The sequence below is a fragment of the Streptomyces sp. NPDC004610 genome (assembly GCF_040609715.1).
Classification (GTDB): Bacteria; Actinomycetota; Actinomycetes; order Streptomycetales; family Streptomycetaceae; genus Streptomyces.
The window spans coordinates 1-57,019 of record NZ_JBEXLA010000009.1 but is presented as its reverse complement, the minus strand read 5'-3'; the positions used below and the strand labels follow the sequence as shown (position 1 = coordinate 57,019).

The following is a 57,019-nucleotide window of genomic DNA, read 5'->3' as shown; positions in this document are numbered from 1 at the left end:
TTCGTCGACGCCGTGGAAGAGGGCCTGGTAGTCGAAGCCCTCGGGCAGTTTCAGCGGGGCGAAGCCGTAGCCGGTGATGCCGAGCCGGGAGAACTGCTTGGCGTCGGTGCCCCCGGACATGCAGTACGGCACCACATGGCCCTCGGGCGCGAACTCCTGGACGGCGGCCCGCATCCGGGCGAAGGTCGGCGAGTCCACCGGCGCCTGGAGGGCGACCTCGTGATGGTCGTACGCCCAGTCGACATCCGGGCCGGTCAGGGCGTCCATGGTGGTCCGGAACTCGTCCTCGCCGCCGGGCAGATACCGCCCGTCGATGTACGCGACGGCCTCACCGGGGATGACATTGACCTTGTACCCGGCGCTGAGCATGGTCGGGTTGGCGCTGTTGCGGACGGTCGCCTCGACCAGTTTGGCGGCCGGGCCCAGCTTGGTGAGGAGCCCGTCCACGTCGTCCAGGTCAGGGTCGACGCCGTAGAGCGCGGCGAGTTCGGTGAGGGCGGCCGAGACGGTCGGGGTGAGCCTGAGCGGCCACTCGTGGGCGCCGATCCGGGCGACGGCGGCGGACAGCCGGGTCACCGCGTTCTCCCGGTTGACCTTGGAGCCGTGCCCGGCGCGTCCCCGCGCGGTCAGCTTGAGCCAGCCGGTGCCGCGTTCCCCCGCCGCGATGGGGTAGATCTGCCGCCCGGATCCGTCGTGGAAGGTGAAGGCACCGGACTCGCTGACCCCCTCGGTGCAGCCCTCGAAGAGATCCGCGTGCCGGTCGGCGAGGAACCCGGAGCCGTCCTCGGCGCTGGCCTCCTCGTCGGCGGTGAACGCGATCACCACGTCCCGCCGGGGCCGCACCCCCTCCCGGACCCAGGAGCGGACGGCGGCGAGAATCATCGCGTCCATGTTCTTCATGTCGACCGCGCCGCGCCCCCAGACCACGCCGTCGCGGATCTCCCCGGAGAACGGGTGCACGCTCCAGTCGGCGGCCTCGGCGGGGACGACGTCCAGATGGCCGTGGACGAGCAGCGCGTCGGCGGAGGGGTCGCTGCCCTCGAAGCGGGCGACGACGTTGGTGCGCCCGGGGACCCGCTCCAGCAGCACCGGTTCCAGCCCGGCGTCCGCGAGGCGCTCGGCCGCGTACTCGGCGGCGGGCCGCTCCCGGCAGTCGCCGCCGCCCCGGTTGGTGGTGTCGATCCTGATCAGGTCGGAGGTGAACCCGACGACCTCGTCCAGGGCCTGTCCGTCAGCCATACTGCTCCTCCACGGCCGCCGAGACGATGGTGGTGACCGCCTTGAAGGTGCGGATCGCCTCGTACATGGTCGGGTTGGTGTACCCGATCCTCCGCTCCCCGGTGCGCTCGACGCCGGGGACGACGGTCGCGGCCATCGCCAGATGCTCGGCGTCGAACTCCAGCTCCATGGTGTGCGGCCCGGCGCTCACCGGTGCGTGCCGCACGGCCAGCGCGGTGGCCTCCTTGGCGGCGGCCCGGATGTCGGCGGCGGTCCTGGCGGGCGTACGGCAGACGGCCGCGTACCGCGAGACATGGTCCTTGACGGCGACCTTGCGGGACTCGGGCGCGTAGCCCAGGGCGTCCTGGCAGGCCACGTCGTCCCCGGTGACCAGGACGACCGGGACGCCGTACTCGGCGACGACATGGGCGTTGAGCAGGCCCTCGCTGGCGCGGACGCCGTCGAGCCAGACGCCGGTGATGGAGTTGGCGAGGTAGGTGTGGGCGAGGACGCCCTCGTCGCCGGCACCGGCGTGGTAGCCGATGAAGGCGATGCCGTCGACGTCGTCGTGCTGGACGCCCTCGACCATGGAGAGGGGCTTGTGGCGGCCGGTGAGCATCTCGGCGCGCTCGTCGAGGCGCTCCAGGAGGAGATTGCGCATGGTCCAGTGCGCCTCGTTGATCAGCACCTCGTCGGCACCGCCGTCGAAGAAGCCGAGCACGGCGGCGTTGACGTCGGAGGTGAACATCGACCGGCACCGCTCCCACTGCGGTGTCCCAGGCAGCACGTCGGCCGGCCAGGTGACACCGGTGGCGCCCTCCATGTCGGCACTGATGAGGATCTTCATGATGCGTCACGTTACGCGGTGACTCGCGACCGGGCCAGGAGGGGGCCCGCCGAAGATTTTCCGTCTGCAGGACTATTCGGCGCCAGGAATCGCGGTTGTCTCCACGAGAACGCCGATTTTGTCGATGCGATGCTCGGGGTTGCCCATCTCGTCCCGCCAGAAGTTGCCCTCCGCGTTGTCCTCCGGCGTGGCACAGGTGGAGACCGTGATCATGGCCTCGGTGGCGGTCTCGCCGGGGCTGCCGGGCACGGCGGCCCGCTGCTCGGCCAGGGAGCTCGGGGTGCGGAAGGACGTCTCCCGGGTCTCGGTGATCCGGTAGGTGTACCGCACACCGCCGAAGTCGACGGTGAGGGTGTCGCCGATGGCGAGGGAGGGCAGGTCCCGCAGCGGTCCCCCGGCGCTGAGCCGGTGGGCGGTGACGAGATAGTTGCCTGTCTCGCCGGGGCCCACCCCGCCCTGGTCGCCGTAGGGGCTGGCGCCGAGGCCGTCGTTCTGGATCTCGGTGCCGGGCCAGTCGTCCGTGGTGCCCTCGTAGGGCACGATCTCCAGGGCGTCCAGACCGATGCCGGGGATGCTGAGCGAGGCGGAGTCGCTTCTGGGGTCGGCGTCGGGCACCGGGACGGACGGTGACGGCTCCGGGGACGCCGAGGGTGCGGCGGGGCGGTCGTCCGCGGGACTCGCCGCCGGGGCGGAGACGGAGGGGCTGCTCGCGGGGGGCTCGGACAGGGTGGCGGAGGCACTCGGCGTGGCCGAGTCCACACACCCGGTGAGGAGAAGAACGAGTCCCGCGGCGAGCACGCTGGTGACACTGCGCGCGGGGCGCTTCTGACGGGTCACCGTGGAAGAAGGAGCGGCGTTCGGTGCGTGCTGTCGGCGTGCGGTGCGGAGGGTCATGTGGCGGAGCCACCTGGCCCTTCGCGCCGTGCGGCGAGAGTGCGTGCCGGGCGTCGCGACGCCGCGGTGATCCGTCAGAAGCGCCCTACCGGTCATGCTTTCGAGCATAGGCGCGAATTGGGCAGCCGGGGCAGTTCACCAGATACCTGTGCACGGGCTGTCCGCCGGCTGCGACGGGGTGCGCGGGCGTACGGCGGGCCGGGCGGCGGCGGGATGCGCGCCGCCCGGTGCGCGCGGTCAGCCCGAACGGCCCACCACCAGCCATTTCGCGGGCAGTTCGAGCCGGGAACCGTCCGGCGCGTACTCCGTGGTGGTGAGCGGGAGATCGCCCTCGGCCAGCACCGTGAGCCCGGCCACACCCAGGTACACCGGCAGCGCCGCGTCCGCCACCTCCCCCGGGGTGAGGCCGTGCCGGAAGACCGGCGCCAGCTTGGCGGGCGGACCGGAGGGGCGCCGCGCGAGCCCCTTGAGCAGTTCCCCGGCCGCCTCCGCCAGCTCCACCAGCACCGCCCGCCCCCGGTCGCCGAGCAGCGTGGCCACCCCGTCCACCAGCGCCTGCCGGTCCTGCGGCACGCTCTGGTGCAGCACCCCGCGCACATAGACATTGGCGTCGCCCAACTCGGTGTGCAGCGCGGCCACTTCGATGTCGTCGGTGGCGTCCAGCACCCGGTATCCGGCCTGTCCGGCCGGGTCGGCGGCCCGCGCGAGGTCCAGCGCCGCCGCGGAGAGATCGACGCCCAGCACCCGGGGGAACCGGTCGGCGAGGAAGCGGGTCTGGGTGCCGTTGCCGCAGCCCAGGTCGATCAGCGGCAGCCCCGGGTCCACGATCCGCGGCTCGAACAGCGCCAGATGCACCCCCGAGGTCAGCACCGGCTCGGCGTCCCAGAGCACGGCCCCGGGCTCCCCGGACGCCTCCCGCCAGAAACTCTCCCAGGACTCCCGGTACCGCTCGCTCACACCCATGCCGGCTCCCCACTCCCCGCGAAACGACGCCCACTCACCGTCCGTGACGGCCGCCTACGGTCTTACCGCGCCGGGCGGGCCACAACAAGGTGCCGGCGCCCACCTTCACGGGTCCCCCGACGGGCCCCCGCCGCATCGCTGCGGTCAGCCGCGCCCGGGGAAGCGCCGCCGGGGCAGGGCGAGTTCGAACCAGACCGTCTTGCCGACCCCGGTCCGGCTCGCGCCCCACTCCCGGGCCAGGGTGCTGACCACCCGCAGCCCGCGCCCCTCGTCGTCCAGCGGCTTGGCGCTGAGCAGCGTCGGCAGATCGTGATCGTCGTCGTCCACCTCGCACAGCAGGGTCTCCCCGCGCACCAGCCGCAGTTCGACCGGCCCGCGCCGGGAGTGCCGTACGGCGTTGGTGACCAGCTCGCTCACCATCAGCTCGGCGGTCCCGATCAGCTTGCGCGGCAGCTCCCACTCGTACAGCTGCTCCCGGACCACCGCGCGGGCGCGGCACACCTCGGAGGGGTCCACGGTGAGCCGCCACTCGGCCACGTCGTCGGGGGCGATCCCGCCCAGCCGGGCCATCAGCAGCGCCACATCGTCCTTGCGTCCGCCCCGGGTGTTCAGGGCGCGGATGATGGTGTCGCAGGCATCATCCATGGACGCGGCCGGGTGGGCGGCGGACTCGCACAGGGTGGCCAGACCGACCCCGATGTCCTCGCCGCGCACCTCCACCAGTCCGTCGGTGCACATCACCAGCCGGTCGCCGGGCTCCACCGGGACCCGGACCGCCTCGAAGGGCACTCCGCCGACCCCTATCGGGGCGCCGGTCGGCAGATCGAGCAGCTCACCGCGCCCGTCCCCGGCGCGCACCAGCACGGGTGGGATGTGCCCGGCGTTGGCGATGGTCAGCTCCCCGGCGATGGGGTCGTAGACCGCGTAGAGACAGGTGGCGAGATAGGTGTCGCCGAGGCGCTGGGCGAGGTCGTCGAGATTGCGCAGCAGCCGGGCGGGCGGCACGTCCAGGGCGGCCATGGTCTGCACGGCGGTGCGCAACTGGCCCATCATCGCCGCCGAGTTGAGCCCGTGCCCCATGACATCGCCGACGACGAACGCGGTACGGGCGCCGGGCAGCTTCACCGAGTCGAACCAGTCGCCGCCGATCCGGCCGAGCAGGGTGCCGGGGAGATAGCGGGTGGCGATGTCACAGCCCGCCATGCGCGGCGGGATGTGCGGCAGCATGCTGTCCTGGAGGGTGTCGGCGACCGCCTCCTGATAGGTGTACATCCGCGCGTTGTCGAGGACGAGTCCGGCGCGGGCGGCGAGTTCGGCGCCGGTGGCGCGGTCCATGTCGTTGAACTCGACGCGCTCGGGGTGGCGCAGCAGGATCATGAAGCCCAGTACGACCTGGCGTGCCTTGAGCGGGACGATCAGCATGGACCGGCCGTTGATCAGCGGGCGGATGTCCCGCTTCTCGAACTGCGCGGCGATGGCGTGCCCCATCTGCTCGCTGATCCTCGGCACGAGCACCGGCTCGCCGGTGGTCATGCACTGGAAGAACGGGGTGTGCGCGGGGAACGGCATGGCCTCGCCGACCGGCACCACATCGTCCCAGCGGCCGGGTTCGTCGGTGTGCTCGACGGCCACCCGGTGCCACAGGGTGGTGGTGTCGGGCACACCCTCGGGGAACCCCTCGCCGGCCACGACCTGTTCGCGCAGATAGGTCCCGGCGACATCGGTGAAGCGGGGGACGACGGCCCGGCTGACCTCGACGATGGTCCGGGACAGATCCAGCGACGTACCGATCCTGCCGCTGACCTCGTTGAGGAACTCCAGGCGCTCGCGGACCGCGGTGTACTCCAGGTCCTCGGCGTCGTCCTCGGGGTCGTGGGGGACGGGCGGGCCGCCCGCCCGCGCGTGGGCCGCGCGTTCGCGGCGGGCGCGGCGCTCGGCACGCCGGGGCACGCCCCAGTCGGGGGTGACCGGCACCAGTTCGCTGCTGCTGAACTCCAGCACCGGATAGCCGAGTTCGAGGATCTGGGCGGCGATCCGGGAGCTGTCGGCGACGCTCATGCCGGGCAGGATGTCGGGCAGGCGGCGGGCGAGCCGGTCGGCGCCGGGGAAGCCGGTGTGCGGGGCGAAGCCGGGGGCCACGCGCTCCACGGGCGGGGCGTCGGTGGTGCCGGGAGGGCGCAGCGAGGCGGCGTCGGCGGCGAGCACCAGCAGGCGTTCGGGCCCGGGGCCGACCAGGGGGTAGGCCCACCACAGCACATCGATCCGGCCCCGCTCGGGCACGGTGAGCCGGGCGCGTCCGGCGGCCGGGTGGGACAGCCGTCCGCCGAGCGAGGACTCCAGATCGGGGCCGTCGTAGCCGTCGTAGCCGTCGCAGACCGGGTCCTGGCCGCGGGGGTGCTCGTCCTCGGGGAGGGCGCCGGAGACAGGCAGCAGATCGGTGACCGGACGGCCGACGGCGGCCTCCCTCGGGGCCCGGAAGATCCGCCGAGCGCCGCTGCTCCAGTGGGAGACGACTCCGTCGCGGTCCACGACGACCACGGCCAGCGGGATGCGCCCGGGGGTGGGTGTGGGAGTGGGAGTGGGTGGCTCGGGGGTGGGCCCTCCTGCGGTGGGCCCCCCGGCGTCGGAGTGCCCGGCGTCGGCGTGCCCGGCGGCAGGGTGCCCCGCGAGAGCGGGCTCCTCGGCGGTGGGTTGCGCGGCAGCGGGTGGTGGTGCGCTCACCTCGCCCGGACCGGCCGCACGGCCGGGAACCTCCCGGTCGGTGCCATGGTTCATGGCCCAGCCTTTCTCCCCCATGCCTCCACAAGATCTGTTCCCGCCACCACGGTACGGGGGCGCCCGCTCACGATGTGTGCCAATAGGCGAATTCCCCGGCCCCGCCCGCCGGGTCACCGCTCCGGCGCACTCAGGCGTGCGAAGGGGCGCCCGGGTGAGCGGTGCGCGGGGGCGCTCACGCCGGGGGCCGCCGTCGTCCGCCGTCATCGCCAGGGGCCGCCGCCGTCCGTCAGTCCTCGTGTCCGAGCTGGAGATCTCGTTCGGTACGGCCGCCGCCCGCGACCTGGAGGACGGTGGCGACGGGCGGGTATCCGGCGGCGATGACGGTGTACTCGCCGGAGGAGAGGTCGACGAAGCGGAAGGTGCCGTCGGGGCCGGTGGTGAGGGTGTCGACGACATTGCCGGCGGCGTCGAGCAGGGTGACCCGGGCGTCCTCGACGGGGCGTCCGCCCCCGGCCCGGACCGTGCCGCGCAGCACGGCGCCGCCCGCGAGCTCGATGTCCTGGCGGGTCTCGCGGGACGCCTGGACGGTGATCGGGAGGGCGGCCGGGCGGAAGGCGGGCGCGCTGGCGGCGAGGGTGTACTCGCCCGCCACCAGCTCGCTGATGACATAGCCGCCCTCGCGCCCGCTGCGGGTGCTGGAGACGACTTCGCCGTGCACATTGGTGAGCGTGACCGTGGCGTCCCGTACGGGGCTGCCGTCGGCGGTGCGGACGGCTCCGGCGAGACGGCCCGCGCCGCCGAGGACGACATCGAGGTCGACGGGGCGTTCCCCGACGGAGACGGCGACGGCCTGCGGCTGGTGGCCGCCCGCGGCGGCGATCAGGACGTAGGCGCCGGTGCCCGGGGTGGCCAGCGCGTAGCGTCCGTCCTCGCCGCTGGCGCCCCGCCCGATCTGCTGCCCGGCCGCGTCGATGAGGGTGAGCGCGGCGCGGGGCACGGCGGTGCCGTCGGGGTGCTGGACCGTGCCGCAGACCGGGATCCCGGCGGTGTGGGGGACCCGGGCGCCGGGGACGGTGACGGTCACCTCGGTGATCTGCGGCTCGGCCAGCGGGGTCGTGGGGGCGTTGTGGGACACCAGCGGTTTCTCCTTGAGGAAGAAGGCGATGAAGAGGCCGACGACCAGGACCGGTACGAGATAGAGGAAGATCCTCGGCATGGCGTCGGCGTACGCCTGGATGTAGGCGTCGCGCAGGGCGGGCGGCAGGGCGTGGACCGCCTGCGGGGTGATGGACTCGGCGTCGGGCAGGGTGGTGCCGGACGCGGCGGGCAGCCGGTCGGCGAGGGCGTCGGTGAGACGGTCGGCGAAGAGGGTGCCGAAGACGGCGGCGCCCACGCTGCCGCCGATCTGCCGGAAGTAGTTGTTGGCGCTGGTGGCCGTGCCGAGGTCGGCGGGGCGCACGGAGTTCTGCACGGCGAGCACCAGAACCGGCATCACCATGCCGATCCCGGCGCCGAGGACGAACATCCAGACGCTGTACTGCCAGCGCGGGGTGCCGGTCTCCAGCCGGGAGAGCAGATACATCCCGGCGACGGAGAGGGCCCCGCCGAGGATGGGGTGGATCTTGTAGCGGCCGGAACGGCTGATGAGCTGGCCGGAGATGATGGAGGCACCGACGATGCCGCCCATCATGGGCAGCATCAGCAGCCCGGACTCGGTGGCGGAGGCGCCGTCGACCATCTGGAGGTAGGTCGGCAGATAGCTGGCGGCGCCGAACAGCGCGACGCCGATCACCAGGCCCACCAGACCGGTGACGTTGAAGACGGAGTCCCGGAACAGCCGCAGCGGGATGAGGGGTTCGGCGGCGAACCGCTCGGCGGCCACGAAGAGCAGGGTACTGACCACGGCCCCGGCGGCGAGGCCGAGGATCATCCGCGAGCCCCAGGCGTACTCGGTGCCGCCCCAACTGGTCAGCAGGACCAGACAGGTGGAGGCGGCGGCGAGCAGCAGGGTGCCGAGGATGTCGAAGCGGGGTTTCGCGGTGGGTTTGGGGAGTTTGAGGACGACGGCGACCACGGCCATGGTGAGCAGGCCGAAGGGGATGTTGATGTAGAAGCACCAGCGCCAGGAGAGATGGTCGGTGAAGTAGCCGCCGAGCAGCGGCCCGGCGACCGAGGCGAGGCCGAACGCGGCGCCGATCAGCCCCATGAACCGGCCGCGTTCGCGGGGCGGCACGATGTCCGCGATGATCGCCTGGACGCCGATCATCAGCCCGCCCGCGCCGACGCCCTGCACCGCGCGGAAGGCGATCAGCTGATCCATGGTCTGGGCGCGGCCGGCCAGGGCGGAGCCGATGACGAAGACGACGATGGCGAACTGGAAGACGCCCTTGCGGCCGAGGAGATCGCCGAGCTTGCCGTAGACCGGGAGTCCGACGGTGGAGGTGAGCAGATAGGCGGTGATCGCCCAGGACATCCTGTCCAGGCCGTGCAGTTCGCCGACGATCTTCGGGAGCGCGGTGGCGACGATCATCTGCTCCAGCGCGGCGAGCAGCAGCGCGAGCATCAGCCCGAAGAAGACCAGCCGCACCCGGCGCGGGCTGAGTTCACCCAGGCCGACGGCCGGTGCGGGTGGGGGTGCCGGGGGTGGCGGGGCCGGTTCGTCCCGTACCGGCTCGTCCTGCACCAGAGTGATCCCGCCCACGTAACGCTCCCCTCGTCGCGCCTGCCGCAGATGTCCCGCGTGAAGCGAGAACTCACGGCAAGCGCTACGAGTTACGACGTAACGCCACTTCGGGGGCGGATCCACTCGAACCGGTGAGAATCAGCGGGAACCGGTTTGAATCGACTTCCCTCGATTCTCCTCCGCTTCCCCCAACTCCCCTACACCCAGGGGACCTTGACTCCGGGAACGACGGGAGACGGGGAGGGAGGCGGGGCCGTACGGCGTCCGGGGACGGAGGGGTGCGGAGGCCGTACGGCGTCCGCCGGGCGGCGGGGCCCCGAGGGGCCTACGGCACCCGCGAGACGGCGGGGTCCGGAGGGCCGTACGGCGTCCGCGAGGGCGTCGGCTACTTCTCGACCTCGGCCGCCAGCCGGGCGAGGATCGCGTCGTAGATCCGGGCCAGGCCCTTGGGGGCGAAGGTGCGCTCGAAGAAGCCGCCGACACCGCCCGCGCCGGTCCAGGTGCTGGTGACCACGACCCGGGACTTGCCCTCCCCGGCCGGGGTGACCCGCCAGACGGTGACCATGGAGGAGTTGCGGTCCTTCTCGACCAGTTCGCCGTCGCTGGGCTCGGTGACCTCCAGCAGACAGTCGCGGACGCGCTTGCTGGTGGCCTGGAGCTTCCAGTGGACGAGGCTGCCCTCGCCGTCGCCGCCCTCGCGCACCTCGTACTCGCTGAACTGCTCCGGCAGCAGCTTCGCGCGCGCTCCGCTGTAGTCGGCGAGGGTGTCGAACACGGTCTCCGGGTCCGCTGCGACGACCCGCTCGGTAGTGGCCTCGACCTGCGCCATCGACTTCCTCCAGGACATGCGATCTCGGGGCTTGCTCGGGATGGGCCCACCCAACCACCCCGGTCGCCGGGCACCCAAATCGGGGTGCGGACACCGTGACGGAAGCGATCGGCCGGGTGACACGCCGTACCCGGGACGGGACGATCGCACGATCATGGGAACAGTTGTTCTATTCTGTGGCGCAGTGCTACCGAGGAGGCGTCATGCGCTGGGAGAACCTCACCGTGGAGTCCGGGGGCCACAGCAGGGCGGCCGACGCCGCGCTGTTCGGCGCGGACGCCGTGGTCACCCGCACGTTCGACACGCCCGAGTTCCGTGGCATCACTTTCCACGAGGTCCGGGCCCGTTCGATCGTCAACCGGGTGCCCGGGGCCTCCCGGATGCCGTTCGAATGGACGATCAATCCCTACCGGGGCTGCTCGCACGCCTGCGTCTACTGCTTCGCCCGCAAGTCGCACAGCTATCTGGACCTGGACACCGGCCTGGACTTCGACTCGCAGATCGTGGTCAAGGTGAACGCGCCGGAGCTGCTGCGCCGCCAGCTCGCCTCGCGCCGCTGGCAGGGCGACCACATCGCCATGGGCACCAATGTGGACTGCTACCAGCGCGCGGAGGGCCGCTACCGGCTGATGCCGGGCATCCTGGCCGCCCTGCGCGACCACGCCAACCCGTTCTCGATCCTGACCAAGGGCACGCTGATCCTGCGCGACCTGGAGCTGCTCACCCAGGCCGCCGAGGTCACCGACGTCGGCATATCGGTGTCCGTGGGCTTCACCGACCCGGAGCTGTGGCGCACGGTCGAGCCGGGCACCCCGGCCCCGGAACGGCGCCTGGACGTCGTACGGGCGCTGTCCGCGCGGGGCATCGGGTGCGGGGTGCTGATGGCGCCGGTGCTGCCCTTCCTGAGCGACGACCCGGCCCGGCTGCGGGCCACGGTCCGGGCCATCGCCGCTGCGGGGGCCACCTCGGTCACGCCCCTGGTGCTGCATCTGCGACCGGGCGCCCGCGAGTGGTACGGCGCCTGGCTGGCCCGCCACCATCCGCATCTGGTCCGCCGCTACGAACGGTTCTACGCGGACGGGGCCTACGCGCCCAAGTGGTACCAGCGCCGGATCACCCGCCAGGTCCACGACCTGGCGCGGGAGTACGGAATCGGGCCCACGCGCGCGGGCATGCCCCGCCGGTTGCCGGAACCACCGGCCCCGGAGCCCATGGAACCGGCCGGGCCGACCCAGCTGACCCTGATGTGAGGACCCGCCGGACCGGGCCAGAGGCGATCCGCGCTCACCCGCCCCCGCCCCCGCGTGCAGCACCTGCCCGCATCTGAGCGCGTCAGGTCACACAATAGGGTCAACTACTCATCGAACAGGTTCTTCCGGGCGCCGATTTCGGGACGATGCGGCGCGGGACCGTGACACGCGCGGTCCGCTGACCCCGCCCCCGGGAGGCCCCGTGAGAAGACGCGCAGCGAAGCTGTGCGGCGCCGCCGCCGTGGTGATGGCCACTGTGGTGACGGCCGTTACGGTGACGGCCCCGCCCGCCGAGGCGAACGCCCCGCAGGCCGCCGACCCCGCGCCCGGCGCGCCGCCCCTGACGTGGCAGAAGTGCGGCACCACCGCCTATCCCCGGCTCCAGTGCGCGTCGCTCACCGTGCCCCTCGACCACGACGACCCGCACGGCGAGCGGATCACGCTGGCCCTGTCCCGGGTCCCGCACACCGCGAAGACCTCCCAGGGACCGCTGCTGGTCAACCCCGGCGGTCCGGGCGGCAGCGGGCTGAGCCTCGCCGGATTCGTCGCCTCCGCCCTGCCCGAGAAGGTCGCGGCGCAGTACGACGTCATCGGCTTCGACCCGCGCGGGGTGGGCCGCAGCCGCCCCGCCCTGGACTGCTCCCCGGGCCACTTCGACCCCGTCCGCCCCGACTCGCTGCCCGCCACCCGGGCGATCGAGGAGGCGAACCTCGCGCGTGTGAAGTCCTTCGCCGACGCCTGCGCCAGGAAGTACGCCCCCGTCCTGCCGCATCTCGACACCCTCAGCGCCGCCCGGGACATGGACCGTATCCGGGCCGCCCTGGGTGCCGGGCGGATCAGCTACTTCGGCTACTCCTACGGCACCTACCTCGGCGCGGTCTACGCGAAGCTGTACCCGGGGCGCGTCCACCGCGCGGTGCTGGACTCGATCGTCGACCCGACCGGCGTCTGGTACGACGACAATCTCGCCCAGGACCACGCCTTCGACGCCCGCCACCGCGCCCTGATGGCCTGGATCGCCCGCCACGACTCCGTCTACGGGCTGGGCACCGACCCCGCGCGCGTGGAGGCGCAGTGGTACGCGATGCGCGCGGCACTGGCCGAGAAGCCCGCCGGGGACACCGTGGGCGCCGCCGAACTGGAGGACACCTTCCTGCCGGGCGGCTACTACAACGGCTACTGGCCCCGCCTCGCCGAGGCGTTCGCCGCGTACACCAACGAGCGGGACTCCGGCCCACTGGTGAAGACGTACGAGGCCCTCGCCGCCGTGGACGCCGCCGGGGACAACGGCTACAGCGTCTACACCGCGGTGCAGTGCCGCGACGCCGGCTGGCCACGGGACTGGGGCACCTGGCGCGAGGACAACTGGCGGACGTACGCCAAGGCGCCCTTCATGACCTGGAACAACGCCTGGTACAACGCGCCCTGTGCCTTCTGGCCGACCGAGCCGCTGCGCCCCGTGAACGTGGCCAACGGCGAACTGCCCCCGGTGCTGCTCTTCCAGGCCACGGACGACGCCGCCACCCCGTACGAGGGCGGCGCGACCGTGCACCGGCTGCTGCGGGGCTCCCGACTGGTCGTCGAGGAGGGCGGCGGCAACCACGGCATCACGCTCAGCGGCAACACCTGTCTGGACCGGCACCTCGCGGCCTACCTCACCGACGGCACCCTCCCGGGCGGCCCCGGCGGGACGGACGGGGCGGGCGGCGCGGACGCGGTGTGCCCGGCGGCACCTGACCCGGAGCCGACGACGACCAAGGCGGTGGGCCGACCGGCGAACGGCTCGGCCCTGCACGGGCTGCTGGGCTTCCGGGGCTGACCCGCCCGCCCCTCACCGGGGCGTTGTCAGACCCGTGCTCCATGATGGAGGCATGAGCGAGAAGAGTGAGCTGACCAGGATTCCCGCCCCGGCCGGGGTGGCGCCCGCCGCCCAGTACGCGCATGTGGTGATGGGCACCGGCCGGTTCGTGGCCGTGGCGGGGCAGATCGCCCTCGACGAGCACGGCGAGCTGGTCGGCGAGGGCGATCCCGCCGCCCAGGCCCGCCAGGTCTTCGAGAACCTGCGCCGCTGTCTGGCGGCGGCGGGCGCCGACTTCGGCGATGTCGTCAAACTCACCTACTTCGTCACGGACATGGCCCATATGCCGGCCATCCGCGCGGCCCGCGCCGAGCACATACCCGACGACCGGCTCCCGGCGGCCTCCGCGATCCGGGTCGCCGGGCTGGTCCGCCCGGAGTTCCTGATGGAGATCGAGGCCTTCGCGGTGGTGGGCGAGGAGTGAGCGCCCCCGGCCGCCCGGCGAGGGCGAGCGTGCGGGAGATGACGTACGAGGACTGCGCCCGGGTCGGCGAGATCCGCACCGAGGGCTGGCGGTCCGCCTACCGGGGCCTGATGCCGCAGCCCTACCTCGACGCCCTCAGCGCCACCGAGGACGCCGAGCGCCAGCGCACCCGCCTCGCCCGCCGCGCCCCCGGGGTGGTCGACCTGGTGGCGGAGCGGGACGGCGAGATCCTGGGCTGGTCCTGCCACGGCCCGTACCGCGAGGACACGGGGGCGACCACGCCGGACGCGGAGTTGTACGCGCTCTATGTGGACCCGTCCCGACAGGGCCAGGGCGTAGGGCGGGCGCTGCTGCGGGTGTCCCTGCGCGGCTGTGCGTCCGCCGGACATCCCCGGATGCTCCTCTGGGTGGTCGAGGGCAACACCCGCGCCCGCCGCTTCTACGCCCGCGCGGGCTTCCACCCGGACGGCACCGAGGAACCGTACGAGGTGGCGGGGGCGCGGGTGCCGGAGGTGCGGTATGTGCGGGGGCTGAGGTGACCTGGCCTCGGTCTGAGGGGGGGCTGAGGGGACGGGGTGACGAGGTGATCTGACCTCGGTCCGGATGCCCCGCTGTTCGGGTCTGCCTTTCCCGCTACCCGGGTCCACCTCCCCCACTGCCCCGGGCTACCTCCCCCGCTTCCCGGTCCGTCTCCCCCGCTGTTCCGGGATCCTCGCCAGTGCCACCATCGCCGCCTCCGCGAGGGGCGGGTGGGCCAGGGCCTGCTGGAGTACGGGGCGGGCGCGCGGGTCGCCCAGGGCGGCCAGCCCCTCCACGCAGGCCAGGGCCACGCGGCGGTACGGGTCGTGCGGGCGGAGCCGTCGCTCAAGGGTGGTGACCAGGGCCGGGACGGACTCGGGGGCGCGCAGTGCGGTGAGCAGCCGTACCGGGTGCAGGGCGTAGGCGACCCGCAGTTCATTGGTGGCGAGGGCGGCGGCGGCGCGGGCGGTCCGGGGGTCGCCGAGGCGGGCGAGGGCCTGGGCGGCACAGGCGCAGCGCGCCGGATCGCGATGGTTGAGCAGCAGCACCAGCGCCTCGAAGGCCCGTCGGTCACCGGCGAGGCCCAGCCGGTAGGCGACCAGTTCCCGGGCCCACAGCGGCTGTCCGGGCGCGGTCAGCACCTCCGCCAGTTCATCGTGGTCGCCGCTCGCGGCCAGCCGTTCGTAGAAGGCCGAGCGTCCGGACTCCTGGCGCAGCCGCTCCAGGACCGCCCGGTCCTCCCGTTCCGTGCCCTCCGTGCGAGCCGGTTGTGGTGACTGTTCCGCTTCTTCCATGAGCCCGCATCACTCCGGTCGGTAGGGAACACCAGTGACATACCCGGCGCTGTGACATCAACTCCGGCCGTGGCGGGGGGACACGGGGCCACCGGCGCGCAAGACCGCGCCGGTCCGTCGTTCGGTTGAATCCCGGACACCCGGGGCGAGGATCCGGGCACACGGCGAGGCGCAGACCACACCGCCAAGGGCTGGCACGCTCGTTACCCACCGGTTAAGCTCAGACGAGCGGGTCACCACCCGCATCTCCGCTCACGACGGCCTGGTGACGCAGCCGTCGTGAGGTTCGACGACCCGGCCACGGGACAGGGCCGGTCGGCCTCACCGCGCCCCGGACGCGTACGTGTCCGGCGGTGACGCACCCGGGCGTGTGCGTGCTCGCAGCCCGCGTTTCCCCACCCGCACCCCTGCGCAGCTCTCTGCGTCTCCATGCATCTCTGCGTATCTCAGCGCATCTCTGTGCATCTCAGTGCATCTCTGTGTGTTTCCACCGCCCCGTGGCGCCCCGGCGCCCGGCGCGTGTCCAGTCGTCACCCACCCCTCATCTCTGGAGAGTCCTCGATGGCCACTCCCCTGTCCCCTTCCACCGCCCCCGCCACCGCTGCGGCCCCCGCCGCCCCCACCTCCGCCCTGCGGACCGTCGCCGTCGTCGGTCTCGGCACCATGGGCACCGGTATCGCCGAGGTCCTCGTCCGTGCCGGGCGGACGGTGATCGGCGTCGACATCAGCGAGGCCCAGGCGGCCCGCTGCGGTGCCGCGCTGGAGGCGTCCACCGCCCGAGCCGTGGCCCGCGGCCGGCTCACCGAGGAGCAGCGCGCCGAGGCGCTCGCCGGACTGCGCACCGGTACCGATCTGCGGGCGGCGGCCGACGCCGATCTGGTGATCGAGGTGGCGCCGGAGTCGTACGAGATCAAGCGGCGGATCTTCGCCGAGCTGGACGGGATCGTGCGGCCGGACGCGATTCTGGCGACCGGGACCAACGCGCTCTCGGTGACCCGGCTGGCGGCCGACTCCGCGCGGCCCGAGCGGGTGCTCGGGGTGCACTTCTTCAATCCGGCGCAGGCGATGAAGCTGGTCGAGGTGGTCTCCTCGGTGCTGACCGCGCCCGCCGCCGTGGACGCGGTCACCCGGCTCGCGGTCGATCTGGGCAAGGAGCCGGTGGCGGTCGGGGACCGGCCCGGGTTCGTCGCCGACGGCCTGCTGTTCGGCTATCTCAACCAGGCCGCGGCGATGTACGAGGCCAAGTACGCCTCCCGGGAGGACATCGACGCGGCGATGCGGCTGGGCTGCGGGCTGCCGATGGGCCCGCTGGCGCTGCTGGACCTGATCGGCGTCGACACCGCCCGGACCGTCCTGGAGGCGATGTACGCCGAGTCCCGCGACCGGCTGCACGCGCCCGCGCCGGTCCTCAAGCAGCTCAGCGAGGCGGGGCTCACCGGACGCAAGGCGGGCCGCGGCTTCTACACCTACGAGGCACCGGGCAGCGCCACCGTCGTGCCGGACGCGCAGTCCCCGGCCTCCGGCGGCCCCTGGACGGTGGGCCGGGAGGTCCGCTCGGTCGGGGTGGCCGGGTCGGGGACCATGGCGTCCGGTATCGCCGAGGTGTTCGCCAAGGCGGGCTACGACGTGGTGCTGGCCGCCCGCAGCGCCGGGAAGGCGGAGGCGGCCCGCGCCCGGATCGGGACCTCGCTGGCCCGCTCGGTCGACAAGGGCCGGATGACCGCCGAGGCCGCCGCGAAGACCCTGGACCGGATCACCCCGGCCGGTTCCTATGACGCCTTCGGGGATGTCGATCTGGCGGTGGAGGCGGTCGCCGAGGACCTGGACGTCAAGCGGCAGCTGTTCGGGACGCTGGACAAGGTGTGCAAGCCGGGCGCGGTGCTGGCCACCACCACCTCCTCACTGCCGGTCGTCGCCTGCGCCCGCGCCACGTCCCGCCCCGAGGACGTGATCGGGATGCACTTCTTCAACCCGGCCCCCGCGATGAAACTGGTCGAGGTGGTCCGCACGGTGCTCACCGCCGACGATGTCCACGCGACCGTCCGGGAGGTGTGCGGGACGCTGCGCAAGCACCCCGTCGACTGCGGCGACCGGGCCGGTTTCATCGTGAACGCGCTGCTGTTCCCGTATCTCAACAACGCGATCAAGATGGTCCAGGACCACTACGCGACGCTGGACGACATCGACGCGGCGATGAAGCTGGGCGGCGGCTATCCGATGGGCCCGTTCGAGCTGCTGGACGTGGTCGGTCTGGATGTGTCGCTGGCGATCGAGAAGGTGCTGCACCGCGAGTTCCGGGAGCCGGGTCTCGCCCCGGCGCCGCTGCTGGAGCATCTGGTGGCGGCGGGCTGCCTCGGCCGCAAGACGGGCCGCGGCTTCCGCGAATACGCACGCCGCCGCTGAGCATGCCGGCCCCTGCCGCTACGGAGGGTCCCGGGCCCACCCGGACCGGGACCCTCCCCACCCCGCCCGACCCCACCTCCCCGCCACCCGGCATCGCCCCCAGCGACCCCACCTCCCCGCCGCCCGAACCCACCCGCACCGGACCCACCCACACCCGGACCACGACCACGACCACGACCAGTCCTGTGCAGAGCGGCCTCGCCCCCACCCCCTCCGACCCCACCCCTCCGCCGAACCCCGGCACCACCACCCGCCCCGCCCGCCTCCAAGACCGGCTCGACGAGTGGTTCGCGGCCGGTGCCGAGTGGGGCGGGCTGCTCGACCCGCCCGCGCTCCGCCCGCCACCACCGTCCCCTGTCCACCCACCCCCACCGCCCCCTCTCCCCCCGCCCCCACCATCCCCCGTCCACCCGACCCCACCGACCACACTCCACCCGCCCGCACCGACCCCCCTCCCCCCACCCCCCGCTCCCCCGCCCTCCTCAGGCGAGGCAACCCCCCGGCACGCGCATCGAGCTGCGCACATGCAGTACGTTCGGGTCATGCCCGAGCCCGCCAAGTCCTCACGTACACCCGCCACGTCCGACGCACCGGAGAGTGCGGCGGGCAGCCGTGCCGCGAGCCAGCGGCTCAAAATGCGCCGGGAACTGGCGGCGGCGGCGATGGAACTCTTCGCCACCAAGGGGTACGAGGCCACCACCGTCGACGAGATCGCGGCCCAGGCCGGGGTCGCCCGCCGCACGTTCTTCCGCCACTTCCGCTCCAAGGAAGAGGCGATCTTCCCCGACCACGACGACACCCTGATCCGCGCCGAGGCCGTCCTCAACGCGGCCCCGGCGCACGAGCATCCGCTCGACACGGTGTGCCGGGGCATCAAGGAAGTCATGAAGATGTACGCGGCCCGCCCGGAGATCTCGGTCGCCCGCTACAAGCTGACCCGCGAGGTGCCCACCCTGCGCGAGGCCGAGATCGCCTCGGTGGCCCGCTACGAGCGGCTGTTCACCCGCTATCTGCTCGGCCACTTCGACGAGCACGCGCACGACGACGACGCCAATGACGACCCGCTGCTCGCGGAGGTCGCCGCCTCCGCCGTGGTCACCGCGCACAACCATGTGCTGCGGCGCTGGCTGCGGGCCGGTGGCCAGGGCGATGTGGAGGCGCAGCTCGACCATGCCTTCGCGATCGTCCGCAAGACGTTCGGCTCCGGCATCATGGCGGGCCGTGCGGCACCCGCGAAGCCGGCCGCCGCGACCGCCTCCACCCAGGGCGAGGTCCTGGTGACGGTGGCCCGCACGGACGCCCCGCTGGACGAGGTGATGCGGACCATCGAGGAGGCGCTGAAGGAACGCTCGTAGGTCGTCGTCCTGGTCCGCCCCGGAGGGGGCCGCGGTCTTCGGACCGCGGCCCCCTCTGTCATGTCCGGCACGGCACCGGCACCGGCAGTGGCACCGACACCCCCACCCGGCACCCGGCACCCGGCAGCGGCAGCGGCACCCATTCCAGGATCGGGACATAAGCCCACCAAAGGCGACCCCCCACCCCCACCTGATCGATCATCGCTCATTTGTTACGTAAAGATTTCACCTGAGCGCACTTTCTGGCACTCAGTGCCTTGTCAGCTGACACGCGGTGTCATACGTTGAAGGTGTCCGGCCCGTCCCGACGAGCACACCCGGCTCGTCCCGCCGGACGCCTGCGTCACAGGCACCCTCCCGCGCCACAAAGCGCTTCCCACCAGCTCAGCAGCTTCCCCCGCAGCTCACCCTCAGCGCCCCTCCCTCAGGGCGCCATTCGCCGGAGGCAACACCGTGACCGTGAAGGACATCCTGGACGCGATCCAGTCGGCCGACGCCACCGCCGCCGACTTCGCCGCACTGCCGCTCCCCGAGTCGTACCGCGCGATCACCGTGCACAAGGACGAGACGGAGCTGTTCGCGGGGCTGGAGACCCGGGACAAGGACCCGCGCAAGTCGATCCACCTGGACGACGTCCCGGTGCCCGAACTCGGGCCGGGCGAGGCCCTGGTGGCCGTCATGGCATCGAGTGTCAACTACAACTCGGTGTGGACCTCGATCTTCGAGCCGGTGCCCACCTTCGGCTTCCTGGAGCGCTACGGCAGGCTCAGCGACCTCACCCGCCGCCACGACCTGCCCTACCACGTCATCGGCTCCGATCTCGCGGGTGTGGTGCTGCGCACCGGGCCGGGTGTCAACGCCTGGCGGCCCGGCGACGAGGTCGTCGCGCACTGTCTCTCCGTCGAGCTGGAGTCGTCCGACGGGCACAACGACACCGTGCTCGACCCCGAGCAGCGGATCTGGGGCTTCGAGACCAACTTCGGCGGCCTCGCCGAGATCGCGCTGGTCAAGTCCAACCAGCTGATGCCCAAGCCGGACCACCTCAGCTGGGAGGAGGCCGCCGCACCGGGACTGGTCAACTCCACCGCCTACCGGCAGTTGGTCTCGCGCAACGGGGCCGGGATGAAGCAGGGCGACAACGTGCTGATCTGGGGCGCGAGCGGCGGCCTCGGCTCGTACGCCACCCAGTTCGCGCTGGCCGGTGGCGCCAACCCGATCTGTGTCGTCTCCAGTGAGCAGAAGGCGGCGATCTGCCGGGCGATGGGCGCCGAGGCCATCATCGACCGCACCGCCGAGGACTACCGGTTCTGGAAGGACGAGGACGCGCAGGACCCGCGCGAGTGGAAGCGGTTCGGCAAGCGCATCCGCGAGCTGACCGGCGGCGAGGACGTGGACATCGTCTTCGAGCACCCGGGCCGGGAGACCTTCGGCGCCTCGGTGTACGTGACCCGCAAGGGCGGCACCATCGTCACCTGCGCCTCCACCTCCGGCTACCGGCACGAGTACGACAACCGCTACCTCTGGATGTCCCTGAAGCGGATCATCGGCTCGCACTTCGCCAACTACCGCGAGGCGTGGGAGGCCAACCGCCTGGTCGCCAAGGGCAAGATCCACCCCACCCTCTCCAAGGTCTACGCCCTGGAGGAGACCGGCCAGGCCGCCTACGACGTCCACCGCAACCACCACCAGGGCAAGGTCGGCGTGCTGTGCCTGGCGCCGGAGGAGGGGCTCGGTGTGCGGGACGCGGAGAAGCGCGCCCGGCATGTGGACGCCATCAACCGCTTCCGGAACAGCTGAGGGCCGCCGGATGACAGAGCCCCAGCCGCCCGCCGGGAAGGACCGGCCCTGGCTCATGCGCACCTACGCCGGTCACTCCACCGCCGAGGCGTCCAACGCGCTGTACCGGCGCAATCTCGACAAGGGCCAGACCGGGCTGTCGGTGGCGTTCGACCTGCCGACCCAGACCGGCTACGACTGCGATCACATCCTGGCCCGGGGCGAGGTCGGCCGGGTCGGGGTGCCGGTCGCGCACCTCGGTGACATGCGCCGACTGTTCCAGGACATCCCGCTGGAGCGGATGAACACCTCGATGACCATCAACGCCACCGCCATGTGGCTGCTGGCGCTCTATCAGGTGGTCGCGGAGGAGCAGGGCGCGGATCTCGCGAGCCTGACCGGCACCACCCAGAACGACATCGTCAAGGAGTATCTGTCCCGGGGCACCCATGTGTTCCCGCCCGGCCCCTCGCTGCGGCTGACCACGGACATGATCTGCTACACCGTCAACAACATCCCCAAGTGGAACCCCATCAACATCTGTAGCTACCACCTCCAGGAGGCGGGGGCCACCCCGGTCCAGGAGATCGCCTACGCGATGTCCACGGCGGTCGCGGTGCTGGACGCGGTGTTCGCCTCGGGGCAGATCACCGAGGACCGCAGGGGCGAGGTGGTGGCCCGGATCTCGTTCTTCGTGAACGCGGGTGTCCGGTTCATCGAGGAGATGTGCAAGATGCGCGCCTTCTCCCGCATCTGGGACAAGATCACCGCCGAGCGCTACGGCATCGAGGACCCCCGGCAGCGCCGCTTCCGCTACGGCGTCCAGGTCAACTCGCTGGGCCTGACCGAGGCGCAGCCGGAGAACAACGTCCAGCGGATCGTGCTGGAGATGCTCGCGGTGACCCTGTCCAAGGACGCGCGGGCGCGGGCCGTGCAGTTGCCCGCCTGGAACGAGGCGCTGGGGCTGCCGCGCCCCTGGGACCAGCAGTGGAGCCTGCGCATCCAGCAGGTGCTGGCCCATGAGAGCGATCTGCTGGAGTACGAGGACATCTTCGCCGGGTCGTATGTGATCGAGGAGAAGGTCACCGCGCTGGTGAAGGAGTCGCTGGCGGAGATCGACCGGATCGAGGAGATGGGCGGCGCGATGGCCGCCGTCGAGTCGGGCTATCTGAAGGCGCGGCTGGTCGCCTCGCACGCCGAGCGGCGGGGCCGGATCGAGTCCGGCGCGGAGAAGATCGTCGGGGTCAATATCTACGAGTCGACCGAGCCGAACCCGCTGACGGCCGATCTGGACACGGCGATCATGACGGTGGACCCGGCGGTGGAGGCGCGGGCGGTGCGGGCCATCGAGGAGTGGCGCACGACCCGTCAGGAGTCCTCGGACCGGCAGGGCATGGGCGACCCGTTCCACTTCCCGACCGTCGCCCAGGCGCTGGACCGGCTCAAGGAGGCCGCGGCGGGCTCCGAGAACCTCATGGACGCGACCCTGGAGTGCGTCCGGGCGGGGGTGACCACCGGCGAGTGGGCGGGCGCCCTGCGCGAGGTGTTCGGCGAGTTCCGCGCCCCGACCGGGGTGTCCTCGGCGCCGATCGCGGTGCCCGTCGAGGAGGGCAGCGCGCTGGCCGGGGTGCGCCGCAAGGTGGAGCTCACGGCGAAGGAGCTGGCGGTGGGCAAGCTGCGGTTCCTGGTCGGCAAGCCGGGCCTGGACGGGCACTCCAACGGGGCCGAGCAGATCGCGGTGCGCGCCCGGGACGCCGGATTCGAGGTGGTGTACCAGGGCATCCGGCTCACCCCGGAGCAGATCGTGGACGCCGCGCTCGCGGAGGATGTGCACGCGGTCGGCCTGTCCATCCTGTCCGGCTCGCACACCCAGCTCGTCCCGGATGTGCTGGAGCGGCTGCGGGCGGCGGGCGCCGCGGACATCCCGGTGATCGCCGGCGGGATCATCCCGAACGCCGACGCCGAGCAGCTCAGGGCCGCCGGAGTGGCCGCCGTCTTCACCCCGAAGGACTTCGACATCACCGGGATCATCGGCCGTATCGTCGACGAGATCCGCACAGCGAACCAGCTCGACCCTCTGGAGGTCCCCGCATGACACCGCCCGTGAACCGTCTGCGTCCGCGGCGCTCCTGCCTCGCCGTGCCGGGCAGCAATCCCCGCTTCCTGGAGAAGGCCCAGGGCCTGCCCGCGGACCAGGTGTTCCTGGACCTGGAGGACGCCTGCGCCCCGCTCGCCAAGCCGGAGGCGCGGCACACCATCGTCAAGTTCCTCAACGAGGGCGACTGGACCGGCAAGACACGGGTGGTCCGGGTCAACGACTGGACGACGGAGTGGACGTACCGCGATGTCGTGACCGTGGTGGAGGGCGCGGGGCAGAACCTGGACTGCGTGATGCTGCCGAAGGTGCAGGACGCGCGGCAGGTCGTCGCGCTGGATCTGCTGCTCACCCAGATCGAGAAGACGATGGGCTTCGAGGTCGGGCGGATCGGTATCGAGGCGCAGATCGAGAACGCGCGGGGCCTGAACCATGTCAATGAGATCGCCGAGGCCAGCCCGCGGCTGGAGACCATCATCTTCGGCCCGGCCGACTTCATGGCGTCCATCAATATGAAGTCGCTGGTGGTGGGCGAGCAGCCGCCCGGCTACCCGGCGGACGCCTATCACTACATCCTGATGAAGATCTTGATGGCGGCCCGCGCCAACGACCTCCAGGCCATCGACGGCCCCTATCTCCAGATCCGCAATGTCGACGGCTACCGGGAGGTGGCCCGGCGGGCGGCGGCGCTGGGCTTCGACGGCAAGTGGGTGCTGCACCCGGGCCAGGTCGAGGCGTCCAACGAGATCTTCTCGCCGTCCCAGGAGGACTACGACCACGCCGAGCTGATCCTCGACGCCTATGACCACTACACCTCCGAGGCGGGCGGCCGGAAGGGCTCTGCGATGCTGGGCGACGAGATGATCGACGAGGCCAGCCGCAAGATGGCCCTGGTCATCGCGGGCAAGGGCCGCGCGGCCGGCCTGCGCCGCACCTCCTCCTTCGAGATCCCGGAGGACTGAGCGCGATGCGGTTCGGACGCACCTACGAGGAGTTCGAGGTCGGCGCGGTCTACAAGCACTGGCCGGGCAAGACGGTCACCGAGTACGACGACCACCTCTTCTGTCTCCTCACCATGAACCACCACCCCCTCCACCTCGACAGCCACTACGCCGAGCGGACCACCGACTTCGGCAAGAACGTGGTCGTGGGCAACTACATCTACTCCCTGCTGCTGGGCATGAGCGTGCCCGATGTCTCCGGCAAGGCGATCGCCAATCTGGAGATCGAGTCACTGCGGCATGTGGCGCCGACCTTCCACGGCGACACGCTCTACGGCGAGACGACCGTCCTGGACAAGTGGCCGTCGAAGTCGAAGAACGACCGCGGGATCGTGCATGTGGAGACCCAGGGCTACAAGCAGGACGGCACGGTCGTCTGTGTCTTCCGCCGCAAGGTGATGGTCCCCACCGAGACGTACATCAAGGAGCGCGGCGGAGAGCAGCCCGGCCGCCCGGAGCCACGGGAGAAGGAGAAATGAGCCGTCTCGCCCAGACCGCCGGACTGACCGATGTCCAGCGCGAGATCCTCGCCACCGTCCGTGACTTCGTCGACAAGGAGATCATCCCGGTCGCCACCGAGCTGGAGCACCGCGACGAGTATCCGCAGGCCATCGTGGACGGCCTCAAGGAACTGGGCCTGTTCGGCCTGATGATCCCGGAGGAGTACGGCGGTCTGGGCGAGTCCCTGCTGACGTACGCGCTGTGCGTGGAGGAGATCGCCCGGGGCTGGATGTCGGTGTCCGGCATCATCAACACCCACTTCATCGTGGCGTACATGCTGAAGCAGCACGGCACCGAGGAGCAGAAGGCGCACTTCCTGCCCCGGATGGCGGCCGGTGACATCCGGGGCGCGTTCTCGATGTCGGAGCCGGGGCTCGGCTCGGATGTCTCGGCGATCACCTCGAAGGCGGTGCGCGACGGCGACGCGTACGTCCTGACGGGTCAGAAGATGTGGCTCACCAACGGCGGGACGTCGTCGCTGGTGGCGGTGCTGGTGCGCAGCGACGAGGGGCACCCGGAGGGCACCGCCCCGCACAAGTCCATGACGACCTTCCTGGTGGAGAAGGAGCCCGGCTTCGGCGAGGTCCGCCCCGGGCTGACCATCCCCGGCAAGATCGAGAAGATGGGCTACAAGGGCGTCGACACCACCGAGCTGATCATGGACGGTCTGCGCATTCCGGCCGATCGGGTGCTGGGCGGGGCCACCGGCCGGGGTTTTTACCAAATGATGGACGGTGTCGAGGTGGGCCGGGTCAATGTCGCGGCCCGTGGCTGCGGAGTGGCTCAGCGTGCCTTCGAGCTGGGCGTCGGGTACGCCCAGCAGCGCCACACCTTCGGCAAGCCGATCGCCCAGCACCAGGCCATCCAGTTCAAGCTGGCCGAGATGGCCACCAAGGTGGAGGCCGCCCATGCGATGATGGTGAATGCGGCACGCAAAAAGGATTCCGGCGAACGAAACGACCTTGAAGCGGGGATGGCGAAGTACCTCGCCTCCGAGTACTGCAAGGAGGTCGTGGAGGACGCCTTCCGGATCCACGGCGGGTACGGCTTCTCCAAGGAGTACGAGATCGAGCGCCTCTACCGGGAGGCACCGATGCTGCTCATCGGGGAGGGCACCGCCGAGATCCAGAAAATGATCATCGGGCGCAGGCTGCTCGAAGAGTATCGGTTCCAGGGCTGAATGCCGGAGACGGGGCGTTTTGTTCGAGAAGAAGATCACACCCCGTAGGCGGTGTCCGGCCGTCGACTCGGCTTCCTGGCTTACCCAGTTGTGGCCATGAACCGCTACGATCGCCGGAAAGCCGCCGTCCCCTGTCCAGCGCGGCATCATCCGCTACGAAGGTCATCCATGCCCCACAGCCAAACCTCTGCACACCGAGACAGCCTGGTCGGCGTACGCCTCGCACGCGGAGCCTCGCCGTGGCTTCTCCCGACCGTCGCCACCGCAGCCGTCAGCCTGCTGCGCGCCCGCCGCTCGGGTGCCGCCAAGGCCGTCGCCGTCCCCGCCACCGCCCTCGCGGCGGGGATGCTGTGGTTCTTCCGCGACCCCGAGCGTGAGATCGCCACCGGCACGGTCATCTCCCCCGCCGACGGTGTGGTGCAGAGCATCATGCCGTGGAAGGACGGCCGGACCCGGGTCGCGATCTTCATGAGCCCGCTCAATGTCCATGTCAACCGCGCCCCGCTGTCCGGCACGGTGACCTCGGTCGAGCACATCCCCGGTGGTTTCGTTCCCGCCTTCAACAAGGAGAGCGAGAACAACGAGCGGGTGGTGTGGCACTTCGACACCGAGCTGGGCGACATCGAGATGATCCAGATCGCCGGTGCCGTGGCCCGCCGGATCGTGCCGTACGTGCCCGAGGGCACCAAGGTCGAGCAGGGCGAGCGCATCGGGCTGATCCGCTTCGGCTCACGCGTCGACCTCTATCTGCCGGAGGGCGTGGAGGTCGCGGTCGAGGTCGGTCAGAAGACCGTGGCTGGGGTGACTCGCATTGACCGTGATTGACCCGGAGACCCAGGCGGGCTGGGTGCCCGAGGCCGAGGAGCCCGACGACGACGAGGAGATGCCCCTCTCCCTCCGTCTGTCGATAGCGGACACCCTCACCCTCGGCAACGCCACCTGCGGCTTCATGGCGGTGTACTTCACCACCACGGGCATCCTGATCCCGCACCTCACCGGCAGCCAGGAGACCGGTATGGCCCGCCACAGCGCGGCCACGGCGGTCATCCTGATGCTCTGCGCGGCGGTCTTCGACCTCTTCGACGGCCTGGTCGCGCGCAAGCTGCGCTCCTCCCCCATGGGCGCCGAGCTGGACAACCTCTCCGACCTGATCAGCTTCGGACTGGCTCCGGCGTACTTCGTCCTGGTCTACGGCATGGTCGCGGACGACGCGCACCAGAGAGTGGCCGCGGTCGGTGCGATCGTCGTGCTGCTCGCCGTGGTCCTCAGACTCGCGCGCTTCTCCTGTGTGACGCCGCCCAACGGGATGTTCCAGGGCATGCCGAGCCCCTTCGGGGCGCTCACGGTCGTCTCCATCGTCCTGCTCGAGCTGCCTTTCGTGGCGACGCTGCTGGCGATCATCGGCACGGCCTGGCTGATGGTGAGCCGGGTGGAGTACCCCAAGCCCCGGGGGCGGCTCGCTGTCGCGATGCTGTCCTGGATCGTGGTCAGCATGGGGCTGCTCGCGGCGTGGGCGTTCGACGCGCCGAGCGGGCAGCTGCTGCTCCAGACGGGGTGTGCGCTCCAGCTCGTCATGGGTGCGGTCATTCCGCTGTTCGCCACGGCGCGCCGGGTGAACAATTTCCGGGACAATCGGCGGGAGTCTCGGGCGGCGCAATTGCCGTAGCGCTCCGCTGGGGGTGTGGGTGTGGTGTGGGGCCCTGGACCAGGTTGTGGTCCAGGGCCCCACGTGTGGAGTGGGGTGCGGTGGGGTGGTGCGGGTCGGTGGGGGTTGGGTGCGCAGTTCCCCGCGCCCCTAGGGTCGGGGGTGGGGCCGTTGGGGGGAGTGGTGCGGGGCTGTGGGGGGTGATTGCGCAGTTCCCCGCGCCCCTGGGGGGTGGGGTGGGGCCTTGTTAGATGGTGCAGGGGTGGGCTGGGGGTCGCAGGCTGGTGGGGTACAGCGCGTCCTCATGGGAGGGTCCTCATGTCCGTCACGCCTCTGGCCGGAACCGTCACACCGATCGGTGGTCCCACGCTCTCGCGCATGGGTTACGGCGCCATGCAGCTCGCCGGGCCGAATGTCTTCGGGCCGCCTAAGGACCGTGCGGAGGCTCTTGCCGTGCTGCGGGCGGCGGTCGAGGCGGGGGTCACCCATGTGGACACCGCCGACTTCTACGGGCCTGCGGTCGTCAATGAGCTGATCCGGGAGGCCCTGCACCCCTACCCGGACGAGCTGACCGTCGTCACCAAGGTCGGCGCCCGGCGCGGCAGCGACGGGAGCTGGGACATGTCCCGCGACCCCGCCGGGCTGGTCGGCCAGGTCCACGACAATCTGACCCACCTCGGCGTGGACACCCTGGACGTGGTGAATCTGCGGCTCGGCGGCGTGGACGACCCCGATGAGACGTCCCTCGCCGAGCCTTTCGCCGCCCTCGCCGAGCTGCGCGACCAGGGCCTGATCCGGCATCTGGGCCTCAGCAATGTCACGGACGCGCAGCTGACGGAGGCGCGGGGCATCGCGCCGGTCGTCACCGTCCAGAACCGCTACAACCTGGCCCAGCGCCGGGACGACGCCCTGGTCGCCCGTTGCGCGGCCGAGGGCATCGCCTTTGTGCCGTACTTCCCGCTGGGCGGCTTCACCCCGATCCAGTCGGACCGTCTGACCAAGGTCTCCGCCGAGCTGGCCGCCTCCCCGCAGCAGATCGCCCTGGCCTGGCTCCTGCACCGCTCCCCCACGATCGCCGTGATCCCCGGGACGTCGTCCCTGGCCCATCTGCGGGAGAACCTGGCGGCGGCGGATCTTGTGCTGCCGGAGGGGGTGGTGGGGGAGCTGGATGGGGTGGGTGAGGTGGGTGGGGGGTGAGGGCGGGGGTTGGGGGCGTCAGGTCAGGTGGTTGTGGGCTATGTGTTGGGCCACGCGTTCCAGCAGGGGGCCCGCGTTGGTGACGCACTTCGTGATGTCGGGTTCCTCGTCCGTGAGGGGGTAGGCGCGGCTGATGCCGGATCGGGTCAGGGACTCGGGAGACAGGGCCAGTCGGCCGCAGACCGCGATGACCTCCTTGCCCGCCGCTCGGGCCGCCGCGGCGACGCCCGCCGGGGCCTTGCCGTGCAGGGTCTGTTCGTCGAGGGAACCCTCGCCGGTGATGACCAGGTCGGCGCGGGCCAGTGCCGGGGCGAAGCCGAGGACGTCGAGCATCACCTCGATGCCGGGGCGGAACCGGGCGCCGACGATCAGGGCGCCGTAGCCGATGCCGCCCGCCGCGCCCGCGCCCGGGGCGGCGGCGTACTCCGCGGCCCTCGGGCCCGCCGTTTCCTCCAGGACCTTCGCGTAGTGGGCGAGGGCGGCGTCCAGGGCCGCCACGTCGTCCGGTGTGGCGCCCTTCTGCGGGCCGTAGACCGCTGGGGCGCCCTTGGGGCCGGTCAGGGGGTTGTCCACATCGCTGGCGAGGATGAGGTCGGTGGTGGCGAGGCGGGGGTCCAGGGTGGACAGGTCGGCCGTCGCCAGGTCGACGAGGCCGCCGCCGCCCGGGGCCACCGGGTCGCCGTCGGCGTCCAGGAAGCGGGCGCCGAGGGCCGTCAGCATGCCCGCGCCGCCGTCCGTGGTGGCGCTGCCGCCGACGCCGAAGACAAGGGTCCGGGCGCCCGCGTCCAGCGCGGCCAGCAGCAGTTCGCCGGAGCCGCGGGTGGAGGCGCGCAGGGGGGCGAAGACGCCCCGGGGCAGTCGCTGGAGGCCGCTGGCCTCGGCCATCTCGACCACGGCGGTGCCGTCACGGAGGGCGAACGCCGCCGTCACCGGGTCGCCGAGCGGTCCGGCGACCCGCACCTCATGGCGGGTGAATCCGGCGGCGACGGCCGCGGCCACCGTGCCGTCGCCGCCGTCGGCGACCGGGAGGGCCTCGACGGCGAGGTCCGGCACGATCCGGCGCAGTCCGGCCGTCACCCGCTCGGCGACCTCGACCGCCGTCAGCGAGCCCTTGAACTTGTCGGCGGCGATCAGTACCCGCCGGGTACCGCGCACGTCAGCAGCGTCTGCCACTTGCCATCCCCTCGCTCCTCGGGCCTTGAGCACATCAAGCAACGAGCATCAAGGCAGTCGCGCCGATGCGACCTTAACCGGAGGGCGCCTGTGCCGTCATGCCCCGGGAGGTGTCCGCGGGGCTGGCTACCCTTGCCAAGGTGACCTCTTCTGATGCTTCCGATGCTTCTGTCGCTGCCGGCACTTCCGGCACTTCTGGTACTTCCGGCACTTCTGACTTCGCCGCGTACATCGCCGGGCTGCCCCGGGTCCTCGCCGGTGCCGCCGCGCTCTTCCGGGACGCGGAGGGGCGGGTGCTGCTGGTCGAGCCCAACTACCGGGACGGCTGGACCCTGCCCGGCGGCACCATCGAGTCGGACGGCGGGGAGACCCCGCGCCAGGGCGCCCGGCGGGAGACCGCGGAGGAGATCGGGCTGGACCGCCCGCTGGGGCGGCTGCTCGCCGTCGACTGGGTGTACCGGGCGGGCTGGCCGCCGCTCGTGGCCTACCTCTACGACGGCGGAGTGCTCAGCGACACGGACCTCAAGGCGATCCGGCTCCAGGAGGAGGAGCTGCTGTCCTGGCGGCTGGTCCCCCGCGAGGAGCTGGGCCCCTATCTGCGGGGCGCCCTGGGCCCCCGGGTGCGGATCGCCCTGGACGTCCTGGCGGACGGCTCGGGCACGGCGGAGCTGGAGAACGGCGAGCGGGTGGACTGAGGGCGCGCGGCCCTCGTTCCGGCGGGGCGTGACGGCGCGAGGGTGCCGGTGCCCCGGTCGGCGCCGTACCTCGGCCGTACGGATGCCTGACGGATATCTGTTCGCACCGCTCGGGCCGCCCGCTCTACCCTCGGCGGCATGACCAAGCCCCTCGTCGCCCTGCTCAGCGGCGCCGGTATCAGCACCGACTCCGGCATCCCCGACTACCGGGGCCCGGCCGGGCTGTGGCGGCGGGATCCCGAGGCCGAGAAGCTCGTGACGTACGCGTACTACATGGGCGATCCGGAGATCCGGCGGCGGTCCTGGCGGATGCGGCGCGAGAACCGCACCCTGAAGGCCGAGCCGAACGCCGCCCACCGGGCCGTGGCCGCGCTGGAGCGGTCCGGCGTCCCGGTCCGGGTGATCACCCAGAACGTCGACGGGCTGCACCAGCTCGCCGGGATGCCCGCCCGCAAGGTGCTGGAACTGCACGGCAGCGCCCGGAGCGTGGTGTGCACCGGGTGCGGGGCGCGCGGGCCGATGGAGGACGCCCTCGCCCGGGTGGCGGCCGGGGAGGAGGACCCGCCCTGTCTGGAGTGCGGGGCCATCCTGAAGTCGGCGACGGTGATGTTCGGGGAGAAGCTCGATCCGGGCGTGCTCGGTGCGGCGGTCGCCATCGCCAAGGCGTGCCAGGTGTTCTTCGCCGTCGGCAGCACCCTCCAGGTCCAGCCCGCCGCCGGGCTCGCGGGGGTCGCCGCCGACCACGGGGCCCGGCTGATCATCGTCAACGCCGAGCCGACCCCGTACGACGAGCTGGCCGACGACGTCGTACGGGAGCCGATCGGGACGGCGTTGCCGCGGCTGCTGGGGGAGCTGGCGGGGAGCTGACGGTCAGAACAGGGCCGTGCCGCGTTCGAAGTCCAGGAGGCGGCGCTTGCGGTCGAGGCCGCCGCCGTAGCCGGTGAGGCTGCCCGCGGCGCCGATGACGCGGTGGCAGGGGACGATGATGCTGATGGGATTCTTGCCGTTGGCGAGACCCACCGCGCGGGACGCCTTCGGGTTGCCGAGGGCGTCGGCGAGATCGCCGTAGGAGCGGGTCTCGCCGAACGGGATGCGGCAGAGCTGGTCCCAGACGGTGCGCTGGAAGTCGGTGCCGTCGAGGCGGAGTTCGAGGTCGAAGTCCTTGAGGTCGCCGGAGAAGTACGCCTCCAGCTGTTCCTCGGCCGCCGCGAACGCCGGGGCCGCGTCGGCGCGGTCGCCGAAGCTCTCCTCCGGTGGGCGGTGGCGCTGGCCGGTCATATAGACCCCGCACAGGACGCCGTCCTCGGCGACCAGGGTGAGCGGGTCATACGGGCTGTCGATGACGGTGTGGATGCGGGTGGGGGTGGGGGTGGGGGTACGGGTTTGGGTGCGCATGGGGTTCGTCCTTGGGTGTGCGTCGCTGGGTGGATCGTAGGGGGGTGGGGACACCGGGTCAGGCCGGCAGGACGTTGATGGGGTGGTCGTCGGTCGCCCACAGGTACTGGACCGCGTACGCGCGCCAGGGGCGCCAGGCCGTGGCGCGGGCCGTGAGGGCGGCCGGGGTGGCGGGCAGGCCGAGGCTCTGCGCGGCGCGGCGGATGCCCAGGTCGGTGGGGAGGAAGGCGTCGGGGTCGCCGAGAGCCCGCATCGCGATGACATCGGCGGTCCAGGGGCCGAAGCCGGGCAGTGCGAGGAGTTGTTCGCGGGTCCGGGGCCAGTCGCTCTCCACCCCGAGGTGGAGGGTGGAGTCGGCGAGGCGGGCGACCAGGGTGGTGAAGGTGGCCCGGCGGGTGCGGGGCAGGGCGAGGGTGGCGGGGTCGACGGACGCCAGCCGCTCGGTCGAGGGGAAGAGGTGGGTGAGGCCGCCCTCGGGGTCGGTCACCGGGTCGCCGTGGGCGGTGACCAGCCGGGCCGCGTGGGTGCGGGCGGCGGCCGTGGAGACCTGCTGCCCCAGCACCGCGCGGACCGCGAACTCCGCCTCGTCGACCGTGCGCGGCACCCGGCGCCCCGGCGCCTTGTCCACCAGCGGCGCCAGCAGCGGATCGGTGCGCAACTGGTCGTCGACGGCGACCGGATCGGCGTCCAGATCCAGCAGTCGGCGGCAGCGGGCGATGGCGACCGGCAGATCCCGCAGGTCGGAGAGGGTGAGCCGGCAGGCGATGTGGTCGGGGGTCGGGGTCAGCGCGACGATCCCCTGCCCGTACGGCAGCCGCAGGGTGCGGCGGTAGGCGCCGTCCCGCCACTCCTCGACCCCGGGGACGGCGGTGGCGGCGAGGTGGCCGAAGAGGTTGTCGGGGTTCAGCGGGGTGCGGAACGGCAGCCGCAGGGTCAGGGCACCGGTGGTGGCCTGGGGGCGCTGACCCCGGGGGCGGCGGGCGCGCAGCTCGCCGGGGGCGAGGGCGAAGACCTCGCGGACGGTGTCGTTGAACGTGCGGATCGAGGCGAAACCGGCGGCGAACGCCAGCTCGGCCATCGGCAGATCCGTCGTCTCGATGAGCAGCCGGGCGGTCTCGGCGCGCTGGGCGCGGGCGAGGGCGAGCGGTCCGGCGCCGAGTTCGGCGAGGAGCTGGCGCTCGATCTGGCGGGTGCTGTAGCCGAGGCGGGCGGCGAGGCCGGGGACGCCCTCGCGGTCCACCACTCCATCGGCGATCAGCCGCATGGCGCGGGCGGTGAGGTCGGCGCGCTGGTTCCACTGGGGGGAGCCGGGGCTGGTGTCGGGGCGGCAGCGCTTGCAGGCGCGGAATCCGGCCTGCTGGCAGGCGGCGGCGCTGGGCAGGAAGACCATGTTCTCGGGCTTGGGCGGCACCACCGGGCAGCTGGGCCGGCAGTAGATGCCGGTGGTCAGGACCGCGGTGTAGAACCAGCCGTCGAACCGCGCGTCCTTGGAGCGGACGGCGCGGACACAGCGTTCGGTGTCGGTGTGCATCCCGTTCTGCATACGTCCAGCATCGGGCACCGTGCCGGTGCCCGGCTGGCGAGAATCCGACATCTACCTCGGCTGTGCTGGGCCGGTCCGGTTCACCTGCCCGCATCGCGGTGGGGCGGCCGGGTCAGCGGTGCGCTGTGCGGGCATGGGCCGCCCGGTGGGTCGTCTCCTGGCGGCTGGCCAGCGCCCAGATCACGAAGACGTCGATGGCCATCACGACCACGGACCAGACCGGCGCGTACGGCAGGAACAGGAACTGGAAGATCAGGCTGAGCGAGGCCAGCACGATACCGGCGATCCTGGCCCAGGCGGCGCCCATCAGGACACCCCAGCCGGTGAGCGCGACGAGGACGCCGAGGACCAGATGGATCCAGCCCCAGCCGGTCAGATTGATCTCGTAGACATAGGTGCCGACGCGGGTGTAGACGTCGTCCTTGGCGATGGCCGAGATGCCCTGGAGCACCGCGAGCACACCGCTGACCAGCAGCAGCACACCGGCGAAGGTGACTCCGCCGGTGACCCAGGCGTCACCTCCGGCGCCCGCGGGACGGGGCGGGCGCGCGCTCCAGGCGTCGCCGACCTCGCTGTCCGGGGGGCGGGTGGTGCCGGGGTCCTGGGGGCCGGGGGATCCCGGTGACCCGGGTGATCCCGACGGCCCTGGCGACCCTGGTGTTCCCGGGGTCGTGTATCCGCCGCCGCCCTGCGGACCCGAGGGGCCTGACGTGCCGTGGCCGCCCTGCGGTTGCTCTCCACCCGGTTGCGCTGCGTTCTGGCTCATGGGGCCAGGAGACCTCGGAGGAGTGGGGGTGGCGAGTGGTGTGGGCCGAATGGGTGAATCGGGGGGCCGGGAGGGGGGAGCCTGGGACTGGTTCTGGGCCTGGGGCGGGGGCGGGGCGAGGGGATCGGACGGTGGGCGCGGATCGGCGGTGGTGGGTGGGCGGTGCCGAGAGCCGGCGGCGTCGGCGGAGGCGCCCGTTGGTTCACATGTTGATCATGTGTCCCGCCAGGCCGTGCAGGGCCTCCTTGACCGCCTCGCTCAGGGTCGGGTGGGCGTGGACATTGCGGGCGGCCTCGTGGACGGTGAGGTCCCACTGCTGGGCGAGGGTCAGTTCGGGGAGGAGTTCGGTGACATCGGGGCCGATGAGGTGGCCGCCGATCAGCTCGCCGTATGTGGCGTCGCTGATCAGCTTGACGAAGCCGGTGGTGTCGCCGAAGCCGTGTGCCTTGCCGTTGGCGGTGAAGGGGAACTTGGCCACCTTGACGTCATAGCCCAGTTCGCGGGCCTGGGCCTCGGTGTAGCCGAAGCTGGCGATCTGGGGCTGGCAGAACGTGGCGCGCGGGATCATCGCGTAGTCCAGCTCCATGGTCTCCGCGTCGGCGAGGGTCTCGGCGGCGATGACGCCCATGGACTCGGCGGCGTGCGCGAGCATCAGTTTCGCGGTGACATCGCCGATGGCGTACAGATGCGGGACGGACGTACGGCAGTGGCCGTCGACGTCGATCGCGCCGCGCTCGGTGAGGCGGACGCCCGTGTTCTCCAGGCCGTAGCCCTCCACATTGGGCTGGAAGCCGATCGCCTGGAGCACCTTGTCGGCCTCCAGGATCTGCTGGGAGCCGTCCTGGGCGGTGACGGTGACCCGGACCTGGGGACCGGACTCGTCGATGGTGTCGACCCGGGTGGAGGTGAGGACCTCGATGCCGAGCCTGCGGTACTGGCGGGCGAGTTCGGTGGAGACCTCGGCGTCCTCCAGGGGGGCCATCCGGTCCAGGAATTCGACGATGGTCACCTTCACACCGTAGTTGTGCAGGACGTAGGCGAACTCGACGCCGATCGCCCCGGCGCCCGCGATGATCACCGATCCCGGCAGTTCCTCGGCGAGGATCTGCTCCTCGAAGGTCACCACGCGGGCGGTGCGGCGGGTGCCGGGGAGGAGGCGGGGGCTGGCGCCGGTGGCGATCACGCAGTGCTCGAAGGTGAGGGTGCGGGTGGTGCCCTCGTAGTCGGTGACCTGGAGGGTGTGCGGGTCGAGGAAGGTGCCGCGGCCGTCGAACTCGGTGATCTTGTTCTTCTTCATCAGGTAGTGGACGCCCTTGACGCGGCCGTCGGCGACCTTGCGGCTGCGCCGGAACGCCTCGCCGTAGTCGAAGGTGACCGTGCCGTCGACCTTGATGCCGAAGGTCTTGCGCTCATGGGTGAAGAGATGGGCCAGTTCGGCGTTGCGCAGCAGGGCCTTGGTGGGGATGCAGCCGACGTTGAGACAGACGCCGCCCCAGTACTTCTCCTCGATCACGGCGACGCGCTTGCCGAGCTGGGCGGCGCGGACGGCGGCGACATAGCCGCCGGGGCCGGCGCCGAGTACCACGACGTCGAAACGCTCGGTGTCCTGGTCGTCCATGGGGGTGCCTTTCCGGGTGGGGCCTCGTTCAGGTTCGGCCGAAGTGGGGGGCGAACGCGTCGTGGGCGCGGTCGTCGAAGACCACGAATCTGACCTCGGTGGCGGCGGTGGCGGTCGCGCGGACCGTCTCCACCGCGATGCGGGCGCCGTCCGCCAGCGGCCAGCCGTAGACACCGGTGGAGATCGCGGGGAAGGCGATCGTCCGGGCGCCCAGGTCGTCGGCGACCCGCAGTGACGCGCGGTAGCAGGAGGCGAGCAGCTCGGAGCGGTCCTCGGTGGTGCTGTGGACGGGGCCGACGGTGTGGATGACCCATCGGGCGTCCAGCAGTCCGGCGGTGGTGGCGACGGCCCGGCCGGTGGGCAGGCCCTTGCCGTACCGGGAGGCGCGCAGGGCCCGGCACTCGGCGAGGATGGCCGGTCCGCCCCGGCGGTGGATGGCGCCGTCCACGCCGCCGCCGCCGAGCAGGGAGGAGTTGGCGGCGTTGACGATCGCGTCGACGGACTGCTCGGTGATGTCGCCCCGCACGAGGGTCAGCGTGGTCATGCGCGCAGTCGCCTCCAGACGGCTTTCGCCGCGTTGTGCCCGGACATCCCGTGGACGCCGGGGCCGGGCGGGGTGGCCGACGAGCAGATGAAGACGGCGGGGTGGGGTGTCCGGTAGGGGGCGAGGGTGAGTCTGGGGCGGAGCAGAAGCTGGAGGCCCGAGGTGGCGCCGGAGGCGATGTCGCCGCCGACGTAGTTGGCGTTGCGGGCGGCCAGTTCGGGGGGGCCGGCGGTGGCTCGGGCCAGGATCCGGTCCCGGAAGCCGGGGGCGAACCGCTCCAGCTGGCGTTCGATGGCATCGGTGAGGTCACCGGTGTAGCCGTGGGGCACATGGCCGTACGCCCAGAAGACCTGTTTGCCGTCGGGGGCGCGGGTGGGATCGACGACGCCGGGCTGCACGGTGATCAGGAAGGGGCGGTCGGGTGCCCGGCCCTCGCGGGACACGGCCCGTAGCGCGGTGCCGATCTCGGCGGAGTCCGCGCCGATCTGCACGGTTCCGGCGATCCTGGCCTCGGGCGCGGTCCAGGGCACCGGGCCGTCCAGCGCGTAGTCGACCTTGAAGACTCCGGGGCCGTAGCGGTAGCCGTCGTAGGCGGAGCCGAAGCCGGCGATGCGGGCCAGCGCGGTGGGTGAGGTGTCGAAGACATAGGCGCGGGCGGGCGGCAGATCGTCCAGCCGCTTCACCTCGAAACCGGTGTGCACGGTGCCGCCGCACTCGATGAGATACGAGGTGAGGGCGTCGGAGATGGACTGGGAGCCGCCCTGGGCCACCGGCCAGCCCCGGGCGTGCGCGGCGAGGGCGAAGACCAGGCCGACGGCGCCGGTGGCGAAGCCGCTCAGCGGGGCCATGACATGGGCGACGAGTCCGCTGAAGAGGGTCTTGGCGCGCTCGTCGTGGAAGCGGCGGGTCAGCCAGGTGGACGGGGGCAGTCCGGCGAGGCCGAAGCGGGCGAGGGTGACCGGGTCGCGGGGCAGCGCGGTGCGCGGCAGGGACATGAAGTCCTGGACGAGGGTGTCCCAGTGGGGGAGGAACGGGGCGATCAGTCTGCGGTACGCCCCCGCGTCGCGCGGGCCGAAGGACGCGGCGGTCTCGGCGACCGAGCGGGCCAGCACGGCGGCGCCGCCGTCGGGGAAGGGGTGGGCCATGGGCAGCTCGGGGTGCAGCCAGGTCAGTCCGTGCCGCTCCAGGGGCAGGGCGCGGAACGCCGGGGAGTTGACCCCGAGCGGGTGGGCCGCGGAACAGGGGTCGTGGCGGAATCCGGGGAGGGTCAGCTCCTCGGTGCGGGCGCCGCCGCCCACGGTGTCCGCGGCCTCGAAGACGGCCACGGAGAAGCCGCGGCGGGCCAGCTCCACGGCAGCGGTCAGCCCGTTCGGCCCCGCTCCTACCACGACCGCGTCGAGCATTGACGGCACCTTCGGACTCCTTCGTCAGCCGATGGCCACTCGGGATCAGGATATGTCGGGGGACGGGGGGTGGGTGGGGGTGGGGGTGGGTGAGGGGTGGTGCGGTGGTGCGGTGGTGTGGCGGTGCCACTGTGAGGGGGCGGGCCTTCGGTGGCGCCGTCAAGCTGGGGGCCTCCTGTGGCGCCGCCCGTGACGGTCCTCCCGGCGCCCCAGTCAGACGGCGCCCCCCTCAGACGGCGGGCCCGCCCGACAGCAGTGCTGCGATCCGTTCCGCCGTCGCCCGGTCGCGGGCGGCCGTGAAGGGGAGGGCGTTGCCGCCCGTGATGCGGAAGGGCTCGCCGGTGTGGGTGAGGTGGGCGCCGCCCGCCTCCTCGACCAGCAGCAGTCCGGCCGCGTGGTCCCAGGCCGCCTCCCAGGAGAAGGCGACGGCATCCGATTCGCCCCGGGCGACGGCGAGATACTCCAGACCGGCCGAACCGCAGGCGCGCGGCGCCACCCCGTCGGTCCACAGCGGCGCCAGCTCGCGCTTCTGGGCGTCGGTGGTGTAGTCGGGGTGGGAGGTGGCGACCCGGAGGTCACGGCCGGGTTCGGGGGAACCGGCGAGCAGCCGCTCCCCGTCGAGGTGGGCGCCCCGGCCCCGGATCGCCGTGGCGAGCTGGTCGCGGGCCGGGGCGTAGGTCCAGGACGCGAGGAGGACGCCGCCGAGAGCGAGGGCGACCAGGGAGCAGAAGCCGTCTTCGCCGTGGACGAACTGGCGGGTGCCGTCGACCGGGTCGACGATCCACACCGGGGCGTCGGCGCGTATCGCTTCGTAGGACGCGGGGTCGGCGTGCACCGCCTCCTCGCCGACGACGACCGAGCCGGGCAGCAGATCGGCGAGGGCCTGGGTGAGGAACAGCTCCGCGTTGCGGTCGGCGTCGGTCACCAGGTCGTGCGGGCCGCTCTTCTGGTCGACCTCGTGGTCGGCGAGCCGGCGGAAGCGGGGCAGGATCTCGGCCTCGGCGGCCTTGCGGACCGCGTCCGCCACGTCACCGGCATGCCGTGCGAGAAACTCGTCGATGGTTTCCGAGATGGCGTTCATGCCCCCATGAGAACACGCACCACTGACAATCCCCGCCCGGATGGTGCCCGCGGGATGGAAACCGGATGAACACACGATAACGACCATATATGGGCAAGTTATGACACAAGCCCATAAATTCCTCCCCTCCCTCAGCGGCCCACCGCGTACCCCTGCATCCCCCGTGGATTGGCCGCCGCCGAGAGCACGCCCGTGCGGGGATCGCGGGCCACCGCGCACAGCCGGCCCTCCGACCAGGCGGGGCCCACGGTGACGTCGTGCCCCCGGCGGCGCAGCTCGGCGACGACCTCGTCCGGCATCCGGGACTCGACGGTGACGCTGCCGGGGCGGGTGCCGCGCGGGTAGAAGGAGCTGGGGAAGGCGTCGTTGTGCCAGTTCGGGGCGTCGACGGCGCCTTGCAGATCGAGTCCGCCGCGGACCGGGGAGCGCAGGGCGACGGCGAGGAAGAAGTGCAGCTGCCACTGGTCCTGCTGGTCGCCGCCGGGTGTGCCGAAGGCCAGCACCGGGACGCCGTCGCGCAGGGCGAGGGAGGGGGTGAGGGTGGTGCGGGGGCGGCGGCCGGGCGTCAGGGTGTTGGGCAGGCCCTCGTCCAGCCAGGTCATCTGCAACCGCGTACCCAGGGGGAAGCCCAGCTCGGGGACGACGGGGTTGGACTGGAGCCAGCCGCCGCTGGGGGTGGCGGCGACCATGTTGCCCCAGCGGTCGACGACATCGAGGTGGCAGGTGTCGCCCCGGGTGAGTCCGTCGGGGGCGACGGCCGGTTCACCGGCGGGGACGGCCACGGTGGGCTCCCCCACCCCCATCGGGTCGAAGCCCGGCCCGTCGCCGTCCCGGGTCCTCCCGGCCGCAGCGCTCAGCAGGGGCGGACGCCCGTCGGGGCTGCCGGGCCGCAGTTCGTACGACGCCTTGTCGCCCACCAGGGTGCGGCGGTGGGCGTTGTACCGCTCGGAGAGCAGTGCGGCGAGCGGCACCTCGGCCGCGTCGCCGTACCACGCCTCACGGTCGGCGAAGGCGAGCTTGGCGCCCTCGATCAGGAGATGGACGTAGTCGGCGGAGCCGTACGCGGGGAGTTCGGCGGGGAGGAGGGCGAGTTGCTGGAGCAGGGCGGGGCCCTGGCTCCAGGGGCCGGCCTTGCAGAGGGTCCAGCCGTTCCAGTCGAGGGTGACCGGCGCCTCGTAGTGGGCGGACCAGGTGGCGAGGTCGGCGGCGGTGAGGGTGCCGGTGTGGTGGTCGCCGCTGCTGTCCAGGGTGGGGCGCGCGGACTGCCGTACCAGGGCCTCGGCGATGAATCCGGAGCGCCAGATCTCGCGGGCGGCGTCGATGCGTGCCTCGCGGCCGGTGGCGTCGGAGGTCTCCGTCTCGGCGAGGAGGCGTCGCCAGGTGGCGGCGAGGGCGGGGTTGCGGAACAGCTCACCGGGGCGGGGGGAGCGTCCGCCCGGCAGATAGATCTCGGCGGAGGAGGTCCACTCGGTCTCGAACAGTTCCCGTACCGACTCCACGGTCGCGGCGAGGTTCTCCACCGGGGGGTGACCGTGCTCGGCGTAGCCGATGGCGTACTTGAGGACCTCGGGGAGGGTGCGGGTGCCGTGGTCGCGCAGCAGGAGCAGCCAGGCGTCGAAGGCGCCGGGGACGGCGGCGGCGAGCGGGCCGGTGCCGGGGACGAGGTCGAGGCCGAGGGAGCGGTAGTGGGTGGCGGAGGCACCGGCGGGGGCGACGCCCTGGCCGCACAGCACCTGGACCTCGCCACCGGCCGGGGCGAGCAGGATCGGCACCTCGCCGGCGGGCCCGTTGAGATGGGGCTCGACGACATGCAGCACGAAGGCGCCCGCCACGGCGGCGTCGTAGGCGTTCCCGCCGTCCTCCAGCACGGCCATCGCCGTCTGCGAGGCCAGCCAGTGGGTGGAGGATGCCATGCCGAAGGTGCCTTGGAGGGTGGGTCGGGTGGTGAACATGGGCCTCTCACCTCGCGTTTTGGCCTCATCGGCCCTGATGACTGGCGCCCGGCCGGGCTCCTGGGGAGAACCTGGGGAGTTTGCGTCAGCGGACTCCCCCTCTTCCCCCAGCAGGCTATCGATCACTTTGCGGCCCTTCTCCCCCGCCTCGGGCACGAAGGGGGCGCAGTGGGCGCAGTGGGCATAGTGGGCGTAGTGATCGAGGGTGATCGTCGGCGACGAGTGCCCCGACCAGATCTCGGTGATGCATGAGCCTTTGCCACCCTCACGTTGCGGCACCGGAGCGCCCTCGGCATCGCCGCGAGCATGGGCGCGGCAAAGCTGTACGACCTGCTGGAACGGCACGGCCGGCCACGCAATCAGACACGGCTGACCCAGATGGAGGTGCTGGAGAGCCAAGTGACCGGCGAGGACGGAGAGTGGGACCCGGCCCGGAAAGATCGCGGCGATGGCGCATGTGAGGTCGTCGCCGCGACCGGCACCGATCGGTTCGCAAAAGCCGTACGAGTTCGACGCCGAACTGGACCTGAAGGCGACCACGGCTCTGTCCAAGTCGCCGGTACGGCTTGAGGAGATGGATCAGAGGCACCCGCAGGCATGCGGGGAGACGCGGGCGGCGGACCTGAAGCCGGCCGAAGCGCGTGTCGGCCTCTGACCGCCCTTCCCGCTGGGCGCGCACCGCATCGCCGTGCCTGCTCAGCTCTTGAGGGCTTGCTCGATCCGCTCGAAGTTGTCAGGGCTGAAATTGCCCCGGCTGATCTGCACGCTCCGGTTCTGATTCGGCGTCACCACATGCGGATACGACGCCAGCTCCGGCACGGCGACCTTCCAGCTGGCCGCGATGCGCCCGAGGACGATCACCGCGTCACGGGACATGGCGCGGCGCACCAGGTGGAAGGCGAAGGCCTGGGAGGGCAGTGTGTACGGGATCGGCCGCCACGATCGCGAATGGTAGCCGTGGAACTGCACGGCAAGGATCTGCCGGGCGAGTTCGTCGTGACTGTGCCCCAGCTTCGTCAGGTCGTTCAGGGCCCGGGACCACCACCGCAGTCCTGGATGGTCCTTGTCGGGGTGCGTCAGGAAGTGGTTGGGGGTCCCGCCGGCGTTCGCGATGTGTTGCAGGGTTCGCTCGGTCACGCCGGGCCGGGCGTAGGCGGCCGGGTCTGCGTCGCTGACGCCTGGGTTGGCCAGCAGGATGACCAGGGGCGCGTCGTGGAGGCCGGTGAAGGGTTCCGGCGGACCTGAGCCGCGTACGGCAGACGATCGAGATCCGGCTCCGCAACACCCAAGAGGTGCTGACCGAACTCGGCCTCCGATGAGGCAGGTGGGCGGCGGCAGAAGGCATTGCGGGACAGCGAGAAGGCGGAGCGAGCAGCGAGTCAGGCATGGGGTCCGGCATGGGCGGTGCCGGTGTACGCCGTGGTGATGCAAGCTTGGAAGTTGTTCCCACCGGAAGGAGCCGAATCGGAAAGCCGCAGGCCGGGGCTGTACTCAATGAAGGTTGACTTGCCTACTACTTGCCACCCCGGCTCCGCCGAGGCCGGTGCGGGCAGGGCAAGTACTGCGGCTGCGCGACCGCGAGAGCCGAGAAGGCGACAGTTCTTGCCCCTGCGCGAGTTCTCTTCGCTGTCGTGTCCTCAGCAAGGGGCCGACTTCCGACTTCAGTGGAGGCTGGCATTGATCGATTCGTCACGCCATGCGCATGTGAGTCGAGTTGCGTCTGTGGGGGCCGTGCCTGGGTCAGGGCGGCCTCCTCGCGCCTCCGGAGTGTCCCTACACAACGGGGCCATCCGCGGGCCTGGTGGTCGGCCGTCCGGCAACCGGACCGTCAGCGGTCTGCCGTCCCTGACCATCCGGGACGGGTCATGGGCCCGGGAACGGTCGGGTCGGCGCCGGGTCGGCCGTCGGCCGCGACGCCCTCGACGACCGAGGGGACCGTCTCCGTGGGGATCACACGTGTGAGGTGCAGCCCTGCCGCGCGGAAGAGCGCTTCGAACTCGGCCTCGGTCCGTTCCCGTCCGACGAGCGAGGCCATCATCATCAGGTCGAGGCCCTTGCCCTGGTGGGGGGTGTTGCCGGTCGGCAGCACCGAGTCCACGACGAGGACCCGGCCACCCGGTGCCATCGCCTCCCGGCAGTTGCGCAGGATCGTGACGCACTGCTCGTCCTCCCAGTCGTGCAGGATGCGCTTGATCACATATGTGTCGGCGCCCGGGGGCACGGACTCGAAGAAGTCACCCTCCGCCAGTTCCCACCGGCCGGTCGTCGCGGGGATGTCGAGCCGGTGGCCGGGCAGGACGTGCGGCCGGTCGAAGAGCACCCCGCGCACGCTCGGGTGGGCCGTGAGGATTTCGCGCAGCAGACCGCCCTGACCACCGCCGACGTCCACCACCGTGATGCCGGGCGCGAACGAGCACGCCGCGATGGAGGGGCCGTCCTCGGCACGGGAGACGTCGGCCATGCCGTCGTCGAAGAGGGCGGTGGTCTCGGGGTGCTGCTCGAAGTGCGCGAAGAACGGCTTTCCGAAGAGGGACTCGAACACCGACCCGCCGTCGATGACGCACCGGGTCAGCTCCCCGGCCGGCAACCACATCTCCGGCCCGGTGATCATCAGGATCGCGGCGCGCACGGAGGCCGGGGCGTCGCGGCGCAGCGCGTCCCCGGCCACGGTCAGGCGGAAGGTGCCGTGTTCGGCCTCGTCGAAGAGGCCGCGCGTCGCGAGCAGTCGCAGTACCCGGTAGAGGCTGTTCGGGTCGCTGCCGGTCGCAACGGCCAGTGCGGCGACGTCCCGGGGGCCGTCGGCGAGATGGTCGGCGACCCCGGTCGCGGCTGCGGCCCGCAGGGCGGCCGGGAAGAGATAGCTCTCGGCGAGGTCGATGAGTAGCGCCGCGGACCGCTTGCCGTCCGGGTCGGCGCCGAAGGGCGCGGCGGAGGGCTCGGCTGTCATGGCGGAACTCCCTTCCGTGGAGGGCTCGTGGCGTCGGGTTCGGTCGGCACCGGTGTGGACGTGATGGCCGTGTGTTGCTCAAGAATGGGCCACGCCGCGTCCTCGCTGTGGGCGGCTTCCCGAATCTGTACGGACCGGTAGCCGGCCGGGCAGGGCCGCGTCCGGCGCCTCCGTGTATGCCGTGCGGCCCTGTCAGGGCGCGGGGATCCGGAATGTGCGGGACAGGAGCGTGCCGTCCGGCGGATTGCGGAAGCGTGCCGTCCGGCGGATTTCGGGTATGCGGGGCGACCGGCAGATTTCGGGTATGCGGGGCGCCCGGATTCCCGCGAGCCGGCACCGGATCCCCATCGCCTCTTCGGCCACGGTCAGCTCTTTCGGTCGTGGCCAGGGCCTCGGCCCGGCGTCCCACTGCCGACAGTTGAGCACCGAGGGTGGTCAGTGACCGTGCGAGAACGGGTTCGAATGCGGCGGGGCGCCTGCTGCGAGGCGGTGGTGGATCCACACGGCCTCCTGCGCAGTGGCGAGGGCATCGGTGCGGCGCCCTGGGGGTGACAGCCGGTCGCCGGGCCAGGACAGCGCGGCGGCCAGCTCGGGCTCAAGGGCCGCGAGGTTCTTCTGCGCCAGCAGCCGACCCACCTGTACGGGACTGGAGACGAGACGGACGGCGAGCGGGGCGATGGTGTCGGAGGGAACGGGGATGGCGAGCACCGTGCGCGGCCTGGGCGGTCCGGTAGGCGTGAGGAACCCTGCCGAAGACGGCTGTGGAGACCGGCATCTCGTCGGTGCTCTCGATGACGGTGACGGCGAGCAGGAACTCGTTGCACACGCCTGGAGCCCGGCGACCAGTGTCGCGGTCAGGATGCCGGGCCAGGTCATCGGCAGGACGGGACGACACGGGCGGACGCCCGCCACTCCCCCGCCCCTCATCCACCCCCTACCCCGGTATCACTCCCGACTCGGCTCCCCGGTATGACGTCACGCCCCCTTCCGTCTTCCTACCTTCCTCCCGGTCACCGCGGCCGAGACGGCACGGACCGACGACGGACGACAGACGACACAACCAAGGGGGACGACGGATGCGCCGCTTCAGGAAGACCCTGACCACCGCCGCGCTGACCGCGCTGCTGGTCGGTACCACGGCGGGCTGGGCCTCGGCGAGTGGTGTGGACGCGCCGAACGGGTCGCCGCCCGGCACCGCCGCCTGGCTGGCGGACGACTCGCTCGGCGAGGACCTGCCGGACCCCGGCACCGCCACCCCGGCCGAGGTGGCGGCGTTCTTCGCCGGGCTGACCGGTGCCGAGCGGCGGCGGCTGGTCGAGGAGCACCCCACCGTGGTCGGCAACCTCGACGGCGTACCCGTACCCCTGCGGTACGAGGCCAACTCCCCCGCCGGGGACCAGGTCCTGGCGTACGACCCGCGCGGACGGGGGCTGATCGCTCGGGTCGTCGGGGATCTGGAGCACGCCACGCATGTGTCGGTGATCGTGCCCGGCGCGGACATCGACCTCTCGACCATCGGCCGTACCTCCCGCTGGGCGGAGGATCTCCAGGCGGCGGCCGGCGACGACACGGCCGTCATCGCCTGGGCCGGGTACACCACCCCCTCCGGTATCGGCCCCGACCTGGCCACCGGCCGGCTCGCCGAAGCCGGTGCCGAGCGCCTCACCCGGTTCACCGCGGGACTGGACGCGGCCGGGCTCCCCGACCCCGCCCTCTTCTGCCACAGCTACGGCTCGGTGGTCTGCGGTCTCGCCGCCTCCGGCACCGACGCGGGCGACATCGTCGTCATGGGCTCGCCCGGGATGCGCGCCGACGATGTCACCGCGCTCGGCACCGACGCCCATGTCTGGGCGGCGAAGTCGGAGGACGACTGGATCGACCACGTCCCCCATGTCGAGATCCTGGGCCTCGGTCATGGCGCCGACCCCACCTCGGCCTCCTTCGGCGCGACCGTGCTGGCCGCCGACGACGTGCCCGCGCACGACGCCTACTTCACCCCCGGCACCGCCACCCTCACCGCCTTCGCGGCCATCGCGGACGGAGCCCTGTGATGCGTACCGCCACGGCGGGACTCGCCGCCAGGATCGAGGCCCGCACCCCCGCCCACCGGGACCGTGCCGTCGACGGGCTGCGGGCGCTCGCGCTCCTCGCCGTCCCGACCGGGCACTGGCTGCTCGGCGGCTTCACCCTGGATCCCGGCGGCGGACTGCACAACGCCAGTCCGCTCACCACGTTCGGCGGGTTCGCGCCGGTCAGCTGGGTCCTCCAGCTGCTGGGCATCTTCTTCCTCGTCGGCGGCTACTCCTCGTATCTCTCCTACCGGCGCCGCAAGGGCTCGGTGCGGGAGTGGGTGACCGGGCGGCTCGCCCGGCTGGGGCGGCCGGTCCTCGGGGTCACCGCCGTCTGGGCGCTGCTGCTGCCCGTGCTCCACTACGGGCTCGGGGTGCCGACGGCCACCCTGCGCACCGCGTCGACACTGGTCGTCCAGCCGCTGTGGTTCGTCGGGATCTACGCCGTGATCACGGCCCTCACCCCGTACTGTGTCCGCGCCTCGCGGCGGCTCGGGGTGTGGGCGGCGGCGCCGCTGCTCGGCACGGTCGCGGTGGTCGACCTCCTGCGCTACGGGCCGTTCGCGGAGTCGGTGCCGTCGTGGGTGAGTCTGGTCAATCTGCTGCCGGGGTGGATGTTCGCCTATCAGCTGGGGGTGTCCTGGGCGGACGGGCGGCTGGGGCGCCGGGCGGCCTGGCTGCTGTGCGCGGGCGGTACGGCGCTGTTCGCCGCGCTGCTGCTGGCCTTCCACTACCCGGCGTCCATGGTGGGCGTGCCCGGGGTGTCCCGGACCAACTCTCACCCGCCGTCCCTGCTGGTGCTGGCGCTGGCGGCGGCCCAGTCCGGTGCGGCGATCCTGCTGCGCGACCGGCTGATCCGGCTGCTGCGGCGGCCCGCCGTATGGGCGCCGGTGGTGATCGTCAATCTGTCGGCGATGACGATCCTGTGCTGGCACCAGACCGCGATGCTCGCCGCCGCAGTGCCCGCCGCGTACCTGGGTGAGGTCCCCGGTCTCACCACCGCGCCCGACTCGGCCGGCTGGATCCTGGCCCGGCTCGCCTGGATGCCGGTGTTCGCCGGGCTGCTGGTGCTGATCGCACGGTTCGCCCGGCCCCTGGAGACCCCGTGGGACCGCACCGGCCCCGCGCGCCGCGTCGCCGCGGGCCTGCTGGCGGCGGGCTTCGCGTACTTCGCGCTGGCCGCGTGAGGGGTCACATCCACCGCGCCTGGGCAGTCACGCCCACGCCGCCCCCTGTACCCACGTCACACGCCGCCCCACCCCTCGAAACCAGGAGCGCCCCATGTCCTCGGACCGCGAGCACGCCGCCGCCCCCGAGTCCCCTCCCACGGAGCCGGGCCGTGGGTTCGCGGCCCTGCTGCGTGCCGTCCGGGGGTGGGCTCGTGCTCGGCCCGGTCCTCGCCGACCGGGTCCCGGGGCATCGCCGTGGGCGAGGGGATCACGTTCGAGGGCCTCGGGGACACCCGCACAGTGCCCTCGCTCCCGCGTGCGCGAGGGCGTCGCCGGGGAGACCGTCCGGCCGCGCATAAGGTGGTGCCCATGATCCCCGTGCCGAACGAGCCGCCGCGCGCGCTGCTCGCCGGGGCCTCGCGGCGGTGGGTACGGCTGCTGCCCTGGGTCGTGGCGTTCGCGCTGAGCGTGTCGCTGCTGCCCACCACCATCCGGGTGCTCACCGTCGACTACGGGCTGAGCGGCAGCCTCGCCGCCGCCCTCGCCGTCGCCCAGACCGCACCGCTGCTGCTGGCCGTCGTACGCCCGCTGCACGCCTGGTACGTGATCTTCGCGGCGGATGTGGCGGGTGGGCTCGTCCTGCTCACCGTGGACTTCCCGGCGCAGCGCCTGTGGCCGTTCCCGCCGACGGTGATCGTCGGGTATGTCGGTCTCTGCCTGGCGCTGGGACTGCGCGCGCCGCGCCGGACGCTGGTGACGGTGTGGCTGGCGACGGCCGGGGCCAATATCGTCCTGGAGTTCTTCCGGCCCAGCGGCACGGGTGGCAACGGGGTGCTGCTGACCATCCTCGGCGGGGTCGCCCTGGTCCTCGGCGGCGCGCTGCGCGAGCGGTACGAGGCGCAGCGCAGGCTGGCCGAGCAGGAGACGATCAGTGAGGCGGAGCGGGGGCGGCGGACGCTGCTGGAGGAGCGGGCCCGGATCGCGCGCGAGCTGCACGATGTGGTGGCGCACCATATGTCGGTCATCACCGTGCAGGCGGACACCGCGGCGTACCGGCTCGACGGGCTGACGCCCGAGGTGCGGGAGGAGTTCACCTCCATCGCGGCGACCGCGCGGGAGTCGCTCGGGGAGATGCGGCGGCTGCTCGGTGTGCTGCGGAACGAGGAGACCCCGCACGGTGAGCTGGCGCCGCAGCCGGGGCTGACGCGGATCGGGCAGTTGGTGGAGGCGACGGCGCGGGCGGGGGTGCCGGTGGACTTCACGTCCTGTCAGGTGGAGGTGCCGGAGGCGGTGGGGCTGTCGGCGTACCGGATCGTGCAGGAGGCGCTGGCGAATGTGGTGCGGCACGCGCCGGGGGCTTCTGTGCGGGTGTCGGTGACCGAGGGGGCCGGGGCGGAGGGCGGGCGGCGGCTCACCGTCCTCGTCGTCAACGGGCCGCCGCCCGAGCCGCCGGTGGCGCCGCTGGAGGAGGGCGGCACCGGGCACGGTCTGGTGGGGATGCGGGAGCGGGTGCGGCTGGCCGGTGGGACCATCGACGCCGGGCCGCTGCCGGACGGCGGATTCCGGGTGGCCGCCCAACTTCCCACCCAACTCCCCACCCAACTCCCCCTGGACGGAAGGGACTTCACGTGACGACGCGGGTCATCATCGTCGACGACCAGGCCATGGTGCGGGCGGGCTTCGCCGCGCTGCTGGCCGCCCAGAGCGATATCGACGTGGTGGGTGAGGCCCCGGACGGGGCTCAGGGCGTCGAGCTGAGCCGGCGCACCCACCCGGATGTCGTCCTGATGGATGTCCGGATGCCCGAGATGGACGGCCTGGAGGCCGCGCGCCGCCTGCTGTCACCCCCGCCGGGGGTGACCCACCGGCCCCGGGTGCTGATGCTCACCACGTTCGATGTGGACGACTATGTCTATGAGGCGCTGCGGGCGGGCGCGAGCGGCTTTCTGCTGAAGGACGCGCCGCCGGCCGATCTGATCGCGGCGGTCCGGGTGGTGGCCTCGGGCGACGCGCTGCTCGCGCCCTCGGTGACCCGGCGTCTCATCGCGGACTTCGCCCGTCAGCGCCCGCCCGCCCGGGGCAGGCCCGTCCAGCGGCTGGCGGCGCTGACGGAGCGGGAGACGGAGGTTCTGACCCTGGTGGCCCGGGGTCAGTCCAACACGGAGATCGCCGCGACCCTGGTCCTGGCCGAACAGACGGTGAAGACCCATGTCAGCCGGGTCCTGACCAAACTCGATCTGCGCGACCGGGCCCAGGCGGTGGTGTTCGCCTATGAGTCGGGGCTGGTGACACCGGGGCAGTGACGGCCGGGCAGTGACAGCCGGGCAGTCACAGCCGCGCTGGTGGCACCCGGGCTGGGTGACAACCAGGCTGGTGACACCTGGGCAGATGACACCCAGGCAGTGACTCCCGCCCCGGCCGCCGCCCCGCGTCACCGGTCGTGGACCGTCGCCAGTAGTGGACCGTCACGGGCAGCGGACCATCACCGGCAGTAGACCGTCACCGGCAGCGGACCATCACCGGTAATACACCGCCGTCCGCCTGCCTTCGATCTCATGGATCCGCACGGGCGTGTCGAAGACATCGCTCAGGACCTCGGCCCGCATCATGGCGTCGATCGGGCCGGAGGCCGCCACCTTGCCGTCGCGCAGGGCGATGACGCGGTCGGAGTAGGCCGCGGCGAAGTTGATGTCATGGACGATGAGGACGACGGTCTTGCCGAGTTCGTCGGCGGCGCGGCGCAGTTGGCTCATCATCCGCACGGAGTGCTTCATGTCGAGATTGTTGAGGGGTTCGTCCAGCAGGACGTACCGGGTGTCCTGGGCCAGCACCATCGCCACATAGGCGCGCTGGCGCTGGCCGCCGGAGAGCTGGTCGAGGTAGCGGTGCTGGAGGTCGCCGAGGTGGAGGAAGCCGAGGGCCTCGTCGATCTTCGCGACGCACTCGGGGGTGAGCCGGCCGCGGCTGTGCGGGAAGCGGCCGAAGGAGACCAGTTCGCGGACCGTCACCCGGGCGGTGAAGTGGTTCTCCTGGCGGAGGATGGAGAGGGTGCGGGCGACCTCCTGGGACTTGGCCCGGTGGATGTCCAGGCCGTCCACGGTGACCGTGCCCGAGGTGGGTTCGGCGAGGCGGCCGATGATGGTCAGCAGGGTGGACTTCCCGGCGCCGTTGGGTCCGACGAGGGAGGTGACCCCGCCCGCCGGGATCCGGCCGGAGACGGGGCCGAGCACGGTGTGGTCGCCGTAGCTCTTGCTGATGTCGGTGAACTCGATCACAGGGTGCCCTTCCTGAGGAGATGGATGAGGAAGACCGCCCCGCCGAGGAACTCGATGACGACGGTGAGCATGCCGGAGGCGTAGAAGACGTGCTCCATCACGAACTGGCCGCCCGCCAGGGTGATCAGCCCGATGAGGAACGCCATCGGCAGCACCACCGCGTGCCGGTGGGTGCCGGAGAGCTGGTAGGCGACCATCGCGGTGACGAATCCGAAGAAGGTCATGGGGCCCGCGAGCGCGGTGGACATGGCGATCAGGACCGCGATCAGGAGCAGCAGCACGGTCAGTTCGCGTTTGTGGGCGATGCCGAGGTTGGTCGCGGTGTCCCGGCCGAGGAGCAGGGTGTCGAGCCGGTGCCGGCGGTGCCAGATCACCGCGCCGACGATCAGGCAGACCCCCCCGGCCAGCGGCAGATGCTCGGCCTCGGCGCTGCTGAGCCGTCCGAAGAGCCGGGCCGACAGGACGTCGAACTCGGCGGGTGACAGCAGGCGTTGCAGAAAGTCCGAGAGGCTGCGGAAGGCCAGCCCCAGCACCACCCCGACCAGCAGCAGGACATGCAGGCTGCCGCGCCGCCCGGAGAACAGCCAGCTGAACAGCAGGACCGTGAACCCGGCCATCAGCAGGGTCTGGGTGATCAGCTTGGGCACCCCGTCGGTGGCCGCGAGGACGCTGCCGCCGAAGACCGCGACCAGCAGCGTCTGCATCAGGATGTAGACGGCGTCGAAGCCCATGATGGACGGGGTGAGCAGCCGGTTGTGGGTGATGGTCTGGAACACGACCGTCGCCGTGGCCTGCGCGAACGCCACGACGGCCATGGTCCCGAACATGGTCAGCCGACGCTCGATGGCGAAGTCGAACGACCCCTCGATGAAGAGCAGGAGGAACGCTCCGGCGGAGGCGGCGGCGAGGAGCGCGGCCACGGCGAGGCGGGCGGGGACGGGGAGGCCGGTGGCGGGGGCGGGTGCCTGCTCACCGGCCTCGTGGGCCGCGGGCAGCAGCACCTTCGGCTGACGCTCAGACATGTGCCTTCCCTCGCTGCCGCAGGATCATCACCACGAACACCACCGCGCCCACCGCGCCCAGCACCACCGTCGCCGGGATCTCCAGCGGGTAGACGACGACCCGGCCGACCAGATCGCAGACGATCATCAGGGCGACGCTGCACAGCACCACCCAGGGCAGGTTCCGGCGGACGTCGTCACCGCGCGCCATGGAGACCAGGTTCGGCACGATCAGCCCGAGGAAGGGGATGAACCCGACGACGACCGTGGTCACCCCGGTGGCCAGGGCGACCATGACGAGCCCGGTGAACAGGATCCGCCGGTAGGGCAGTCCGAGGCTGATGGCGGTGTCCCGGCCGAGTCCGGCGATGGTGAAGCGGTCGGCCGCCAGATACAGCCCGACGACGATGGCGCCGACCAGCCACAGCGGTTCGTAGGTGCCGCGCACCACCGAGCTGAAGCCGCCCGAGCGCCAGGTCGCCAGCATCTGGAGGAGGTTGGTGGAGGAGGCGATGTAGAGGGTCAGCGAGCTGATCAGCGCGCCCAGCATGATGCCCACGATCGGCACGATGACCTGCGACCGGAGGGCGATCCGGCCCAGTACGAACAGGAACACCAGCGCCCCGGCGAACGCGAAGGCGCTGGCCGCGCCCATCTTCACCAGCGGCGGGGCGGCCGGTGCGACCAGGGTCAGCAGCAGCACGCCCAGGGCCGCCCACTCGCTGGTGCCGGTGGTGGTGGGCTCCACGAACCGGTTCTGCACCAGCATCTGGAGGACGACACCGGACACCGCCATCGCGGCGGCGGCGAGGACCAGCGCGAGGGTGCGCGGCACCCGGGAGATCAGGAACATCCGCCGGGCCTCGGGGTCGGTGAACAGGGCCCGCAGATCGATGTCGTAGCCACCGACGAAGAGCGAGACCACGATCAGGGCGAGGACCACGAGGGCGGCGAGCGGCAGGGCCGCGCGGCGCAGCACGCCGGGCGCGGCGGCGGGCGGCGCGGCGGCGGGGGCGAGGGCGGCGGCGGGGGCGTCCGGCGCGGGTGGGGAGGGAGGTCGGCTCATCGGGCTTCCGGGCGAGGGAGGGCTGGGGGTGTCTGTCGGATATCCGTGGGTCGGACACCCCCTAGGCGGGACGGCGCGGCCCCGGCCCGTGCGGGACGGGCGGGGCCGCGCCGGACATCACGGGCGGGGGATCAGCCGGCCGCGCCGAACGCCGTCGTGACCTGCGTGAACGCGGCGGTGTACGCCTGGATGCCCTCGGAGAGGTAGAAGTCGTCGTCGAGGTAGATGACCTGGTCCTTGGTGCGGAAGGTGGTCTTGTCCCACGCTTCCATGCCGTCCACGATCTTCTTCGCGGCGACGGCCTCGGAGCCGTCCTCGGTGCCCACGGCGGCGTCGCGGTCGAGCATGATGACCCAGTCGGGGTTCAGCTTGGCGACCGTCTCGGGCGCGAGGCCGGAGTCGTTGTGGACCGAGGTGCTGTCCTCGCCCTCGGCGCTGAGCACGTTCTTGAGGTTCAGCGGCTCGGCGAGGCGGCCGATGCGGCTGGCGCCGTTGTCGACCTTGCCCGCGCTGGCGACGGCGAGGAAGACGCTCTCGCCCTGGGTGGCGGCGGTGGCGTCGGTCCGGGCCTGGTCCAGCGCGCCGGTGATCTCCTTGGCCTCGGCCTCCTTGCCGAAGACCGCGCCGAGGGTCTCGGTCTGGGTCAGCAGCGCGTTGACATAGCCGTCCTCGGCCTCGTCGGAGGGGGCCACGTCGATGGTCGTCGCGATCTTGGAGAGCTTGTCGTGGTGGTCGGTGAAGCGGTAGCCGCCGATGATCAGATCCGGCTCGGCGGCGTTGAGGGCCTCGAAGCGGGGCTCGCGGTGGGTGCCGACATCCTGGATTGAGGAATCGTTTTTCCAGTCCTCGAAGCCCTCGTTCGGCAGCAGCGCCTTGGGCACCGCGACCGGCTTCACCCCGAACGCCTTGAGGGTGGCGAAGGAGGTGTTGTCCAGCGCGGCCACCCGGGCGGGCTTCAGGGGAACCGCCAGCTCACCCTTGGCGGTGGTGATCGTGACGGTCTTCGCGCCCTCGCCGCCGGCCGGCTCCGCCTTCTCGTCGGACCCGCCGCCGCAGGCACTCAGCACCAGTCCCGCGCACAGGGCCGAACCGGTCACGACGATGGACTTGCGGAAGCGGTGTGCGCGCACGGGGACGACTCCTGTGGAACGGGAACGGGAGAGGGCAGCCGTCAGCACAGGGCCGGACGGCCAAGAGTTCGTAAAAACATGGTTAGCCTAACCTAAGTACTGGCTGATAATCACCTGTGGGTGGCGATATGCGTAGCGGGCATGAGGGGAGGGATCCGGGCCCGGGTCACCAGCCCCGGCGGCCCGGTGCCCGCAGGCGCTGGACCAGCGCCCGGCGCAGCGCGCGGTCCTCGTCCGTCTCCAGGGCCATGTCCAGTTGGACGATGTCGACACCGGCCGTGCGCAGCGACCCGATCCGGGCGGCGACCGTGTCCAGGGAGCCGATGTAGGCACCGGCCAGGGCCCGGGAGACATAGGCGGTGAGGTCGGGCGCGCGGTCGCGGTCGCGTTCGCGGTCCAGTTGGACGGCGTCCCGGTAGCGGGCCGCGTCCGGCCCGGACGTCAGCCGGAGCGTCTCGGCGCGCAACTGCCGGGCGCGGCGCTCCGCCTCCTCGTCCGTGCGGGCGGTGACCACCGTGACATGGCGCCAGATCCGCAGCCGTCTGCCATGGGCCGCGGCGGCGGTGTGGGCGCGGGCGATGCGGTGGCGGGTCACCGACAGCGGGGCGGGTGACACCGCGTACACATCGGCGTGCCGGGCGGCGAGTTCGACGCCCTCGGGCGAGGAGCCGCCGAAGGAGAGGAGTTCGGCGCGGGGGCGGGGCAGCAGACCGGAGCGGGCCCCGCGCACGGTGTAGAACTCGCCGTCGTGGTCGAAGTCCTCTTGGGTGCGCAGGGTCCGGCCGAAGATCTCCAGATACTCCCCGGCGCGGCGGTAGCGGTCCGCCTTGCCGAGGGTGTCGCCGTCGCGGGCCACATCGGCGTCGCTGGAGCCGACGATGACATGGGCCGCCGCCCGGCCGCCGGAGAGCCGGTCCAGGGTGGCCAGGGCGCGCGCGGACACCGTGGGGGCGGTGGTGCCGACGCGGTGGGCGACGGCGATCCGCAGTCTGCTGGTGGCGGCCAGCGCCCAGCCCGCCACCAGCCAGGGGTCCGGCCAGGAACTGGACTGCACCACCAGGGCGCTGTCCAGTCCGTCCTCCTCGTTCTCCGTTGCCGGTGGGGCGTCTTCCTGACAGACCGCACCCCCGCCGAGGGGGCCCCGGACGCGTGGACCCGCGCCGTGCTGTCCCTGAATCTCGCTGTATGACGTACCCGAGCCCCACCGTTCCGGAGGATTGGAAACGGCGGGGCTCGGGGGCAGCGCGGTTCGATTAGATGTTGCTGGACCGGGCGAGGGCGACCAGTCCGGCGAACGCGGGGATGGACACGTTCAGCACAGGGCCGCCCGGGTTTTTGCCATCCCGGACCGGCACGACACCATGCGATGTGACGAGGTTTGCGGCGGCTTCAACACACTCGCCTCCGTTGGCGCTGTACGAAGACTTGAACCAGCGAGGGGATCCGGTCGTCACGGGGAACCCTTTCGAAGCTGTTCGATCATGGCCACGGAGTCCGCTTGGCACAGCGATGCGGCCTGAAGCTGATGGTAGAGCCCCAGTAGTGGCAGAGTCTCAGCGCTGTCCCGGTGCACTTGACCCTGAACGTGCGTCTCTGTGTACGCGACCAACGACCTGTTCTCAAGGGTCAGAAGGTTAACCGGCAGATGGAACGGGCGACGCTCACCGGCAGCGAAGGGGACTATCTGAAGAGCGACGTTGAGCTCTGCCTCCAACCGCACCTCAGACGGCGCCCGCATCACCGACCCGGCCGGGCACCCGGCGTTCCGGCCCGCCGTGGACACCCTCGCCGGGCTGCTCGACCTCCAGCACGACCCGGACCACCGGGAGCTGCTCACCTACCAGGACCCGGACTCCGGGCTGCGGCTGGCCCGCGCCTACCAGCCGCCGCGCACCCTGGAGGAGCTGCGGCTCCAGCGGCGCAGCGCCGAGTTCTGGCACGCCGCCTCGCTGGGTCAGCACGGGCGCTCGCCCGCGTTCATGGCGTCGATCGCGGTAGGCGTCTACGACTTCCGCAACCAGCTTGCGAAAGTGCGCGCCGACTTCGGCGCCAACGCCGAGGCGTGGTACCGGCACTGCGCCACCAACGATCTGGTGCTCTCCCACGCGCTCGGCGATCCCCAGATCGACCGCTCCGCCGACCCGGTCGACGACCCCGATCTCGCCCTGCGCGTCCTGGCCGAGCGGGACGACGGGATCGTGGTGCGCGGCGCGAAACAGCTGACCACCCTCGCGCCCATGGCGCACGAGGTCCTCGTCTATCTCTCGGCCTCGTTCGCGCAGCGCCGGGGGGAGCAGTTCGTGGTGTGGTTCGCGCTGCCGCTGAACACCCCGGGGCTGGTGACGCTGTGCCGGGAGCCGCTGGGCGCCGAGCCGTTCGGGCACGCGCATCCGCTCGGCGCGCGCTACGACGAGCAGGACGCCATGCTGTTCTTCGATGATGTCCTGGTGCCCTGGGACCGGGTGTTCCTGCTGCGGGACGCCGACCTCGCCCGGGTCGGGCTGGGCCGGATCAACGCCTGGTCGGCGTACATCGGCCATGTCCGCTACCGGGAGCGGCTGCGCACCCTGCTGGCGACGGCGACGCTGGTGGCGGAGAGCATCGGCGTCGACGGGTTCCGCAACATCCAGGAGGACCTGGGGCGGCTCGCCTCGTACGCGGAGCTGACCGAGCTGTTCCTGGACGCCGCCGAGGCCCGCGCCCAGGTCACCGACGGCGGGCTGCTGGCGCCGGGTGACACCGCGGCGAGCCGGGTGTGGTCGGCGGAGGTGGCGGACGGGGCGGTGGACGTGCTGCGCCGCATCGGGGCGTCGGGGCTGCTGATGCAGCCCACCGGGAAGGATCTCGCCCACCCCCGGCTGCGGCCCCTCCTGGACCGCTATATGCGCGGCCGGGGCATCGACGCCGAACGCAAGTCCCGGCTGCTGCGCCTGGCCTGGGAACTGACCGGCGACACCTTCGGCCAGCGCCAGCACCTGTACGAACTCGTCCACCGCGGCGACCTGGCCCGCAACCGCATCAATCTCTTCAAGCGCTACGACCAGAGCGAGGTGCGCGGCCGGCTGGAGTCCCTGATCGCGGCGCCCGCCCCGACGACGGAGGAGACCCGCCCGTGACCCTCTCCCGGACCGAGGCCCAGGCCCGGATCCTCGGTGGCTACGACGACGCCAGCCGGCTGCGGCAGGTCCACGACCGCGACTGGGTGCTGGACCGGGTGCCCGGCACGCCCGAGGTGCTGATCGATCTGGGCAGCGGCATAGGGCAGTTGCTCCAGGAGGCCCTGGACCGGCTGCCGTCACTGCGGCTGGCCGTGGGCCTGGAGCGCTCCGAGCACCGGATCGCCGAGGCCACCGAGCGGCTGCGCCCGGCCGGACCCCGGGTGGTGCTGCACCGCGCCGACCTCACCGCCCCGGCCCCGCTGCCGTACCGCGCGGACGTGGTGACGATGACCTCCGTACTGCACTGGCTGTACCCGGTGGAGCACCGGGTGCTGGAGTGGGTGCGGGCCCAGCTGCGGCCGGGCGGCTCCTTCCTCCTGACGACCTATCACCCCGTCGCGGACCGCCACGGCCTGGGCGGCGAGGACGACATCGTCCGCGACGCGCTGACCGAACTGGGTGTGCGACGGGACGCCGTACCGGGGCTGCTCGGCGATCACGGAGTCCTCCCGATCGCCACCCGCACCCGCCCGGTCCCCGAACTCGCCCTGCTCCTGGGGGAGTTCTTCGACCTCACCGAGCACTGGGAGCGGGAGGCGGTGGTCACCGTCCGGGACGCCGCCCAGTACGAGCACTTCCACGCGGCGACCTTCGGCGACTACTACGCCGCCGTCCTGCCCGCCCCCGAGCGCGCCGCCTTCTACCGCGCGGTCGGCCGGGCCGCCTGGGAGCGGCAGCGGCGGTCGGGCCGGGTGAGCGCGATGCCGGTCCGGCTGTGGAGACTCACCCCGCGCAACGACACGCCCTAGGCTGAGAAGTGGGGGGGGGGGGGGCGGGGCGCCCGAGACCCCCCCCCCGCCCCCACCCCCCCCCCCCCCCCCCCC

The 57,019-nt window shown here is 72.1% G+C and carries 49 protein-coding genes and 1 pseudogene (1 of these 50 cut by a window edge); 23 read left to right on the top strand and 27 right to left on the bottom strand.

All coding sequences use genetic code 11. The features are described 5' to 3' along the window. From ABZX40_RS12030 to ABZX40_RS12000, 7 genes are all read right to left on the bottom strand, one after another. Positions 1–1,239, bottom strand: the 5' portion of a protein-coding gene (locus tag ABZX40_RS12030) for a M20/M25/M40 family metallo-hydrolase (protein WP_355732433.1). Its footprint begins 66 nt before the window's first position; the window shows 1,239 of its 1,305 coding nt (coding positions 1–1,239); it begins with the start codon at positions 1,237–1,239; its stop codon lies off the left edge, out of view. Further along, positions 1,232–2,065: a M55 family metallopeptidase gene (locus ABZX40_RS12025; RefSeq protein WP_355732436.1), complete on the bottom strand. Its 834-nt coding sequence runs from the start codon at positions 2,063–2,065 to the stop codon at positions 1,232–1,234. Before ABZX40_RS12025 ends, ABZX40_RS12030 begins: the two co-directional genes overlap by 8 nt. Before the next feature lie 72 nt (positions 2,066–2,137). Then, positions 2,138–2,824: a class E sortase gene (locus ABZX40_RS12020; protein WP_356162514.1), complete on the bottom strand. Its 687-nt coding sequence runs from the start codon at positions 2,822–2,824 to the stop codon at positions 2,138–2,140. Between the two features lie 372 nt (positions 2,825–3,196). Continuing rightward, positions 3,197–3,922: a methyltransferase domain-containing protein gene (locus ABZX40_RS12015; RefSeq protein ID WP_355732442.1), complete on the bottom strand. Its 726-nt coding sequence runs from the start codon at positions 3,920–3,922 to the stop codon at positions 3,197–3,199. Positions 3,923–4,066: 144 nt separating this feature from the next. Then, a complete protein-coding gene (locus tag ABZX40_RS12010) occupies positions 4,067–6,697 on the bottom strand; it encodes a SpoIIE family protein phosphatase (RefSeq protein WP_355732444.1) in 2,631 nt (876 codons plus the stop codon). A gap of 229 nt (positions 6,698–6,926) precedes the next feature. Then, a complete protein-coding gene (locus tag ABZX40_RS12005) occupies positions 6,927–9,341 on the bottom strand; it encodes an MFS transporter (protein ID WP_355732447.1) in 2,415 nt (804 codons plus the stop codon). Between the two features lie 367 nt (positions 9,342–9,708). Next, positions 9,709–10,152: an SRPBCC family protein gene (locus tag ABZX40_RS12000; protein WP_355732450.1), complete on the bottom strand. Its 444-nt coding sequence runs from the start codon at positions 10,150–10,152 to the stop codon at positions 9,709–9,711. Positions 10,153–10,355: 203 nt separating this feature from the next. Here ABZX40_RS12000 and ABZX40_RS11995 point away from each other — a divergent pair, with 203 nt between their 5' ends. The 4 genes from ABZX40_RS11995 to ABZX40_RS11980 all read left to right on the top strand — a co-directional run bounded on the left by ABZX40_RS11995 (position 10,356) and on the right by ABZX40_RS11980 (position 14,223). Next, positions 10,356–11,402, top strand: coding sequence for an Rv2578c family radical SAM protein (locus tag ABZX40_RS11995; protein WP_355732453.1), 1,047 nt, complete (start codon positions 10,356–10,358; stop codon positions 11,400–11,402). Positions 11,403–11,604: 202 nt separating this feature from the next. Further along, positions 11,605–13,221, top strand: a complete 1,617-nt coding sequence (locus ABZX40_RS11990; protein ID WP_355732456.1) for an alpha/beta hydrolase — start codon at positions 11,605–11,607, stop codon at positions 13,219–13,221. A gap of 52 nt (positions 13,222–13,273) precedes the next feature. Then, on the top strand, positions 13,274–13,684 hold the full coding sequence (locus ABZX40_RS11985) for a RidA family protein (protein ID WP_355732459.1): 411 nt from the start codon (positions 13,274–13,276) through the stop codon (positions 13,682–13,684). Positions 13,685–13,722: 38 nt separating this feature from the next. Beyond that, entirely contained in the window at positions 13,723–14,223 is a 501-nt protein-coding gene (locus ABZX40_RS11980) for a GNAT family N-acetyltransferase (protein ID WP_355732462.1), read from the top strand. 126 nt (positions 14,224–14,349) lie between these two features. Here ABZX40_RS11980 and ABZX40_RS11975 read toward each other — a convergent pair whose 3' ends face one another. Continuing rightward, the gene (locus ABZX40_RS11975) at positions 14,350–14,997 is read right to left on the bottom strand and encodes an adenylosuccinate lyase (RefSeq protein ID WP_355732465.1); all 648 of its coding nucleotides are present in this window, start codon (positions 14,995–14,997) and stop codon (positions 14,350–14,352) included. 561 nt (positions 14,998–15,558) lie between these two features. Between ABZX40_RS11975 and ABZX40_RS11970 the strand changes: the two genes are divergently transcribed. The 10 genes from ABZX40_RS11970 (at position 15,559) to ABZX40_RS11925 (ending at position 28,150) form a co-directional block, all read left to right on the top strand. After that, positions 15,559–17,400 carry a 3-hydroxybutyryl-CoA dehydrogenase gene (locus tag ABZX40_RS11970; RefSeq protein ID WP_355732468.1) on the top strand — a complete coding sequence of 614 codons (1,842 nt, stop codon included), beginning with the start codon at positions 15,559–15,561 and terminating at the stop codon, positions 17,398–17,400. Positions 17,401–17,942: 542 nt separating this feature from the next. Continuing rightward, complete coding sequence (locus ABZX40_RS11965; RefSeq protein WP_355732471.1) at positions 17,943–18,755, top strand: TetR family transcriptional regulator; 813 nt, start codon at positions 17,943–17,945, stop codon at positions 18,753–18,755. Positions 18,756–19,208: 453 nt separating this feature from the next. Then, positions 19,209–20,552 carry a crotonyl-CoA carboxylase/reductase gene (gene ccrA, locus ABZX40_RS11960; protein WP_355732474.1) on the top strand — a complete coding sequence of 448 codons (1,344 nt, stop codon included), beginning with the start codon at positions 19,209–19,211 and terminating at the stop codon, positions 20,550–20,552. Positions 20,553–20,562: 10 nt separating this feature from the next. Then, on the top strand, positions 20,563–22,626 hold the full coding sequence (locus ABZX40_RS11955; RefSeq protein ID WP_355732476.1) for a protein meaA: 2,064 nt from the start codon (positions 20,563–20,565) through the stop codon (positions 22,624–22,626). Further along, on the top strand, positions 22,623–23,588 hold the full coding sequence (locus ABZX40_RS11950; protein ID WP_355732478.1) for a CoA ester lyase: 966 nt from the start codon (positions 22,623–22,625) through the stop codon (positions 23,586–23,588). The genes ABZX40_RS11955 and ABZX40_RS11950 overlap by 4 nt, the downstream gene beginning before the upstream one ends. A gap of 5 nt (positions 23,589–23,593) precedes the next feature. Continuing rightward, positions 23,594–24,106, top strand: a complete 513-nt coding sequence (locus tag ABZX40_RS11945; RefSeq protein ID WP_355732480.1) for a MaoC family dehydratase — start codon at positions 23,594–23,596, stop codon at positions 24,104–24,106. Continuing rightward, positions 24,103–25,308 (top strand): acyl-CoA dehydrogenase family protein, encoded by a 1,206-nt coding sequence (locus ABZX40_RS11940; RefSeq protein WP_355732482.1) that lies wholly within the window; start codon positions 24,103–24,105, stop codon positions 25,306–25,308. The genes ABZX40_RS11945 and ABZX40_RS11940 overlap by 4 nt, the downstream gene beginning before the upstream one ends. 168 nt (positions 25,309–25,476) lie before the next feature. Beyond that, positions 25,477–26,133 carry a phosphatidylserine decarboxylase gene (locus ABZX40_RS11935; protein ID WP_355732484.1) on the top strand — a complete coding sequence of 219 codons (657 nt, stop codon included), beginning with the start codon at positions 25,477–25,479 and terminating at the stop codon, positions 26,131–26,133. Continuing rightward, complete coding sequence (pssA, locus tag ABZX40_RS11930) at positions 26,120–26,974, top strand: CDP-diacylglycerol--serine O-phosphatidyltransferase (RefSeq protein WP_355732487.1); 855 nt, start codon at positions 26,120–26,122, stop codon at positions 26,972–26,974. Before ABZX40_RS11935 ends, pssA begins: the two co-directional genes overlap by 14 nt. 297 nt (positions 26,975–27,271) lie before the next feature. Further along, complete coding sequence (locus tag ABZX40_RS11925) at positions 27,272–28,150, top strand: oxidoreductase (protein WP_355732490.1); 879 nt, start codon at positions 27,272–27,274, stop codon at positions 28,148–28,150. A gap of 18 nt (positions 28,151–28,168) precedes the next feature. Here ABZX40_RS11925 and ABZX40_RS11920 read toward each other — a convergent pair whose 3' ends face one another. Next, positions 28,169–29,305, bottom strand: a complete 1,137-nt coding sequence (locus ABZX40_RS11920) for a glycerate kinase (RefSeq protein WP_355732492.1) — start codon at positions 29,303–29,305, stop codon at positions 28,169–28,171. Between the two features lie 248 nt (positions 29,306–29,553). Here ABZX40_RS11920 and ABZX40_RS11915 point away from each other — a divergent pair, with 248 nt between their 5' ends. Beyond that, the gene (locus ABZX40_RS11915; protein ID WP_355732719.1) at positions 29,554–30,018 is read left to right on the top strand and encodes an NUDIX hydrolase; all 465 of its coding nucleotides are present in this window, start codon (positions 29,554–29,556) and stop codon (positions 30,016–30,018) included. 138 nt (positions 30,019–30,156) lie between these two features. After that, a complete protein-coding gene (locus ABZX40_RS11910; RefSeq protein ID WP_355732495.1) occupies positions 30,157–30,885 on the top strand; it encodes a Sir2 family NAD-dependent protein deacetylase in 729 nt (242 codons plus the stop codon). A gap of 3 nt (positions 30,886–30,888) precedes the next feature. On the opposite strand, the gene ABZX40_RS11905 is transcribed toward ABZX40_RS11910, so the two are convergent. The 8 genes and pseudogenes from ABZX40_RS11905 to ABZX40_RS11870 form a co-directional block, all read right to left on the bottom strand. Next, a complete protein-coding gene (locus tag ABZX40_RS11905; RefSeq protein ID WP_355732499.1) occupies positions 30,889–31,413 on the bottom strand; it encodes a methylated-DNA--[protein]-cysteine S-methyltransferase in 525 nt (174 codons plus the stop codon). 58 nt (positions 31,414–31,471) lie between these two features. Further along, positions 31,472–32,956, bottom strand: a complete 1,485-nt coding sequence (locus ABZX40_RS11900) for an AlkA N-terminal domain-containing protein (protein ID WP_355732502.1) — start codon at positions 32,954–32,956, stop codon at positions 31,472–31,474. Positions 32,957–33,068: 112 nt separating this feature from the next. After that, positions 33,069–33,467, bottom strand: a pseudogene (locus tag ABZX40_RS11895) (hypothetical protein); the annotation flags it as partial. Positions 33,468–33,924: 457 nt separating this feature from the next. Next, complete coding sequence (gene lpdA, locus ABZX40_RS11890; RefSeq protein ID WP_355732505.1) at positions 33,925–35,340, bottom strand: dihydrolipoyl dehydrogenase; 1,416 nt, start codon at positions 35,338–35,340, stop codon at positions 33,925–33,927. Between the two features lie 28 nt (positions 35,341–35,368). Next, a complete protein-coding gene (locus ABZX40_RS11885) occupies positions 35,369–35,884 on the bottom strand; it encodes an O-acetyl-ADP-ribose deacetylase (protein WP_355732508.1) in 516 nt (171 codons plus the stop codon). After that, complete coding sequence (locus tag ABZX40_RS11880; RefSeq protein WP_355732722.1) at positions 35,881–37,287, bottom strand: NAD(P)/FAD-dependent oxidoreductase; 1,407 nt, start codon at positions 37,285–37,287, stop codon at positions 35,881–35,883. The genes ABZX40_RS11885 and ABZX40_RS11880 overlap by 4 nt, the downstream gene beginning before the upstream one ends. A 229-nt stretch (positions 37,288–37,516) precedes the next feature. Next, entirely contained in the window at positions 37,517–38,368 is an 852-nt protein-coding gene (locus tag ABZX40_RS11875) for an inositol monophosphatase family protein (protein WP_355732511.1), read from the bottom strand. Between the two features lie 131 nt (positions 38,369–38,499). Further along, on the bottom strand, positions 38,500–40,320 hold the full coding sequence (locus ABZX40_RS11870; RefSeq protein ID WP_355732514.1) for a gamma-glutamyltransferase: 1,821 nt from the start codon (positions 40,318–40,320) through the stop codon (positions 38,500–38,502). A gap of 448 nt (positions 40,321–40,768) precedes the next feature. On the opposite strand from ABZX40_RS11870, the gene ABZX40_RS11865 reads away from it, so the two are divergent. Then, positions 40,769–40,975: a hypothetical protein gene (locus tag ABZX40_RS11865; RefSeq protein WP_355732517.1), complete on the top strand. Its 207-nt coding sequence runs from the start codon at positions 40,769–40,771 to the stop codon at positions 40,973–40,975. A 41-nt stretch (positions 40,976–41,016) separates the two neighbouring features. On the opposite strand, the gene ABZX40_RS11860 is transcribed toward ABZX40_RS11865, so the two are convergent. From ABZX40_RS11860 to ABZX40_RS11850, 3 genes are all read right to left on the bottom strand, one after another. Further along, on the bottom strand, positions 41,017–41,457 hold the full coding sequence (locus ABZX40_RS11860; protein WP_355732520.1) for a hypothetical protein: 441 nt from the start codon (positions 41,455–41,457) through the stop codon (positions 41,017–41,019). 691 nt (positions 41,458–42,148) lie between these two features. Then, a complete protein-coding gene (locus tag ABZX40_RS11855; RefSeq protein WP_355732522.1) occupies positions 42,149–43,267 on the bottom strand; it encodes a methyltransferase in 1,119 nt (372 codons plus the stop codon). Between the two features lie 435 nt (positions 43,268–43,702). Next, a complete protein-coding gene (locus ABZX40_RS11850; protein ID WP_355732525.1) occupies positions 43,703–43,975 on the bottom strand; it encodes a hypothetical protein in 273 nt (90 codons plus the stop codon). Positions 43,976–44,343: 368 nt separating this feature from the next. Between ABZX40_RS11850 and ABZX40_RS11845 the strand changes: the two genes are divergently transcribed. The 4 genes from ABZX40_RS11845 (at position 44,344) to ABZX40_RS11830 (ending at position 48,808) form a co-directional block, all read left to right on the top strand. After that, entirely contained in the window at positions 44,344–45,318 is a 975-nt protein-coding gene (locus ABZX40_RS11845) for an alpha/beta hydrolase (protein WP_355732528.1), read from the top strand. Then, entirely contained in the window at positions 45,318–46,523 is a 1,206-nt protein-coding gene (locus tag ABZX40_RS11840) for an acyltransferase (RefSeq protein ID WP_355732530.1), read from the top strand. The genes ABZX40_RS11845 and ABZX40_RS11840 overlap by 1 nt, the downstream gene beginning before the upstream one ends. A 351-nt stretch (positions 46,524–46,874) precedes the next feature. Next, positions 46,875–48,137, top strand: a complete 1,263-nt coding sequence (locus ABZX40_RS11835) for a histidine kinase (RefSeq protein WP_355732533.1) — start codon at positions 46,875–46,877, stop codon at positions 48,135–48,137. After that, positions 48,134–48,808 (top strand): response regulator transcription factor, encoded by a 675-nt coding sequence (locus tag ABZX40_RS11830; RefSeq protein ID WP_355732535.1) that lies wholly within the window; start codon positions 48,134–48,136, stop codon positions 48,806–48,808. The genes ABZX40_RS11835 and ABZX40_RS11830 overlap by 4 nt, the downstream gene beginning before the upstream one ends. Positions 48,809–49,021: 213 nt before the next feature. Here ABZX40_RS11830 and ABZX40_RS11825 read toward each other — a convergent pair whose 3' ends face one another. The 7 genes from ABZX40_RS11825 to ABZX40_RS11795 all read right to left on the bottom strand — a co-directional run bounded on the left by ABZX40_RS11825 (position 49,022) and on the right by ABZX40_RS11795 (position 54,715). Beyond that, positions 49,022–49,780 (bottom strand): ATP-binding cassette domain-containing protein, encoded by a 759-nt coding sequence (locus ABZX40_RS11825; RefSeq protein WP_355732538.1) that lies wholly within the window; start codon positions 49,778–49,780, stop codon positions 49,022–49,024. Continuing rightward, entirely contained in the window at positions 49,777–50,802 is a 1,026-nt protein-coding gene (locus tag ABZX40_RS11820; RefSeq protein WP_355732541.1) for an iron chelate uptake ABC transporter family permease subunit, read from the bottom strand. The genes ABZX40_RS11825 and ABZX40_RS11820 overlap by 4 nt, the downstream gene beginning before the upstream one ends. After that, the gene (locus ABZX40_RS11815) at positions 50,795–51,847 is read right to left on the bottom strand and encodes an iron chelate uptake ABC transporter family permease subunit (RefSeq protein WP_355732544.1); all 1,053 of its coding nucleotides are present in this window, start codon (positions 51,845–51,847) and stop codon (positions 50,795–50,797) included. The genes ABZX40_RS11820 and ABZX40_RS11815 overlap by 8 nt, the downstream gene beginning before the upstream one ends. A 131-nt stretch (positions 51,848–51,978) precedes the next feature. Further along, the gene (locus ABZX40_RS11810) at positions 51,979–52,977 is read right to left on the bottom strand and encodes an ABC transporter substrate-binding protein (RefSeq protein ID WP_355732546.1); all 999 of its coding nucleotides are present in this window, start codon (positions 52,975–52,977) and stop codon (positions 51,979–51,981) included. 166 nt (positions 52,978–53,143) lie between these two features. Then, positions 53,144–54,154, bottom strand: coding sequence for an LLM class flavin-dependent oxidoreductase (locus ABZX40_RS11805; RefSeq protein WP_356162511.1), 1,011 nt, complete (start codon positions 54,152–54,154; stop codon positions 53,144–53,146). Between the two features lie 76 nt (positions 54,155–54,230). Beyond that, complete coding sequence (locus ABZX40_RS11800) at positions 54,231–54,431, bottom strand: DUF397 domain-containing protein (protein ID WP_355732549.1); 201 nt, start codon at positions 54,429–54,431, stop codon at positions 54,231–54,233. Beyond that, positions 54,428–54,715 carry a Scr1 family TA system antitoxin-like transcriptional regulator gene (locus tag ABZX40_RS11795; protein WP_355732727.1) on the bottom strand — a complete coding sequence of 96 codons (288 nt, stop codon included), beginning with the start codon at positions 54,713–54,715 and terminating at the stop codon, positions 54,428–54,430. Before ABZX40_RS11795 ends, ABZX40_RS11800 begins: the two co-directional genes overlap by 4 nt. On the opposite strand from ABZX40_RS11795, the gene ABZX40_RS11790 reads away from it, so the two are divergent. Next, positions 54,675–56,093 (top strand): 4-hydroxyphenylacetate 3-hydroxylase N-terminal domain-containing protein, encoded by a 1,419-nt coding sequence (locus ABZX40_RS11790; RefSeq protein ID WP_355732552.1) that lies wholly within the window; start codon positions 54,675–54,677, stop codon positions 56,091–56,093. The genes ABZX40_RS11795 and ABZX40_RS11790 overlap by 41 nt on opposite strands. Beyond that, positions 56,090–56,944, top strand: coding sequence for a class I SAM-dependent methyltransferase (locus ABZX40_RS11785; RefSeq protein WP_355732555.1), 855 nt, complete (start codon positions 56,090–56,092; stop codon positions 56,942–56,944). The genes ABZX40_RS11790 and ABZX40_RS11785 overlap by 4 nt, the downstream gene beginning before the upstream one ends. Positions 56,945–57,019 lie beyond the last annotated feature (75 nt).

Excerpts from the sequence above, each read along its gene's own strand:
- ABZX40_RS12025 (WP_355732436.1), bottom strand. The coding sequence starts at position 2,065 with ATGAAGATCCTCATCAGTGCCGACATGGAGGGCGCCACCGGTGTCACC.
- ABZX40_RS12015 (WP_355732442.1), bottom strand. The coding sequence starts at position 3,922 with ATGGGTGTGAGCGAGCGGTACCGGGAGTCCTGGGAGAGTTTCTGGCGG.
- ABZX40_RS12010 (WP_355732444.1), bottom strand. The coding sequence starts at position 6,697 with ATGAACCATGGCACCGACCGGGAGGTTCCCGGCCGTGCGGCCGGTCCG.
- ABZX40_RS12000 (WP_355732450.1), bottom strand. The coding sequence starts at position 10,152 with ATGGCGCAGGTCGAGGCCACTACCGAGCGGGTCGTCGCAGCGGACCCG.
- ABZX40_RS11995 (WP_355732453.1), top strand. The coding sequence starts at position 10,356 with ATGCGCTGGGAGAACCTCACCGTGGAGTCCGGGGGCCACAGCAGGGCG.
- ABZX40_RS11985 (WP_355732459.1), top strand. The coding sequence starts at position 13,274 with ATGAGCGAGAAGAGTGAGCTGACCAGGATTCCCGCCCCGGCCGGGGTG.
- ABZX40_RS11980 (WP_355732462.1), top strand. The coding sequence starts at position 13,723 with ATGACGTACGAGGACTGCGCCCGGGTCGGCGAGATCCGCACCGAGGGC.
- ABZX40_RS11975 (WP_355732465.1), bottom strand. The coding sequence starts at position 14,997 with ATGGAAGAAGCGGAACAGTCACCACAACCGGCTCGCACGGAGGGCACG.
- ABZX40_RS11970 (WP_355732468.1), top strand. The coding sequence starts at position 15,559 with ATGGCCACTCCCCTGTCCCCTTCCACCGCCCCCGCCACCGCTGCGGCC.
- ABZX40_RS11965 (WP_355732471.1), top strand. The coding sequence starts at position 17,943 with ATGCCCGAGCCCGCCAAGTCCTCACGTACACCCGCCACGTCCGACGCA.
- ABZX40_RS11955 (WP_355732476.1), top strand. The coding sequence starts at position 20,563 with ATGACAGAGCCCCAGCCGCCCGCCGGGAAGGACCGGCCCTGGCTCATG.
- ABZX40_RS11950 (WP_355732478.1), top strand. The coding sequence starts at position 22,623 with ATGACACCGCCCGTGAACCGTCTGCGTCCGCGGCGCTCCTGCCTCGCC.
- ABZX40_RS11945 (WP_355732480.1), top strand. The coding sequence starts at position 23,594 with ATGCGGTTCGGACGCACCTACGAGGAGTTCGAGGTCGGCGCGGTCTAC.
- ABZX40_RS11940 (WP_355732482.1), top strand. The coding sequence starts at position 24,103 with ATGAGCCGTCTCGCCCAGACCGCCGGACTGACCGATGTCCAGCGCGAG.
- ABZX40_RS11935 (WP_355732484.1), top strand. The coding sequence starts at position 25,477 with ATGCCCCACAGCCAAACCTCTGCACACCGAGACAGCCTGGTCGGCGTA.
- ABZX40_RS11925 (WP_355732490.1), top strand. The coding sequence starts at position 27,272 with ATGTCCGTCACGCCTCTGGCCGGAACCGTCACACCGATCGGTGGTCCC.
- ABZX40_RS11910 (WP_355732495.1), top strand. The coding sequence starts at position 30,157 with ATGACCAAGCCCCTCGTCGCCCTGCTCAGCGGCGCCGGTATCAGCACC.
- ABZX40_RS11905 (WP_355732499.1), bottom strand. The coding sequence starts at position 31,413 with ATGCGCACCCAAACCCGTACCCCCACCCCCACCCCCACCCGCATCCAC.
- ABZX40_RS11900 (WP_355732502.1), bottom strand. The coding sequence starts at position 32,956 with ATGCAGAACGGGATGCACACCGACACCGAACGCTGTGTCCGCGCCGTC.
- lpdA (WP_355732505.1), bottom strand. The coding sequence starts at position 35,340 with ATGGACGACCAGGACACCGAGCGTTTCGACGTCGTGGTACTCGGCGCC.
- ABZX40_RS11885 (WP_355732508.1), bottom strand. The coding sequence starts at position 35,884 with ATGACCACGCTGACCCTCGTGCGGGGCGACATCACCGAGCAGTCCGTC.
- ABZX40_RS11880 (WP_355732722.1), bottom strand. The coding sequence starts at position 37,287 with ATGCTCGACGCGGTCGTGGTAGGAGCGGGGCCGAACGGGCTGACCGCT.
- ABZX40_RS11875 (WP_355732511.1), bottom strand. The coding sequence starts at position 38,368 with ATGAACGCCATCTCGGAAACCATCGACGAGTTTCTCGCACGGCATGCC.
- ABZX40_RS11870 (WP_355732514.1), bottom strand. The coding sequence starts at position 40,320 with ATGTTCACCACCCGACCCACCCTCCAAGGCACCTTCGGCATGGCATCC.
- ABZX40_RS11865 (WP_355732517.1), top strand. The coding sequence starts at position 40,769 with ATGGCGCATGTGAGGTCGTCGCCGCGACCGGCACCGATCGGTTCGCAA.
- ABZX40_RS11855 (WP_355732522.1), bottom strand. The coding sequence starts at position 43,267 with ATGACAGCCGAGCCCTCCGCCGCGCCCTTCGGCGCCGACCCGGACGGC.
- ABZX40_RS11845 (WP_355732528.1), top strand. The coding sequence starts at position 44,344 with ATGCGCCGCTTCAGGAAGACCCTGACCACCGCCGCGCTGACCGCGCTG.
- ABZX40_RS11840 (WP_355732530.1), top strand. The coding sequence starts at position 45,318 with ATGCGTACCGCCACGGCGGGACTCGCCGCCAGGATCGAGGCCCGCACC.
- ABZX40_RS11835 (WP_355732533.1), top strand. The coding sequence starts at position 46,875 with ATGATCCCCGTGCCGAACGAGCCGCCGCGCGCGCTGCTCGCCGGGGCC.
- ABZX40_RS11820 (WP_355732541.1), bottom strand. The coding sequence starts at position 50,802 with ATGTCTGAGCGTCAGCCGAAGGTGCTGCTGCCCGCGGCCCACGAGGCC.
- ABZX40_RS11815 (WP_355732544.1), bottom strand. The coding sequence starts at position 51,847 with ATGAGCCGACCTCCCTCCCCACCCGCGCCGGACGCCCCCGCCGCCGCC.
- ABZX40_RS11795 (WP_355732727.1), bottom strand. The coding sequence starts at position 54,715 with ATGCGGGCGCCGTCTGAGGTGCGGTTGGAGGCAGAGCTCAACGTCGCT.